We start from the raw sequence: 55317 nt of genomic DNA on the forward strand, positions 1-55317 counted from the left end.
GTCGTCCTCGCGCTCGTCATCATCGTGACCGCCTACGGGATGACGGACCTCGTCGGACGGATCACCCGCGAACTCTCCGACAGCCGGCGAGCCATCACCGAACACCAGCGGGAGATCGTCTACCGGCTCTCACAGGTCAGCCTCTACACCGTCGCCGGGTCGCTCATCCTCGGTATCTGGGGCGTCGACCTCGGCGGCGTCCTCGTCGGGGCCGGCTTCCTCGGCATCGTCGTCGGTCTCGCGGCGAGACAGACCCTCGGCGCGCTCTTGGCAGGGTTCGTCCTCATGTTCTCCCGCCCGTTCGAGATCGGTGACTGGGTCGAGATCGGCGAGCACGAGGGCATCGTCACCGACATCACCATCGTCACCACTCGGATGCAGACGTTCGACGGCGAGTACGTGATGGTGCCCAACGACGTCGTCTCCTCCGAGAGCGTCGTCAACCGCTCACGCAAAGGGCGACTGCGAATCGAGGTCGACGTCGGCATCGACTACGACGCCGACCCGCGGGCGGCCGCGGAGGTCGCCCGCGACGCGGTGGGCGGACTGGACAACGTCCTCCGGGTCCCGACGCCACAGGTCGTCGTCAAGGAGTTCGCCGATTCGGCCGTGCTCCTCGGCGTCCGGGTGTGGATCGACAACCCGAGCGCGCGGCGGATGTGGCGCACGCGGACCGCCGTCGTGAGCGCGGTGAAGCGCGCGTTCGACGAGGAAGGAATCAAGATCCCCTTCCCGCAGCGCGAACTCATGGGTCGCGAGGAGTCCGGCGGGTTCCACCTCGCCGACGGGTCGGTCCTCGCTGGGGGCGAGGAGGTCGCCGCCGAGGCGGACGGCGGCCAGCCCGAATCGAAGGGGGGTGAGGGGTCGTGACCCGCGACGAGTTGGCGGCCCGTCGCGGCGTCGAGACGGCTGTGTACCAGCCCGCGGAGGACTCGGCGCTGCTCGCCCGGGCGGCCGTCGACGACGTCTCCGGCGCGGACCGCGTCCTCGAGGTCGGCACCGGTTCGGGGTGGGTCGCAGAACGGGTCGCGGCGGAGACGGACGCGCGGGTCGTCGCCTCGGACCTCAACCCCCACGCCTGCCGCGCGGCGCGCGAGCGTGCCCGTGGCCTCGCTGCCGACGAGGGGAGCGGGTTCGAGGTGGTGACCGCCGACCTCGTCTCCGCGTTCCGCGACGAGGCGTTCGACGTCGTCCTGTTCAACCCGCCGTACCTCCCGACGGACCCCGACAACGAGTGGGGCGACTGGATGGAGCGCGCGTTGTCGGGGGGCGAATCCGGCCGCGCGGTCATCGAACCGTTCCTCGACGACGTCGGCCGCGTGCTCGCGTCGGGGGGGCGCGTGCTGTTGCTCGTCAGTAGCCTCACCGGCTACGAGACAGTCATCGACTACGCCCGCGACAGGGGCTTCGCAGCCGAGAAGGCCGTCGAGGAGTCGTACCCCTTCGAGGCGCTGACGGTCGTTCGGCTGACCCTCTGATGCGCAACAGTAATAGAATGGTTTAGCAAATATTAAGCGTCGGCATTTCAAAGCCCCGGTGATGACTGAACTCGTAGCGACGACACCCGGGCTGTTCCCACTGCCCGACTGGGCGAAGGAGGAACTCTCGGACCTGAAGGGGCACCAGAAGGGTGACCTCATCAGCGGTGACGAGAGCGGTGACATCGTGGCGGCGTACGACCGCGCCCGCGGCGAGGTCATCGACCAGCAGGAGGACGCGGGCCTCGACCGCATCGGCGAAGGGCAACTCCGCTGGGACGACAACCTCGCGCACCCGCTCACGGTCCACGACAACGTCGAGACCGGCGGCATCGTCCGGTACTACGACAACAACAACTTCTACCGCGACCCGCAGGTAACGGGCGAACTCGACTTCTCGGGCGACGTCGCTGCCGAACTCGAGGCGGCCGCCGAACTGACCGACGGCCCGCTGCAGGCCGTCCTGCCCGGCCCGTACTCGCTCGCGGAACTCGCGAGCGACGAGTACTACAACGACGACGCCGACTTCCTCGCTGCGGTCTCCGACTTTCTCGCCGGTGAGGTCGAGGCGTTCCCCGCACACGAGACGCTGTTCCTCCTCGAGCCCTCGCTGGTGACGGCACCGCCCGCGGACGACCTCGCAGCACAGGTGCCCGACGCCATCTCGGCCGTCGCGAGCGAGACCGACGCCGACGTCGTCGTTCACTCGTACTGGGGTGCCCACGACGAGAAGACGTACGCGCACCTGATGGACGCCGACGTCGAGGCGCTCGGCTTCGACCTCATCGCCGGCGACCGCGAGCAGACGATGTACAACGTCACCGAGTACGGGACGAAATCGGACGTGGCGCTCGGTCTCGTCGACGGGCAGAACACCCGCGTCGAGTCGTCCGAGACCATCCGCGAGCGCGTCGACTGGTTCGCCGACCAGGTCCCCTCCCAGACGTTCGACACTGTCTACCTCACCTCGAACACCGAACTGTTCTACCTGCCCGTCTCGAAGGCCCAGGAGAAACTGGTCGCGCTCGCCGAGGGGGCCGCCGCGGAGGAGGAGGTGGAAGCATGACGGGACACCGAACCGCAGGCGTCGACACCCGCGAGCAGTTCCGCCCCGAGGGGCACGAGACCGACCACTTCATCCTGACGTCGGTCGTCGGCTCGTACCCAAAGCCCAAGTGGCTCAACCGCGCCGACGACCTCGTCCACGACGAGGACTCGAAGTTCACCGAGGAACACCTCCACGAGGCACACGACGACGCCTGTCGCGTCATCGTCGACGAGCACGAGCGTGCCGGGCTCGACACCGTCGTCGACGGCGAGATGCGCCGCAACGAGATGGTCGAGTTCTTCGCCCACCGCATCGACGGCTACGAGTTCCACGGGCCCGTGAAGGTGTGGGGCCACAACTACTTCGACAAGCCGAGCGTCGTCGAGGAGGTCGAGTACGACGAGCCGTGGCTGGTCGACGAGTTCGAGTTCACGAGGGATGCGGCGTCGAAGCCGGTCAAGGTCCCCATCACGGGGCCGTACACGCTCGCGAGCTGGTCGTTCAACGAGGCCTACGACACCGAGGCCGACCTCGCGTACGAACTCGCCGACCTGGTCAACACGGAGGTCGAAAAGCTCGTCGAGGCCGGCGCGCGCTACATCCAGATCGACGAGCCCGCACTGGCGACGACGCCGGACGACCACGCCATCGTCGGCGAGTGCTTAGAGCGCATTGTCGCCGACATCGACCCTGACGTGAGAATCGGCCTCCACGTCTGCTACGGCGACTACTCGCGCATCTACCCCGAGGTCAACGACTTCCCCATCGACGAGTTCGACGTCGAACTCTGCAACGGCGGCTTCGAGCAGATTGACGTCTTCACCGACCCCGAGTTCGAGCCCGACCTCGCCCTCGGTGTCGTCGACGCCCACACCGCCGAAGTCGAGTCCGTCGAGGAAATCAAACAGAACATCCTGCAGGGCCTGAAGGTCGTCCCGCCGGAGAAGCTGACCATCTCGCCCGACTGCGGCCTGAAGCTCCTCCCGCGCGACATCGCCTTCGGCAAGATGGAGAACATGGTGAAAGCCACCCGCGAGGTCGAAGCCGAACTCGACGCGGGCGAAATCGACCTCGCCGACCCGCTCCCGACGGCGTAAGACGGACGAACCTGCGGCAGTGGCGGGTTCTTTTGCGGTCCCACCTGACGCGCCACACCGACCGTCGCGCAGTCACCGAGACGTCTCCTGGGGCCCCACACTTTTCTCGACGACGACCCACGACCCGATATGGCAGCCGAATCCCTCGCCGACCGCCTCTCCGACCTCGTCCACCGCGAGACTCAGGTCCACGACGCCGGCGTCGACCTCACCGTCTCCGGCGTCCACGCGCTCTCGGGACCGGCACAGGTCGACTTCGGCGGCGGCGAACTCACCGACGCTCGGACGTCGACCGTCGAACCGGAGACGCGCGAGCAGAACGACGACTACGGCTGGTGGCACCTCGGTGGTGGAACCTACCTCCTCGAGTACAACGAGTCGCTCACGGGGTCGGACGAGGTGCTCCTCCAGCCGCGTCGCGCACTCGTCGAACGCGGGGCGACCCATCCGACGCTCCGCGTCACCGACCTGCCGCGGGTGCCCGTCTCCGTCCCGCCCGCGGGTATCCACGTGAAGGAGAACGCCCGCGTGTCGACGCTCTGTCCGCTCGACTGACGGCGGGCCGTTCGGTCGACCCGGACGACGGGACTGTCCCCCTCGGTGGTGAACTGCGTTCCGTACGGCTCGGAACGGTCACGCATCGCCGCCGGCGTGGTGTCTCCGGGACCCAAAACTCCCTGTTCGTGGTCGTGATTGTGTGTGGGCTCGCCGGGTGTGTCTGCGTCACTCACGCCCACTGTACGACAGACAGTGATTATCAAGTACCTGTCGAGTGACACCACGTTTCCGGTGAACGGAACCACCGAGACGCGCAGTCGACAGAACGGTCGTCCCCGCCGTCGCCGTCATCGCCGTCGAGTCGGTGGCCGTGAGGGTCGGCATCGACGACTCTCGCGGGGGGTACCCGGCGTGAAAAATGCGTCGAGACCGCTAGTCGCCGTCAGTGCGCTTCGTCTTCGTAGACCCACGTCGCCGCGTCGAGGTCCCAGTCGACGAGTTCCTCGTCGTCGAAGAAGAGGTCGATTTCGCGCTCGTTCGCGCCCTCGTCCTCGTGGTCGGAGCCGTGGATGACGTTGTGACCGAGGTCCAGCCCGTAGTCGCCGCGGATGGTGCCCGGCGGCGAGTCGGCGGGGTCGGTCTCGCCCATCATCTTTCGCACCTGCCGGGTGGCGTCCGCGCCCTCCCAGACCATCGCGAAGACGGGCCCAGAGGTGATGAACTCGACGAGCCCCTCGAAGAAGGGCTTGCCCTCGTGTTCACCGTAGTGTTCGTGCGCGAGTTCCTCGTCGATCTGCATGAACTTCGCGCCGACGAGTTTCAGACCGCGCGCCTCGAAGCGCGAGACGATGTCTCCGATGAGGCCCCGCTGGACCCCGTCGGGCTTGACCATCACGAACGTGCGCTCGTCGTGGTGGCTCATTCTTCGTCGTCCTCCTCGTCGTCTTCGTCGGCCTCGGTGGCGTCGGCTTCGACGTCCTCGTCCGCCCCTTTCACTTCGGCCTCGTCGTCTTCGTCGGCCTCGGCAGCGTCGTCTTCGGCTTCGGCTTCCTGCGTCGCACCGGCGTCGCGAGACGCCTGCGCGCGCTCTGCCTGGCGGCGACCGGTGGTCGTCCACTCGAGGTCACGGGCCTCACGACCCAGCAGGTAGTTCTTCTCCGCCTTCGAGTCCTTGAAGTGGAGCACGGTCCCGTCCGTCTTGACGAACATCGTCCCCGTTCCGGGTTCGATGTCGTCGCCCGTGTAGTCGCAGGTTCGTTTCTCGACCATTACTGTCCTCCGATGGAGTCGGCGTCGCGCTGGGTCTCTCTGAGTTGGAGAATGTCGCCCTCACGGACGGGACCCAGCACGTTCCGCGTGATGATGCGACCCTGGTTCGAGCCCTCACGGATGCGGCACTTGACCTGCATTGCTTCGCCGTGCATGCCGGTCTTGCCGACGATCTCGATGACCTCCGCGGAGGTGGAGTCGCTGGCGCTCTCTTCTGCGCTCATTGTTGGGTTATCGGAGTTCCTCGACCTTCGAGGCGATGTCCTCGACGCTCTCCTCGGCCTCGCCGGCGTCGACGATGGTCGCGGCAGCGCTGCCGACCTCTAAGCCGGCGGCGTGACCGATGTCGTCTTGCGTCTCGACGAAGATGACCGGGATGCCCTTCTCCTCGGCGAGCTCGGGGAGATGCATCACGATTTCCTCGGGGGAGACGTCTTCGGCGACGAGAACGAGTGCGGCGTTGCCGCGCTCGACCGCCTTCGTGGTCTCGTTCGTTCCTTTCTTTACCGTTCCTGTGTCTCGTGCGACCTCGAGCGCCTCGATGGCGTCTTCGGCGAGGTCTGCGGGTACATCGTAATCGACGTAAACTGGCATTGTATCCTCCTCCCTCCCGGGGCTCGACTGCCTCGCCAAACCGGTCTTCCGGCGTCCGCCTCTCGACGGAAATCCCTGACGGCGAGGAGTAGTCATCGACCCACGGGCAGGGGTGTAACCAGTCGTAGAGCATCACTCCATAAAAGCGCTTTCAAACCCGCCACGCCGTGCGATACGCACACACGGCCACTTCGGGCGGCACGCACGCGGTGCGTGGTATCAGACGTGAGAACACTGCCGATGCGCATATATCCTCGACTGCAGAACTCCCGACAGACGAGTCACCGCCCGTGAATCCCATCACCGAGGACGACGACATTCACGTCCTCCACGTCGACGACGACCCCGCGTTCGGCGACCTAGTCGCGACCTTCCTCGGTCGCCACGACGGCGTCGTCGTCCACCGGGAGACCGACCCGACCGCCGCCTTGGACCGCCTCGACGCCGTCGACTGCGTCGTCTCCGACTACGACATGCCCGACCTCGACGGCCTCGAACTCCTCCAGCGGGTCCGCGCGCGGCGGTCAGACCTCCCGTTCGTGCTCTTCACCGGGAAGGGAAACGAGGAGATCGCGAGCGAGGCCATCGCCGCCGGGGTCAGCGGCTACGTCCAGAAGGGCGGTGGCTCCGAGCGCTACGAACTCCTGGCGAACCGGATTCGCACCGTCGTCTCCGAGGCGCGCGCGACACGCCGGGCACAGCGGGTGACGGACCAGCTCCAGAACGTGTACGAACGGACGACGGACGGCGTCGTCGCCCTCGACCGTGACTGGCGCTACACGTACGTGAACGCGCGGGCGGCAGAGGTTCTCGACCTCGACCCGACGACGGCGCGCGGAACCGACGTGTGGACGGCGTTCCCCGCGCTCGTCGGCTCGGTGTTCGAGACGGAGCTCCGGCGGGCGATGGAGACGGGTGAGTCCGTCTCCTTCGACGCGTACTTCGAGCCGCTCGAGACACACTTCGACGTCCGGGCGTTCCCCGGCGAGGACGGGCTCTCTATCTACCTCTCCGACGTCACCGACGAGCAGTACGCGCGCAGACAGCTCGCGTCCGAGCGCCGACTGCTCGACGCCGCGCTCGACGCGCTCGACGACGTCTTCTACGTCCTCGACGACTCCGGTGAGCGGCTCGTCCGGTGGAACGACGGCCTCAACGAGGTGACGGGACGCTCCGACGCCGAACTCTCGACGGTCGCGGTCACGGAACTGTTCGTCCCCGCCGACCGGGAGGCCGTGGCACAGACCATCGAGCGCGTCCTCGGCGGGACGGAGACCACGGGGGCGGCCCGGTTCGATACGGGAGACGAACCGCCGGTCTACGAGTTCCGCACCGTCCCACTGTACGACGAGAACGACGTCCTCGTCGGTGCCTGCGGCATCGGTCGCGACGTCACGGTTCAGCGGAGCCGCGCCGCACACCTCGAACGGGTCGAGACGATCATCGAGGCGCTCGGCGACCCGGTGTACACGACCGGCAACGGGGGCGAACTCACGTACGTCAACGACGCGTTCGTCGACCTCACGGGGTACGACGCCGACACGGCGCTCGGCAGTCACGCCGCGGAGCTGTTGAAAGACGAGGCGGGACACGAGGCGGTGCGCGATGCGATTCGCCGGGCCTACCGGGAGGACGCACCCGCACGGCTCGAGTTCGACCTCTACACTGCCGACGGGGAGGCGGTCCCCTGTGAGGACAACCTCTCGCTGTTACCGACGGACGGTCCCTTCCGGGGAACCGCCGGCGTCATTCGAGACGTGAGCCGTCGCCACGAGCGGGAGGCGACGCTCCGCCGACAGCGCGACCAGCTCGACGAGTTCGCCGCCGTGGTCTCTCACGACCTGCAGAACCCGCTCTCGGTTGCGCTCGGCCACGTGCAACTCGCGAGGGAGACGGCCTCGACGGACCGCCTCGACGCCGCCGAGGACGCACTCGAGCGGATGGACCGTCTCGTCGACGACCTGCTCGAACTCGCTCGGACCGGAGCCGTCGTCGACGACCCACAGCCGGTGTCGCTCGCCGACGTCGTCGTCGACGCCTGGGCCGTGACGGACACCGCCGACGCGACGCTCACTCTCGACGGCGACCTCCCGCGGGTCTCGGCCGACCCCTCGCGCCTCGGCGGACTGTTCGAGAACCTGTTCCGCAACGCGGTCGAACACGGACTCACCGCGACGCGCGAGTCGACCGGGCGGGAGTCGCGGCCGCCGAACGGCCGCGCGGGCGCGTCGGTCGACCGGACTGCCGAACACCACTCGACCGAACTGGCCGACGACGACCTGTCGAACCGGACCGACTTCGAGGTCCGCGTCGGCGCGCTGCCGACCGACGACGGCACGCCCGGCTTCTTCGTCGAGGACGACGGCCCGGGCTTCGACGCCGATATCGACCCACAATCACTGTTCGACCCGGGCGTCTCGACCGCGCCCGACGGGACAGGCTACGGGCTCGCCATCGTCCACGACATCGCGGTGGCGCACGACTGGCAGGTTGACGCGACGACCGCGAGCACGGGTGGGGCCCGATTCGAGTTCCGCACCGCTCACCCGGCGCGCCCCGACTGAACCCGAACCGCCTTACGCACGCTTGACCAACCACCGCCGATGTCGGACCCGTCCCCCTCGCGACCCGCTGTTCGAGCGCTGGCTGTCGACCTCGCCGCGCGGGCGAGAGAGACCGACCAGCGTCGTCTCCTCGTGCTGAGCGGTGACCGCGACGCCGGGTGGGACGCCGCGTTCTCGGCGGTCGAGGGAGTGGATGCCGACGACGACGCCGTCACGTTCGTCTCCACACGGGAGGGGGTCCGATTCGACCGCGTCTCGCCCGCCCGCGCGGACTCGCTCCTCGGGACCACTCGATCGGTCGTCGTCTGCGACGCCCACGAGGGGTTCTCACCGAACCTCCTCGGGCGGCTCTCCGGGGTCGTCGACGGCGGCGGCCTCCTCGTGTTGTTGACCCCGCCGCTGGACGCGTGGCCCACAGTGCGGACGGGGTTCGACGAGAGCCTCGCTGTCCCACCGTTCCCCGTCGAGGCGGTGACCGGTCGCTTCCGCCGCCGACTCGTCTCACTCATCCGCACCCATCCGGGGGTGGCCACCGTCGACGTCGACGGGGGCGTCGTTTGGCGCGACGGCGCGACGGACGACAGCCCGTTCGCGGGCGGGCGCACCGCACCCTCGACACCCGACGACGCCGCCTTCCCCCGTGCGGCGTACGAAGCGTGTCGAACTCGCGACCAGTCGCGGGCGCTCGCCGCGCTCGAGCGACTCCGGGAGGGGGAGCGCGAACGGCGCGAAGCGGTCGTCGTCGAGGCCGACAGGGGACGGGGGAAGTCGAGCGCGGCCGGCCTCGCGGCGGCGTGTCTCGCACGTGAGGGGAGTGACGTCCTCGTGACGGCCCCGCGCTACCGCAACGCCCGCGAGGGGTTCGTGCGCGCGCTCGAACTCCTCGAAGGGTTCGGTGCAGAGGTGAGTCACGACGAGGAGGCACACGTCGTCAGCGTCGGCGAGGGGGGTCGGATCCGCTTTTGCCGACCGACCGCCGTCGCCGAGGCCGGACCGCCCGACGTCCTCCTCGTCGACGAGGCCGCGGCGCTCCCCGTCCACCTGCTGACCACGTTCCTCGACGCCGACCGTGTCGCGTTCTTCACGACGGTCCACGGCTACGAAGGGGCGGGTCGGGGCTTCACCGTCCGCTTCCGCGACAGACTCGACGAGCACGGACACACCGTGACCGACGTCCGCCTCGACGACCCAATCCGATACGCCCGCGGCGACCCCGTCGAGTCATTCACGTTCCGCGCGCTCCTCCTCGACGCGCGGCCCCCGGTGGACCAGGTGGTCGCCGACGCGACTCCCGAGACGGTCGCGTACGAGACGTACACGCCCGAGGACCTGCTCGCCGCCGAACACCGGCTGCGAGAGGTGTTCGGACTGCTCGTCCTCGCACACTACCGGACCGAACCGAACGACCTCGCTCGGCTCCTCGACGCGCCGAACCTCACCGTGCGGGCGCTCACCCACGGCGGCCACGTCGTCTCCGTCGCGCTTCTCGCGCGCGAGGGCGGTCTCGACGCCGACCGGCGACGGCGGATGTACGAGGGGGCGCGCGTCCGCGGGAACATGCTCCCGGACGTGCTCACCTCGCAGGTCCGCGACGAGGACGCCGCCATCCCCGTCGGGTATCGCGTGATGCGTATCGCCACGCACCACGCCGTCCGGTCACGCGGGCTCGGCTCGCGGCTGCTCGACGAGGTCCGGCGCGAACTCTCGACGACGGACCCCCTCGCCGCGCGTCTCGATTCGCACGGCGACGCCGTGGGAGGCGGACGGAACGACCCGCCCGTCGACTGGCTCGGCGTCGGCTACGGCGCGACCCCCTCGCTGGTCGAGTTCTGGCGCGCGAACGGCTTCTCCTCGCTGTACCTCTCGACCTCGCGGAACGAGACGAGCGGGGAACACTCCGTCGTGATGCTCGACCCGCTCTCGTCGCGGGGACGGGCGCTGTGGGACCGCCACACTGAGTGGTTCCTCGCCCGCGCCGAGGGTGTCCTCTCTGACCCCCTGCGGGAGGTTGACGCCGACGTCGTCCGCGCGTCGCTTCGGGCCGCCGGGCGCGCGTTCTCGTGTTCGCTCACCGACCGTGAGTGGCGGGTCGTCGTCGACGCCTCCTTCGGGCCCGGCCTCTACAGCGCGAACCCTCGGCCGTTCCGACTGCTGGCGCTCCGTGCGCTCACGACGGCGGACGGACCGCTCACCCCCGACGACGAACGTCTGCTCGTCCGGAAGGTGCTGCAGGCTCAACCGTGGGACACCGTCGCCGACGGACTCGGCTTCGTCTCGACGGGGCAGTGTATGAAGACGCTCGGCCGCGCGTACCAGTCGCTCGTCGAGTGGGACGGGACGGACGCGGCGGCGGCGCACCGACGGCGATACGAGTAGCCGACCCTCGCCCCTCGCGGTCGTCCTCGTCGGTGTCGACGTCGCCCTCGACCGCGACGTCGACCGTGACCGGTGAGTCCTCCGGCGCTCGTCCGACGCGACTCCCTCCCGCGCGGCTTCCCCTCCGAGGGACGCACACTCTTGTCCGTCGGGTGTCTCTCTCCTCGTATGGCGACCTGTAGCGAGGCGGGGTGTGAGAACGAGGCGGCGGTTCGGGTGTACGTCCCCTGGGAAGCGGACCGAGACGTCTGTACGGCTCACGCGCGAGCCATCGTCCAGCAGGACGGGGTCGTCGCCGAACCCCTCGAGGGGTCCGAGGAGAACTGGCGCTAGTCGAGGAGGTCGACCGCCATCATCACCTCGTCGACGTAGTCGCCGTCGATCTTGTAGTGGTCGCTCCGGACGGCCTCGGTCTCCCAGCCGTGGCCCGCGAGGAAGTCGATGGCCCGCTGGTTCGTCGCCGGGACGGAGTTGTACAGCTTCTCGAAGCCGTGTTCGCGCGCCCACTCGACACCACGTTCGAGGAGTGCCGAGCCGATACCGTGGCCGCGGAACTCGTCTCTGAGGCCGACGGTGAGGACCGCCGTGTGTGAGAGGAACTCCGTCTCGGGGAGGTCGAGGTGGACCCAGCCGGCGACCTCGTCGTCGTCGCCGACGCAGGCGACGAAGAACAGCCGCGAGTGGACCTCGTTGTGACGGATGAGTACCTCCTCGTGGTCGAGCACCTCCGCGACCGTCTCCGCCTCGAAGTAGTCGCCCTCTTTCGCGACCTCGCGGATGGTCTCGGTGAGCCGTTCCTGGTCGTCCTCGTGGGCGGTGCGGATGACGAACTCGACGCCGTCGGACTCGTACTCCCGTGGCGCGTCTTCCTGGTAGGCGATCTGGAGTCTGTCACCGACTTCACGGATGTACCCCTCTTGACGAAGGATGGTCGTGTGGACGCCGAACGCACCGGGCTCCATGTTCAGCGACCGCCGGGCCTCGTCCTTCCGGACCGTGCCGTGGCTCTCGACGTAGTCGTACAGGTCCTTGCGGTCCTTGTGCGAGAAACTGAGCTTGTCGGTGATGTCCATGAGGGCCAGTACCACACCTCGATACTTAATAGTTGTTCGTGAGGTTCTGTGCGGGGGCGTCGGAACTCGCGACACCGGTGCGTCTCAGTCTCGCCCGGGTACCTTCGTCACCAACTGTGCGGTGTCGACGATGTTGTGCGTCTTCAACAGCACCTCGGCGGCCTCCCGTACCGTCACGTCGGTGTCGAACGCCACTCCGTGACACCTCGTGTACAACGAGAGGTAGTCGTTCGTCGCCCGGTGGAGCAGGCTGAGTTCGCGCGCCGAGAACTCGACGTCCCACGCCGCGGTCCGCGCTTCGATGTACAGCGCGACCACGTCGCCGAACCCGTCGCGGGCGTACCGCAGCGCCCGCTCCTCGTCGACCGCCTCGGGCGGCTCGAACGTCTCGCGTTCGTGACGGGCCGTCTCGGCGAGGTCGGCGATACGGGCGTAGTAGCCCGAGTGACGCTCGCGTTCGTCCGTCGCGTCCATACTCACCCTTGCTTGAACTCGACACCCTTTCCGCCGCGCGGGTGGACCCACGTCGTGTCGGCGACCACGGCGCAGGTCCCACACTCGACGCAGGGCTGGGTGTCGAGCGACACCACCTGCTCCTCGTGGCCGTTCTTCTGGATGGTCTCCTCGCGGTAACAGCCGCCGCCGAAGTCACGCGCGGAGACCGGGCACGCGTAGACGGCTGCCCCCGACGCCTCCATGGAGTTGTCCTGGACGACGATGTGTGGATTGCCGATGTCGGTGTTGTACGAGAGGTCGCCGATGCGCTCTTCCAGCGACGGTGGCTCGACGTAGCTCTCGTCCCGCACGGGCGTTCCCAGTTCCTCGGCGATGACGGTGGGGAGGGTGACGTACGGCGTCCGTGTGTCCGGAATCATCGACGTCAGGAACGGCGAGTTGTACAGCGTCTCGATGCGAGAGCCGAGGAGGCGGACACCGAACCGTCCCAGCGGCGAGTCGACCACGTCGTCGACGAGTCCGGCCATCGGTTCGCGCTCACCCAGCGACCCCAGCAGTTCGTACTGCTTCGGCCGGAGCTTCTTCATTACGCCCTCGTCGCGGAGCTTCTTCGCGTAGAGCCGTCCTGTCTTCTCGGGGGAGCCTCTGGCTCGCGACTCCGCGAACGCCTCCGCGGCGAGCGCGCCCGCGGTGACGGCGTGGTTCATCCCCTTGATGATGGGTCCTTGCGCCTGCATCTGCCCAGCGGCGTCCCCGACGAGAACGAGGTTGTCACGGTACGGCTCGCGGAGCGCGACCTTCTTCGAGTCCGGCACCAGCTTCGCCGAGTACTCGCGCTCACGGTACTCGTCGCCGAGCCACTGCGCGAGGAGCGGATGGGTGAGCAGCGCATCGAGGAGTTGGTGTGACTCGAGCTCCCCGTCGACGATGCTGTCGAGGTGGAACACGGTCCCGAGCGAGAGCGACTCCTCGTTGGTGTAGAGGAAGCCGCCGCCACGAGCCTCGTCGAAGAGGTCGCCCGAGAAGAGGTGGGCGACGCCCTCCTCGTCGGTGATGTTGAACCGCTCGTTCACCTCTTCTCTCTCCATGTCGACGACGGCCTTGACGCCCTGGAACCACTCGTCTGGACGCTCCCAGTCCATCAGCCCTGCCTGCCGGGCGAGTTCGGAGTTGACGCCGTCGGCGGCGACGATCAGGTCCGCCCTGATCGGGTCGAGTTCGTCGCAGGTCACCCCGACGATGTCGCCGTCCTCCTCGAGGAGACCGTTCACGTGGACCTCGGTCAGGAGGCCACCGCCGGTCTCGCTGGTGCGCTCGTGGACCCGCTCGGCGAGCCACGAGTCCATCTTCCGTCTGAGCACCGAGTCGGACCACTCCGTATCCGACTCGTGGAGGTCGGTGAGGTCGAACGACTCGACCTTCGTCCCGGCGACGTTGTGGATGTAGTACTTCGTGATGGGTCGCTCGGCCGCCTCCGCGCGGAAGTCGTCGAAGATGCGGTCGATGGTGTACGGCGCGCTCTCTTCGGCGTAGATGAGCCCGCCCGAGACGTTCTTCGAGCCGGCGTCGACACCGCGTTCGAGCACGAGCGTCTCGACCCCGTACGAGGCGAGCGTGGCCGCCGCGGCCGCCCCGCCGGGACCCGCCCCGACGACGACCGCCTCGTAGTGTTCGTACTCCGCACCCGGGTCGACCGTCGTCGTCTCCGCTGCGCTACTCATCGTGTCCCTCCTGGGCTGCCGTGGTGTCCGTTGGTACCGGTTCGCCGCCGTCGGCGACCGCTTCGACGTCCAGCGTGCCGGTCTTCACCGCCTCCGTGAGCCGCGGGAGGACCTCGAAGAGGTCGCCCTCGATGAAGTAGTCCGACCAGTCCTTGATGCGAGCGTCCGTGTCGGTGTTGATGGCGACGATGGTCTCCGACTCGTCACAGCCGACCTTGTGCTGGACCGCCCCGGAGACGCCGGCGGCGATGTACAGCTGCGGCTGGATGACCTGGCCGGTCTCGCCGATCTGGCGTTCCTCGTGGGTGTACTGCTCCACGTGGCCGTCGAACTGGAACGAGCCCGTGACGATGCCGCGGGTGACGCCGACGTCGCTGTTCTCGAACGCGTCTGCGAGTTCGAGTGCGAGCTCTACCCCCTTCGTCGGGTCGGCGCTGATTCCCCGGCCGACGCAGACGACCACGTCGTGCCCCGTGAGGTCGACGCCCGAGTCGAGCTGGTCGAACTCGGTCACCGAGACGCGGAACCAGTCGTCGTCGAGCGGGAGGTCGTTACGGACGACCTCACCCTCCCTGTCGGGGTCGGGGTCGGGGACTTCGAAGCTCCCCGGGATGACCGACCCGCCCTGTGGGTGGAACTCGCGGTGGGGGTTGTCCAGACAGAGGATGGTCGAGTACTCGAAGCCAGAGAAGTCCGGCCGCTTCATGTGGAGGACGCGCTCGAACGTCTTCTTCGTCCCGGGTTCGCCGGTCTTCACCGGGTTGGAGATGACCGTGTCCTCGATGTACAGCCCCGAACAGTCCGACGCCAGCCCCGAGTCGAGTTCGGCCTGGACCTGCGCGGAGAGGTCGCGGCCGTTGTTCGTCGCCGGGAACAGCACGTACCGCGGCTCGTCGTAGTCGCGCCACTCCGCTGGTTCCTTCTCCCGACCGAACGGGTGGTCGGCGGCGCGGGCCATGTCGCAGAATATCTCGGTGTAGGGCTTGTGCTGGAAACGCGAGAGGCGCTCGTCCTCGCGGACGACGACCACGTCCGCGCCGAGGGCGATGCACTCCTCGGTGTGCCTCTCGACGTCGTCGCCGATGAGTACCGCGACGACCCGTTCGGTTTCGCCGTAGTCGCCGTTGTAGGTGTCCATCAGCTCGCGGGCCTTCCCGAGCATCTCCTTCGAGACGTCGATGAGTCCGCCCGCCTGCGTCTCACAATACACCCACATGTCGCGGTACTCCCCCTCGTCCAGCGCGTGGACGTACTGTTTGTCCTCGGTCGGGTGGTCGAGGTCCGGGTGCCGCTCCTCGGGGCTCTCTCGGGCTTCGACCTCGTCGTCGCCGTCGCCGCCCTCCAGCGATTCGAGGCGGTTCTCGAACTGGCGGACGATGGTGTCGCGGTTCTGTCCCGCCTGTTCTTCCTCCAGGAGCGTGCGGAGGCGGTCGACGTCGTCCATCGACTTGATGGCGTTCGCGAGGTCCGCCAGCCCCATCTCCGCGAGGTCGATGTCGCCGTCGCCGCCGTCGTCCTCGGAGAGTTTGTCGATGCGCGACTGGATGAGCGTCTTCACCGGGGCGCGGTCCTCGCCGGCCTCCTCGGCGGCGAGCATCTCCGCCAGTTCGTCGCGGTCGTCGACGTCCTTGATCTTCGGGCCGAGTTCGGCGATGTCGTACTCGGTGGGGTCGACCTCCATCGTCAGTCACCCCCCGCCTCGGCGGCTCCCGGTCCCGTCGCGAAGGGCGTCAGCTCCTCAACCACCTGCTGCATGGCGTCCGAGTCTGCGGGGTCGACCATCGTCGCCTCGCGCTCGGCGGGGGCCTTCGGAATCGGGTCGACCGAGGAGACGATGGTGGGCGAGCCGTCGAGGCCGATGTAGTCGGGGTCGAGGTTCAGGTCGCTGTGGTCCCACACGGTCACGGCGTCGTCGTCCTCGTCGAGCGCCGCGGCGCGCTCGCGCGTCTCGTTTCGGAGCGTCTTCAGTTCGAGGCGGTCGGCCGCCGTTCGATACACCGGCTCGAAGTCGGGGTCGGTGACGATGAACGCCGGGAGCGACACCTCGACGGTCTCGACCTCCTCGATGTCACCCTCGACGAGGCGTTTCGCACGGACGGTCTCCTCGTCCGCGTCGACGTCCAGGGCGATGACGTGCGTGACGACCGGCAAGTCGAGACACCAGCACGTCTGCGGGCCGGTGTGGCCCGTCTCGCCGTCGGCCGTCTTGAACCCGGCGAACACCAGGTCGGGGACGCCACGCTTTCGGATGGCAGACGCGAGCGTGATGGCTGTCGCCCAGGTGTCGGCGGCGGCCATCTCCCGGTCGGAGACGAGTGTGAGGTCGTCGGCGTACACCGTCTCCATCGCCTCGCGGAGGACGTCCTTGTAGCCGGGCGGGCCCATCGACATCACCGAGACGGTGCCACCGTGTCTGACCCGGGTCTGCAGCGCCGCCCGCAGCGCGTGCTTGTCGTTCGGGTTCATCACCGTCGGCGTCTTTCCCCGTTCGAGGTGGCCGTTCTCGTCGAACGATACCTGCCCCTCGCGGAAGTCGGGGACCCCTTTCGTCAACACGACAGTGTCAAGTTCTCCCATAGTCTCGCCATCATCTCCGCACGTTTTCATAATAATCTTTTGGCTTAATTCTCAGCTGACAGGACTGTCCGGGTAGACGAGAGCGTCCACAGGCTCGGGAGAGGGCCGTCGCTCGCGACTGGTGGACGACGTGGGCGACGAGGTGACGACGGTGGCGGGCGACGGAGACGACGACGTGGCCCGAACGCGGGCGCGGCTCAGATGCGACCGGCGCGTCCGGGGTCGACGTCGATGGCGTCGACGGGGCAGACGTCGACACAGAGCATGCAGTCGATGCACTGGTCTTCGTGTGTCGGTTCGGCTTTGATCTCGGACTCGGGGTGGCCGGGCGTGTCGACCCAGGTGAACACGTCGACCGGACAGTCCTCGAGGCAGGCACCGTCGGCGAGACAGATGTCGAAGTCGACGGCGACGTGGGTCCCGTGGATGCCCTGCTTCTCCGGCGGGTCGTACGGACCCCAGATGGCGACGTCGTCCGCGAAGGCCTCCTCGTCGACCTCCACTCGCTCGCGGTTCGTCTCGAAGTTCGCGTCGATGGCCATGGTAATCTACGAGTACGTGACGTGGAGGGCACTTAACTCTTGCACGGGACACGTTCGGCGGCGGCCGACGGCGCGACGATTTCGCCGCGGGACGCGGCGGAGTGGTCGCCCGAACCCGCGCGTCAGGTGTCGTCGACGACCGACACACCGCTCGACGACGGTGGAGTTATATTCCAGACTCGTGTACGTGTACGCCAGTGAGTGCCACAATCGAGAAACGGGTCGACGGGCCCAACGACGCCACGCACGTCGAGGCCGCGTGGGCGCTCAAAGAGCGAATCCGGCAGGCCGAGGGCGTCCTGAAACAGCGGCGCGGCTTCTTCGTCGACGCCTACCGCCGGTCGACGACGCACCTCCTCTTCGACGGGGACGAACTCGCCGGGTTCGTCTCCGTCCGCCGGGACGGCTACATCCTCTTTCTCGCCGTCGCTCCCGAAGCCCGCGGGCAGGGGCTCGGCCGCCGACTCGTCGCCGAAGTCGCACAGCACCACCGTTCGGTCACCTGTCACGCGCGGTCGACGAACGAGAGCGCGCTTCGCTTCTACGAACACATCGGCTTCGAGGTCCGACGGCGTATCGACAACTACTACGAGGACGGTGGGGACGCCTACTACCTCCGCCTCGGACAGGACGCCTCGTTCCGGGAGAAGCTCTCGGAGTTCTTGCGCCGCTGACGCGACGGAAATTTTATTCGCGGGTCGGGAGTAGCCCGCGACATGGACGTAGGTGTACTTACCGTACCACTCAGTGGCGAGTCGCTCGACGACGCGCTCGCGTACCTCGCCGGTATCGGCGTCGACGCGGTCGAACTCGGCGTCGGGGGGTATCCCGGTGACGACCACGTCGACCGGCGCGACCTCCTCGAGAGCGAGTCGGCGCGGTCCTCGCTGCGGGAGGCGCTCGACGCACACGACCTGCGAGTGAGCGCGTTCGCGACGCACAACAACCCGCTCCATCCCGACGAGGGGCGCGCGGCCGAAGCCGACGAGGAACTCCGCGAGGCAATCGACCTCGCCGCCGCCTTCGACGTGAACACGGTGACGTGTTTCTCCGGGCTTCCCGCCGGGGGTCCCGACGACGAGGTCCCCAACTGGGTGACGGCACCGTGGCCGACGGAACACGCGGACGCCCACGAGTACCAGTGGGAGGTCGCCACCGACTACTGGAGCGACCTCGCCGACCACGCCGCCGACAGGGGAGTGGACGTCGCCATCGAGATGCACCCCAACATGCTCGTGTACGAACCGCACGGCCTGCTCCGACTCAGGGAGGCGACCAACGAGCGCGTCGGTGCGAACTTCGACCCCTCGCACCTCTACTGGCAGGGCATCGACGTGACGGAGGCCATCCGCTTTTTGGGTGAGCGAGACGCCATCCACCACGTCCACGCGAAGGACACGAAGGTGTACGAGGCGAACGCGCGAACGAAGGGCGTCCTCGACACGACGGCGTACACCGAGGAGCGAGACCGGTCGTGGCTCTTCCGTACTGTCGGATACGGCCACGGCGAGGAACACTGGAAGGACGTCGTCTCGACCCTCCGGATGGTCGGCTACGACGGCGCGCTCTCCATCGAGCACGAGGACTCGCTCACCTCCTCGCGGGAGGGGCTGGAGAAGGCGGTCGACGTCCTCCAGCGCGCCGTGTTCGAGACCACTCCCGGCGACGCGTACTGGGCAGAGTGATGACCGGGGAACTCACCGTCGGCGTCCTCGGCTACCGCTTCATGGGCAAGGCGCACTCGAACGCGCTCGCGCGCCTGCCGATGTTCTTCCCCGACGCTCCCGGCGTCGACCGGCACACCCTCATCGGGCGCGACGAGGAGGCACTCGCGGACGCCGCCGAGCGATTCGGCTTCTCCCACACCGCGACGGACTGGCGCGACGTGGTCGACGAGGTGGACGTCTTCTACAACCTCGGCCCGAACCACCTCCACGCCGAACCCTCTATCGCGGCGCTGGAGGCGGGCGCACACGTCTTCTGTGAGAAACCGCTCGCCCCGACACTCGGGGAAGCCCGGGAGATGCACGAGGCCGCCCGCGCGTCGGACCAGGTCGCCGGTTGCGCGTTCAACTACCGCTTCGTTCCCGCCATCCGGTACGCGAAGGGGCTCATCGAGGACGGGGAACTGGGTGAGATTCGCCACTTCAGGGGGAAATACCTCCAGGATTGGCTGGTCGACCCCGACGCGCCGTGGTCGTGGCGTAACTCGAAGGAACTGGCCGGGAGCGGCGCACTCGGTGACCTCGGGGCCCACACCGTCGACCTCGCGCGCTTTCTCGTCGGCGACGTCGCGGGCGACGTCACTCGTCTCTCGGGGCACCTCCAGACGTTCGTCGACGAGCGCCCCACGGGTGACGGCGAGACGAAGCCCGTGACGGTCGACGACGCATACACGGCGCAGGCGACGTTCGAGAACGGGGCCGTCGGGAGCTTCGAGGCGTCCCGGTTCGCCACGGGCCACAAGAACGACCACACCATCGAGATTCACGGGTCCGATGGGAGTGTGAAGTTCTCGCTCGAACGGCTGAACGAACTCGAGTACAAATCGAGTGAGTCGAGAGGGTACGAGACCATCCTCGTCACCGACGAGTCGGACCCGTACGTCGACCACTGGTGGCCGCCGGGCCACGTCATCGGCTGGGAACACACCTTCGTCCACGAGAACTACGAGTTCCTCTCGGCCGCCGCGGCGGGCGGGGAGTTCCACCCCTCGTTCGCGGACGCCTACGAGGTGCAGAAGATACTGGACGCCATCGAGCGGTCGGACGAGTCCGGAGCGTGGGTCGCGGTCGACTGAACGTTACAGTTTCTGCACGCCCTCGTCGGTGACGACCTCGTCGATGAGGTCGACCGGGGTCGCGTCGTACGCGGGGTTCTCGACGGTGATGCCTTCTGCGGGTTCGAGCATCACCTCGGTCGCGGGGCGGACCTCGTTCTCGAAGCGGAACTCGTCGATGAGCTTCGTGCTCGACCCGACGACGGTGACGGGGACGCCAGCGTGGTTGGCCGTCGCGACGAGTGGGTACGTTCCGACGCGGTTGTAGAGGGTCTCCTCGACGATGCAGTCCATCCCGATGACGACGCGGTCACAGTCGGGCAGGAAGTGCCCACAGGCACCGTCGGTCATGAGGTGGGGGTCGACGGTGTCGAGTTGTGCCAGGGCGCGAGCGGTCTTCCGGCCGAGGTAGCGGGGACGCGCCTCGGTGATGTACGCCGTCAGTTCCGTCTCGGCGGCGGCGGCGGTCTCGATGGCGTCGAGAACTGTGGAGGAGTAGTCGTGGGTGAGGAACGTCTCCCCGTCGGCGAAGGTCTCCGCAGCGTTCGCCGCTGCGCCCCGTTTGCCCTGTTCGATGTCCTCGACGACGTCCTCGATGGTGTGTTCGAGCGCGGCCATCGCCCCTTCGACGGTCGTCGACTGGCCGACGACCTCGTCGAGGACGCGACGCATCGCGTTGTGGAGCGAGGCGTGGGAGGGGTTCGAGCGCCGGAGCGCGCCGACGTTGTGCTCGACCGCTCGCTCGAAGTCGTCGATGGCGGCGTACTCCCGCTCGGTGAGTTCGGCGAGCGCGCGGGTGGCCTTGATGGCGACGACCGAGGAGCTGTGGGTCTGCATCTCCCGGATCTCCTCGATGGTCTCGTCGATCATACCTGCACGTGCGCGGGTGGCGGGGAAAACGGCTTCGGGCCTGTCTCAGTCCTCGGTGTTCGGGTCGGCGTCGGGTCGGCCGACGCCGCCGTCGCCGGCGTTGGTGTGCCGGGCGTAGAGGTAGACGAAGACGGCGGTGAGGAACCAGATGACCGCGCCGACGCGGATGGCGAACGAGGCGCGCGCCCCCCACGTGGGCAGCGTCGTCGTCGTCGACAACACCGCGACGATGGGCGACCCGACCAGGATGGTCACGACGAACGTCGTCTGCATCACCCATCCGAAGTCCACACCGTCGGGGTCAGAGCGTTCGACTGGTTGCACGGTTGCCGGGTACGGTCGTGAGGGATAAGAGGTGTCGGTTCACGCTCGACGCGAGCGTGACGATTCGTGTGTGCCGTGTCGTGCGGACGTGCTGTGCGGCGGAGCGGACGTGCTGTGCGGCGGAGCGGACGTGGCATCCATCGTGGAACCGGTCGTGAGGAGGGGACCTTCGTGCGGTACACGGGCGCGATGAGGCCACACCCTCCCCAGCCGACTGCGGGACTCGGACGCTCACTTCGCTCGCGTCCTGCGTTCCTCGTCCCTCGCGCGGTGTCAGCGCGGCACGGAGCCCGCGCTGTCACGCGCCACCACCATGCTTCGGTCGGCTCGTGAGAGCGAGCGACCGGAGTGGGAGGCGAGACTGTAGCCCGGTCAGACTGTCGACTCTGCGGTCTCCACACGCCCTCGACGCCTCAGAGAGCGGCTCGTCGACGACTCGTCGCGCGGTCCGCTCAGTCGACCGAGAATCGAAACGACTCGACCGAGCGGTACGCGACGCCGGCGCGCTCGGCCGTCGTCCGGTCTCTGGGGGAGTCACCGACGAACACCGCCCGCCCGGGCGCGACGTCGATGCCGCGAAGCGTCGTCAAGAGTGGCTCGGGGTCCGGCTTCCGCGTCGCGACGCTGTCCCGACCGACGACGGCGTCGACCCACTCGGCGAGGTCGTGTGCCTCCAGGGCGAGTCGGACGCTCGCCTCACAGTTGAGCGAGCAGACGCCCACGGGCACCTCGTGGCTCGACACCCGGTCGGCGAGCGGGAGGCGAGCAGAGACGCGCGCGCCCTCGCGCTCGTGGTCGGCGATGACGGCCTCGAGTTCGTCGCGCAGTCCCTCCGCGTCTGCGAGGTCGAGCATCGTCCAGAGGTCGTAGCCGGTGGCGTCGACGCCGTGGGCGTCGAAGCGGGCGACTGCGTCCCGCGCGACGGCGTTCCAGTCGACGTCGAGACGGACGAGCGTCCCGTCGAGGTCGTAGACGACGGCGTCGTACGCGTCGAGGCTCGGTCTGTCTGTCACTACCGTTCCGGAGGTCCGACGCGGACAAGAGCGCTTCGACCGGTCGACCTCGCTCGATGGTCAGTCGACGACGGCGCGGGCGATAATCTCCTTTTGAATCTGGGAGGTGCCCTCGTAGATGGTGAGAATCTTCGCGTCACGGTAGAACCGCTCGACTGGGAAGTCCTTCGTGTAGCCGTAGCCGCCGTGGACCTGGACGGCTTCGTTGCAGACGTCCACCGCAGCCTCGCTCGCGAAGTACTTCGCCATCGCCGCCGCGAGGCGGGGGTCAGCGCCCGCGTCGTCCTGTTCGGCGGCCGCTCTGACCATGAGCCGCGAGGCGTGGACCTGCGTCGCCATGTCCGCGAGCTTGTGTCTGATCGCCTGCAGCTTCCCGATGGGGCGGTCGAACTGCTCGCGGTCGTTCGCGTACGAGACGGCCTCGTCGAGGGCCGCCTGCGAGAGGCCGACCGCCTGCGCGGCGATGCCGATGCGCCCACCGGTCAGGATGTGGAACGCCGCAGAGAGGCCCTTCCCCTCCTCTGTGAGGCGGTTCTCGGCCGGGACGCGCACCTCGTCGAACGTCAGTGCCGTCGTGTCCGACGCCCTGAGCCCCAGTTTGTGCTCCTTCTTCCCGACCTCGATGCCCGCGGATTTGGGGACGAGAAACTGCGTCACCGAGGAGTCGTCGGCCGGGTCGGTCTTGGCGAAGACGATGCAGACGTCGCCGCGCTCGCCGTTCGTAATCCACTGTTTCTCGCCCGAGATGACGTACTCGTCACCCTCTCTGTGGGCTGTCGTCGTCATCTCGGCCGGGTTCGACCCCGCTCCGGGTTCGGAGAGCGCGAACATCCCGACGGGCCGGCCCGCGGCCATGTCGGGGAGGTACCGTTCTTTCAGCGCGTCGCTCCCGAACTCGGCGAGACACGAGGTCGCGAGACAGTGAACCGACAGCGCCGTCGCGACCGCGAGCTGGCCGTACGCTACCTCCTCGTTGACGACGCTGTAGGTGAGCCGGTCGGCGTCGAAGCCGCCGTACGCCTCGGGCGTCGTCAGACCGGTCAGGTCCAGCGCGGCGAGTTCGTCCCAGGCGTCTTCGGGGAAGCTCTCCGATGCGTCTGCTGCCGCCGCACCCGGGCGGAGTTCCTCGACGGCGAACTCGCGGACGACCTCACGGATGGCTCGTTGCTCCTCGGAGAGCGAGCCGGACGCTGCCAGTGCCATAGCCGTTCCACGCGACGCGCCGACGAAAAACCTGCGCACGTCTGACGCCAGGCTGACGCAATCGGGTCGACAATTAAGAGGCTGCTCCCGGAGTAACGACCATGCAGCGGATTTCGCTCATCGTCGCCGGATTCGTGCTCGTCGCGTCACTCGCCGGCGCTGCCGGACCAGCGCTCGCTCAGTCGGACGACATGGTCACGCTGACCATCGAAGTCGTGAACCCCTCGACGAACCAGCAACTCGGTGGGGTGACACTCCTGGCGACCTGGGACGGTGGTGAGAGCCGCGCGACCACGGCGTCGAACGGGATGGTACTCATCGACGTCCCGGAGGCCGCCAGCGTCGAGATTACACCCGACGACCCGAGCTACACGCGGAACGAACCGTACTTCATCCGCGTCGCCACCGAGCGCGAACACACCATCGAGGTCTTCCGGAAGGCCGACATCGACGTGTCCGTCCGCGACGCTGAAGGGCCGGTCGCGGATGCCCGCGTCGCGCTCTCGCAGGACGGTATCGAGGCCGTGAGCGGTCGAACCGACACCGACGGGCAGTTTCGGTCGGGGACCATCGCCCAGGGTCGGTACACCGTCACCGTCGTGAAGGCGGGCTACTACCGGACCACGCAGGACGTCATCGTCGCCGGCTCGCCCGAGGAGACTGTCCAGATCGAACGCGGTCGCGTCGACTACGACATCGTCGTCGAGGACCCCCACTTCGACCCGGCAGAGCCCGTCTCGAACGCGACCGTCTCCATCGAGGGCGCTGGAGAGTCGGTCACGGACGACCGCGGGTCGACGGCCTCGCTCCTCCCCGTCAACAGCGAACTCGAGGTGACCGTCTCGAAGGAGGGGTACGAGTCAGTCACGCGGACGGTCACGACCAACGAGAGCGCGGGGTCGCTCGCCTTCGAGCTCAGCCGCGAACCCGGCCTCTCGCTCACCGCGTTGAACGAGCGCACCGTCGTCGGCGAGATGGTCCCCGTCGAGGTGACGAACGCCTACGGCGAACCCGCGTCGGGCGTGACCATCCTGGTCGACGGCGAAGCGGTCGCCCAGACCGACCAGAACGGCCGGGCGACCGTCCGCATCGAAGAACCCGGTGACCGCAGTCTGCAGGCACGGCGTGGTGGGACGACTTCGGAGTCCGTGACGGTTCGCGGCATCGGTGAGGGAGGAGCCACGGAGTCCGGAGCGACGACGGACGCGGGAGACCAGATGACGGGAACGGAAACCGACGACGGCTCCGGGGGCGCGGCGACCGGACTGTTGGGCCCCATCGTGGCGCTCGTCGGGCTCCTCGTCGTCCTCGCGCTCGGCGTGCTCTACTGGCGGCGTCGAGAGGCCCGCTCGGCCGACCCGAGCGCGTGGGCCGACGACCCCCTCGCGAGCACCGAGCGCTCGGGGGGTGTTGGATTCGGGGACGACACCGAACCCCGGACGTCCGCCGACGCCGAGGCCGACACCAGCGATGACAGTGAGTCCGAACGCGGCGCGAGCGAGCCGTCGACGGACGACGCGGGGGCCGACGCGCAACGCGAGAGTGGGGCGGCTGTCGACGCGGGCGCGGACGCAGGAGAGCCCGACGACGCGGGCGCGGAAACGGAGGAACCCGACGAGACGGGGGCGGACGCGGAGGAACCCGACGAGACAGGGGCGGACGCAGGAGAGACCGACGAGACCGGGTCAGACGACGACGAAGAGAAGTAACCCCTACTCGGCGGCGTCGGGGGCCGCGTCGCGGAGGAACGCGACGACCTCGTCCGGTGCAGCGTCGAGTCCCCCGCCCTGTGCGAACGGTGGACCACCGCCGCCGCCGCCACCGAACTCGCCAGTCACGCTGTCGACGACGTCACCCGCGTGGACCGTCCCGCCGGACGCGACGACGACGAAGGGGCGGTCACCGTCACCGACAGCGGCGACGACGCCGTCGTCAACGACCCGTTTCGCGACGTCACCAACCGCGTTCGCGTCGGCTCCCGAGACGGTGCCGACCCGCCACGTCGTCCCCGCGCGCTCGACCGCGTCGAACGAACGGAGGTGCTCCGCGAGCCGTTCCGCTTCGAGGTCGGCGAGCGCCGCCGAGAGCTGGGCGTTCTCCGTGCGGAGGGAGGCGACCTCCTCGGGCAGGTCGCCGACGCTGACCCCGAGTTCGCGCGCGGCGTCGAGCGCCGCCCCGTGGACGGCGGCACGGTGGTCGATGCCGGGGTCGCCGACGGCGAACTCGACGCGGGTGAGGCCCTCGCCGGGGTTGGACCGCTCGAGCACCGAGACGGGGCCGATTTCGCGCGTGTTCGAGACGTGCGTCCCGCCGCAGGCAGCGACGTCCCAGCCGTCGATGGTCACGACTCTGACCGAGTCCGAGTCCGCCATCACCCCGCCTTCGGTCTTGGTGTTGAACGCCACGTCCGCTCGCGCGCGGGCGTCCTCGGTGGGAATCTCCGCCCACGAGACGGCGCGCGAGTCCCACACCGCCCGGTTCACGAGGCGCTCCAGTTCGACGAGTACCGCGTCGTCGACGTCCGTCGAGGTGGCGAAGTCGACGCGGACTTTCTCGTCAGTGATGCCGAAGCCGCCGTAGCCGAGGTCGTCGAGAAGTCGCCGACCCGCGCCGTAGAGCGCGTGGCTCGCGGTGTGCGCGCGCATACAGTAGGTCCGAAAGTCGTCGTCGATGCGGGCCTCGACCGTCTCGCCGACGGTTGCGACGGCTTCGGGAGCCGCGGCGAGGGTGTGTTCGACCCGCCCGTCGCGGGCCTGTACGTCGACCACGTCCTCGCCCGCGAGCGTTCCGCGGTCCGCCGGTTGGCCACCCCCTTCGGGGTAGAAGTACGTCCTGTCGAGGACGACGGTCGACCCCTCGACCGCCGTGACGTCGGCCTCGAACGTCCTGACCTCGGGCTCCTGTGGGGCTCGTGAGTACACGTGCGCCGTGGCACGCCTCTGGAGAAAAAAGCTTCCGCCCCCGCGTCGGACGCCGACTCGGCGCGCTCACCGGGGACACCGCACACCGCATCGAACCGCGCTCGGGAACGGTTACTCGTCGACCAGCCGCACGTCGAGGCGCTTCTCCAGCGCCCGGATGACCGACCCGCCGACGCCGGCCCGCGACGCTCGTCCCTGCTCGACGGCGAGCAGGTCGGCCTCCTCGACGTCGAGTTCGGTCGCCAGCTCGGCGAGCTGTAACCCCTCGGCCTGTCGCGCCTCCTCCGCGCGGTCACCGTAGCCGGTGACCAGATACGGGAGGCGGTCCTTCTCGTAGTTCGTCCCCTCCTTCTCCCAGTGGCTCGGGTCGCCCTTCTGCTTGTCGTACAGCCGCGCCGTGCGCTGGGCCGCGCGCTTCTTGCGGTTGCCCTCGAACGCCGAGTCGTCGGTCGCGTCGGTCGCGTCGGTCGAGCTCCCCCCACGTCTCCCACCGGGCTGGTCGCCATGTGGCGCACAGGAGCCGCAGACGAGAAGGTTGGCGCCCGCGACGTTCGCACGTCGCAGGTCGCCGGTCTCCTTTCCGCAGAGCTCGCAGGCGTCACCGGCATCGCCGCCGCCACCCGAGCCTGTCGAGTACTTAGCCATAACTTCCGTACTGGTTCCACCCGTTTAAATTCGCGGACACGGGTCGTCTGGCCGTCTGATGGCCGGACAGTGCCGGTGCTCGTCGTGTAGCGTTCGGAAGGATTGTGCGTGGGTGTTGTCCGCAGAGGGACGACACCTGCATCGTCTGGCGGTCTTGTCGACCACCGGTGCGATGCGTGGGACCGGATTTGAACCGGCGGACCCCTATGGGACAGCGCCCTCAACGCTGCGCCGTTGGCCTGGCTTGGCTACCCACGCTCGCAGTGGCGTGTGCATCACTTCGTATCCTGCCCCTGATTAAATGACTTTCCTTTCGAGACCGGAGTGTCGCGTGTTCTCACGACGTGGGCGGCGGAAGTCCAAACCGTTTTTTCCGCGCCTTCCCTCGTTTCCGACATGGAACTCCGGGCTCGTGCACGCGGTCACGTCCGTGGACTCACCGCACTGCTCACCGTCGTCTCGCTCGTCCTCGTCTTCGGTGCGGCACTCGGTGCCGTCCCGCGGTCGGTCCTGCCCCGCGCGCCAGACGCCGTCTTCGCCGCCATCCCGCACGTCAACGCCGTCATCAGCACGGTCGCCATCGGTACCATCCTCCTCGGCGTTCGCGCCATCAGACGCGGCGACTGGCAGCGTCACCGCGCGTTCATGCTCGCCACGCTCGTCCTCTTCGTCGGCTTCCTCGCGCTGTACCTCTACAAGGTCAGTATGCAGGGTCCGGCGCCGTTCCCCGGTCCCGACGCCGTCTACCAGTTCGTCTACCTCCCGACGCTCGCGATACACATCGTCCTCGCCATCGTCTGTCTCCCCCTCGTCTACTACGTCGCCCTCCTCGCGCTCACGCGGTCCGTGTCCGAACTCCGGGGGACGACGCACGCGCGGTTCGGCCGGGTCGCGGCGGCGCTGTGGCTCGTCTCGTTCGTCCTCGGCAACGTCGTGTACGCACTCTTGTATCTCATCTACTGACCGGTCGGCGCGCGACCGTGATTCCCACGCGCTGAAAACCGTCGGTACGTGTTCGTCCCTTCCAGCGGTAGCAGCGCTCATGTCCGACGGTGAGACCACTCGCTCACGGGGAGACGAACCACGACACGACGGCATCGACGAGTGGGAGGTGTTCCTCCGAACCGAACCCACCGACCCGCTCTGTCACGCCGGGAGCGTGACCGCACCGACCGCCGACGCGGCACACGAACACGCCGGAGCCCTGTTCGCCGACGCCGAGAGCATCTGGCTCTGCCCGACCCACGAGGTCGCCCGGTTCACGACGCGGGCACTGGATGCGAACACCGACGACCGCGACACGGAACGTGCGGCCGACGCCGACCGGTCGCCGGAGGTCAGGTCATGATCTCGGTCAGCAAACTGCTCTGCGGTGGGGTCGCCGAGGGAGACGGTCTCCGGTACGATGCGGCGGACGAGGCCGACGTCGAGCAGATCCGCGAGGAACGACAACAGCGCCCCGTCGTCGTGTGGAACGTCACGAAGGGGTGTAACCTCGCCTGTACGCACTGTTACGCCGAGGCCGAGGCCGAGCGAGCACCGGGCGAACTCACGACCGCAGAGGGCAAAGGGCTCCTCGACGACCTCGCCGAGTACGGCGCTCCTGTCGTGCTCTTCTCCGGCGGTGAGCCACTGGTCCGCGAGGACCTCACGGAACTCGTCGCACACGCGGCCGACCGGGGCATCCGCCCCGTGCTCTCGACGAACGGGACGCTCATCACGCCCGGACGCGCGCAGGAACTGCAGGACGCGGGGCTCGCGTACGCCGGCGTCTCCGTCGACGGCCTCCCCGAACGCAACGACGCGTTCCGGGGGCGGGAGGGCGCGTTCGACGCCGCCGTCGAGGGAATCGAGGCGTGCCTCGACGCGGGATTGAAGACCGGGCTCCGGTACACCGTGACCGAGTCGAACCGCGCCGACCTGGAGGGCGTCGTCGACCTCCTCCACGACGTCGGCCTCGACCGCTTCTGCTTCTACCACCTCGATTACGGCGGGCGAGGGGCCGGAATCCGGGACATCGACCTCTCACCCGAGCGCCGCCGCGAGGCGGTCGAGGCGGTCTGTGACCTCACCAGGGAGTACCACCGGCAGGGCGAGGAGATAGAGACCCTGCTCGTGGGCAACTACTGCGACGCCGCCTTCCTCGTCGAGTACGCCCGCCGGCAACTCGGCGACGCGGTGGCCGACCGGGTGCGTCGCTACCTCGAGGTGAACGGCGGCGACCCGACCGGTAAGCGCGTCGCCGACATCGACTACCAGGGGAACGTCCACCTCACGCAGTTCTGGCAGGGCTACTCGCTCGGCAACGTCCGGGACCGGCCGTTCGGAGCCATCTGGGACGACGAGTCGAACCCCCTCCTCGCGAAACTACGCGAACGCGAACGGCACCTCACCGGGCGCTGTGCCGACTGCCGGTATCAGGACGTCTGTCGCGGTGCCTCGCGACTGCGGGCGCTCGCGGTCCACGGCGACCCGTTCGCGCCCGACCCGCAGTGTTACCTGACGCCCGAGGAGCGCGGCGTCGACGCCGGCGTCGCGGACGGGCCGGGTCGACACGTCGACGCCGACTGACCACGCGTCCCACGCCGACCACAAGACCTGTTACGTCGCCGGTCGGCCTCCGGACGATGCCCTCCAGAAGACGGCTCCTCGCGACGATAGCCGGGAGTCTCGCCGCCGTGGCCGGCTGCACGACGCGGACGCCCCCGTCGACGAGCGAACCGGACACCAGTCAGTCGTCGGCGACAGCGGCGGCGACTCCCGAGTCGACACCGGGGTCGCCCACCGACTCGTCGACTCCCGTCGAGCGCGTCAGCGTCGACGGTATCGTGGCTCGCAAGGCGGTCCGCTACGAGTCGGTGATGGGCTCCGGCGGCGTCCTCGCCGGCCGGGGTGAACAGTACGTCGTCGCGTCGGTTCGCGGGGCGACCGAACTCGACGCTGCCACGTTCACGTTCGAGGCCGGTGGCCGGTCGTGGTCACCGGGGCTCCCCAGGACGAGGGGAGCGATAAACGTCGCCGTGGCCGGTCACGAGGGCCCACCAGTCGGACAGCGGGGCCTCGGCGGGGACGGCCCCTCGGTGCTCGCGTTCACCGTCCCGTCGCCGCTCTCGGCGGGGGAACCGCGGATACGGTTCGACGGCGACGAGTCTCACGACCCGCGCGAGTGGCCGCTTCCACCGGCGGCACGGGACGGACTCGCCGCACCGGCTGCCCGGTTCGAACTCGACTCGCTGTCGGTGCCGGCGTCGGTCTCACAGGGCGACCCCCTGTCGGTGTCGCTCTCGGTGACGAACGTCTCCGAGACGGCGGGGCGGTTCCTGGCTGCGCTCTACTGGCCGACGGACACCATCGCGGACGACGACGAGTCCCACATTCTCGAACAGGTGGTCGACGCCGGTGAGACGGTCTCTCTGACCCGAGACGTCGACACCGAGTACACGACGTCCGAACCGAGAACGGTGACACTCGAAGTGCGCGGTCACGTCAGTGCCGACCGAGAGGTACAGGTGAAGAACGCCTCGACGCCGTCGTGACGTGGCTGAGCGCGCCCGGTCACCCGGCCGCGCAGTTGTTCGGGCCGAGTTCCAGTTCGAACGCCTCGGCGTCGTCGACGTCCTCGCGGCCGAGGTTGGCCGCGATAATCGTCTGATACTCGTTCGGCTGCGGCGGCAGGTCGTCGGTCACGAACGCGACGAACGCCGACTCGTCCATCGAGAACGCCGCGAGCGACTCGCGGAGGTCGCCGACGCGCGCGGTGTACGTCCCGTCCTCGGCGCGGGGCGTGTGCTCGCCGGCGTGGTTCGACGCGACGACGGTGTCGTCGGGCATCGCGGCTATCGACTGGACCGTCTCGTACAGCGCCCGAGCGGCGCGTTCGACGGCCGCCTCGTCGGCGTCTTCGAGGTCCGGGCGGGCGACGCTATCGACGAACACCGAGTCGCCGGCGAAGAGGACGTCGTCGACGCGGTAACCGGTCATCTCCGTCGTGTGTCCCGGCAGCGCGACCACGTCGACCACCGACTCGCCCACGCCGAGGCTGTCCCCGTCGGAGACGAGCGTCGCGTCGAACGCCAGCCCCCGGTCCGCCGCGCCCGCAGGAAGCAGTACGTCGGCACCGGTCGCCGAGGCGACGTCGCGCACGCCGCTGACGTGGTCGGCGTGGACGTGGGTGTCGACGACGGCGACGACCTCGGCACCGTGTTCGCGAGCGTCTTCGACGTAGCGGTCGGCGAACGCCCTGAGGGGGTCGACGACGAGCGCCTCGTCGCCTGAGACGACGAGGTACGCCAGACAGCCCGAAGAGGGTCGGTGGTACTGGTGGACCGTCGCGTCCGTGTCGGCGTCGACCTCGTGGGACTCGTACAGCCGTGCCCACCCCTCCATCCCGTCGGCGAGGCCGTAGACGTTCCAGCCCGCGCGGGTGAGGAACTCGGCCACGTAGAGGCTCGAGATACCCTTCGCACAGCAGGTGACGAGCGGCCGGTCGGCGTCCCGTGGAGGGACGCCCTCGGGGACGTCCCCGGCCGGGTCGTCACCGTCGAGGAACGCCGTGAAGGGGACGTTCACCGACTCGATGTTCGGATGCGTCAACTGCCACGCGTCGAAGTCGGCGGGACGGCGGGTGTCGAGGAGCGTCCACGCTTCGCCCGCGTCGAGTCGCCGCTTCAACGCCTCGGCGGTGATCTCGGGGACCTCGTGTCCGAGGTCGGGGAACTGCTGAGCCATGTGTGTCGTGACGGGACAAACACGAATAACCGTTGTCCACCCCGAGGGTGGCGCCGGTGCTCGGTTCAGCCGCTCGGTGCCTCGCGACCCGACCGGGCGCCGATGACGATTTCGCCCGCGCCCGTGACGGTCACCTGCCACTGCAGGTACGGGAACGTGAGCCGCAGCTCGCTCGGTGGGGTGGTGCCCGTGGTGTCGCCCCCCGTCGTGAACAGCGCGTCGAGCGAGTCGGTGTCGATGGTGTGTGCCAGCGGCGGGAGGTCGAGCGCCGACTCCGCGACCAGTGCGAGCGCCTCGGCGATGGTGACCGAGACCGAACGGTCGGACGAGGGGTCGAACCGCGCCCGGACGAGGACGCTGTCGCTCATACGGGGGTCGTCCACGGTGGCCGTTCTGACATCGTGTACGAAGTACGACAGAGACGGAGATAACTGATGTGGTTGGTTCGTGAGATGTTTCCGACCGGGACGGTGACGACCACCGGACGAGACGGTCGGTGGTCGGCGAGTGGCCCTGTCAGTTCGAGTGGGAGTCGAGCGGGCAGCGGTCAGTCGTCGGCCGGTGGCGAGTCGGTCACGGCCGGGCGCTCGACCGGCCGGTCGGTCTCCTCGCCGTCGATGTCGTACGGGTACTGCCCGGTGACGCAGCCGAGACAGAGGTCCGCCTTCGAGGCCGAGAGCGATTCGGCGACGGCGTCGATGGAGAGGTACGACAGCGAGTCGGCACCGATCTCGTCGCGGATGTCCGCGACGGAGCGGTCCGCGGCGATGAGTTCGTCGCGCGTGGCCATGTCGATACCCATGTAACACGGGGCGATGATGGGCGGCGCACCGATGCGGACGTGGACCTCGTCGGCCCCGGCGTCCCGCAGCAGGCTCACCAGCTGTCGAGAGGTGGTGCCGCGGACGATGCTGTCGTCGATGATGGTCACGGAGCGCCCCTCGATGGTGCTTCGGATGGGGTTCAGTTTCAGCCGGACGGCGCGTTCGCGCTCGTCCTGCGTGGGCATGATGAACGTCCGACCGACGTAGCGGTTCTTCATGAGCCCCTCGGCGAACTCGACGTCCGCGCCGTCGTCCTGTGCGGCCTCTGCGTACCCGGAGGCGAACGCCCGGCCGGAGTCGGGGACGGGCATGACGACGTCGGAGTCGACGCCGCTTTCCTCCCAGAGCTTCCGGCCGAGGGCGCGGCGAGCCTGGTAGACGAGCGTGCCGTCGATGCGCGAGTCGGGACGGGCGAAGTAGACGTGTTCGAAGAAACAGCGGGCCGTGTTCTCCCGTTCGACGAGCTGGAAGGAGTCGTACCCGGAGCCGTCGCTGGCGAGCAGAACGAGTTCTCCGGGGCGGACGTCTCGCACCAGTTCTCCGCCCAGCGTGTCGATGGCCGCCGACTCCGAGGCGAGCACGTAGCCGTCTTCGAGTTTCCCGAGGCAGAGCGGGCGATTACCCTCGGGGTCCCGGAGACCGAGTACGGTGTCGTCGTGCATGATGGTGAGCGAGTACGAGCCGTGGATGCGGCCCATCGTCGCCTTCACCGCGCGGACGAGGTCGCCCTCGAGGAGGTTGCGCGCGAGGTCGTGGGCGATGACTTCGGTGTCGCCGTCGGAGGTGAAGGCGTGACCCTTCTCGGCGAGGGTGTCGCGGATCTCGTCGGCGTTGACGAGGTTGCCGTTGTGCGACAGCGCGAGCGACCCCGACTTGAACGAGACGGTAAAGGGTTGCGCGCAGGACTTGTCGACGCTCCCGGCCGTCGGGTAGCGGACGTGTCCGATGCCCGTCGTCCCGTTCAGCCCCGCGAGGTCGGACTCGGAGAAGGCGTCGCCCACGAGCCCCATGTCGACGTGGTCGTGCTGTTGGAACCCGTCGTGAGTGACGATACCCGCCGACTCCTGGCCCCGGTGCTGGAGGGCGTAGAGTGAGTAGTAGATGGGCCGTGCAGCGGCTCGGTCGGCCAACGAGAGACCGACGACCCCGCACTTCTCTGTCGGTCCCTCCGGGAGTGTGTCCCGCCCGTGTGCCATACGAGACGGATGCGGGCCGAGCGATAAAAAGACCCGTGATTGTGCTGTATTCCCGTTTCGCTACGGAGTATATATACACGAGTGTGTATATCTCGCGGCCAGCACGGCCACCGGGGTCGTCGGCGCACCGAACGGTCCGGCGACGGCGCGGGGACGTGAGCGCCGACGGGCGCGAGCGGTGCCGTCGCTCACGGGTCGAGCGCGTGAGAGAATCCGTGTGCGTGTCGTCCGCGTCGGGTCAGTTGTCGCCGGCTTTCGACTGCCAGGCGTACTCGCGGCGCTTGGCCGACTTCCCGAAGCCACAGGACGCACAGGCCTTCTTCTTCACGTGGTAGGACTTCTCGCCGCAGCGGCGGCACTTCACGTGAGTCGTCTTGTTCTTCTTGCCTTGGCTCGGCGTTCCTGCGCCAGTCATGTTGTTATGGTCACGACGTTGTCGCCGCGTATAATCGTTGTGTCTTGCACTGCGGTGGCGTCGAGGTCGCCGTGGACGTCCTCGCCCATCTCGTCGTTCTCGAGCACCAGGTTCATGTGCTGGTCGTAGCCCGCGAGGACACCGTGATAGATGGTACCGTCTTTGAGATGGACCGTGACGAGCGCGTCGAGCGACGCCTCGAGTACGTCCAGCGGTCGTCCGCTCATACCTCAACACCTCTCCCTCCCAGTAATAAACGTACCGTCTACGGCTGGCAGGAGCGACCGACGGCGAACGAGCCGTGTCCGCGGCTGTCAGGCTCGGATGTAACCCGTGTTCTTTTAATACCCGGGCGTGTAGCCCTCACTACCACACTCCCGCGGGTAAGTACGGTGTCGGACCGTACTGCGGGAACCACCGACCGACAGGCTGTAAGACGCCGAGGCCTGTGGCTTCCGCCACATCCGCAGGGTTTCGTAAGGTCTGCTGTGGCCGTGTGCCGGTCGTCGCCGCCCTCGGGGGCGACGACACCGGGGCCGTCCCACAGCGAGCTTACTACATACGCGCGAACGTCCGCGTTTCAGTGCTACCATGGAAATCGAAATCGCAACAATCGGCGGCTACGAGGAAGTCGGCCGGCAGATGACTGCCGTCCGCGCAGGTGACGACGTCGTCGTCTTCGACATGGGTCTGAACCTCTCGCAGGTTCTCATCCACGACAACGTCGAAACCGAACAGATGCACAGTCTCGACCTGATCGACATGGGCGCCATCCCCGACGACCGGGTGATGAGCGACCTCGAGGGCGACGTGAAGGCCATCGTGCCGACGCACGGCCACCTCGACCACATCGGTGCCATCTCCAAACTGGCACACCGCTACGACGCCCCCATCGTCGCGACGCCCTTCACCATCGAACTCGTCCGTCAGCAGATCGAGGGCGAGAACAAGTTCAACGTCAACAACGACCTGGTGAAGATGTCCGCCGGTGAGACGATGTCTATCGGCGAGCGCGTCGACCTCGAGTTCGTCAACGTGACGCACTCGATCATCGACGCCATCAACCCCGTCCTCCACACGCCCGAGGGGGCCATCGTCTACGGTCTCGACAAGCGCATGGACCACACGCCGGTCATCGGTGACCCCATCGACATGAAGCGCTTCCGCGAGATCGGACGCGAGGGCAACGGCGTGCTGGCGTACATCGAGGACTGTACCAACGCCGGGCGCAAGGGCCGCACGCCCTCGGAGTCGGTCGCCCGTCGCCACCTCCGCGACGTGATGACCTCCATCGAGGACTACGACGGCGGTATCGTCGCGACGACCTTCTCGTCGCACATCGCCCGCGTCACCTCGCTCGTCGAGTTCGCGAAGGACATCGGTCGCCAGCCCGTCCTCCTCGGCCGGTCGATGGAGAAGTACTCCGGGACGGCCGAACGACTGGGCTTCGTCGACTTCCCCGACGACGTCGGGATGTACGGCCACCGCAAGTCGGTCGACCGGACGTTCAAGCGCATCATGAACGAGGGCAAGGAGGACTACCTCCCCATCGTGACGGGCCACCAGGGCGAGCCGCGTGCGATGCTCACCCGGATGGGCCGCGGCGAGACGCCGTTCGAACTCGACGACGGCGACAAGGTCATCTTCTCCGCCCGCGTCATCCCCGAGCCGACGAACGAGGGGCAGCGCTACCAGTCGGAGAAGCTCCTGAAGATGCAGGGCGCACGCATCTACGACGACATCCACGTCTCGGGTCACCTCCGCGAAGAGGGTCACTACACGATGCTGCAGGCGCTCCAGCCCAAACACATCATCCCGGCCCACCAGGACCTCAAGGGCTTCTCGCCGTACGTCGACCTCGCCGAGAGTCAGGGCTACGCCCTCGGCCGTGACCTGCACGTCACGCGGAACGGCAACATGATCCAGCTGGTGGACTGATGGCATCCGACGCGAACGCCACGGAGGAGCGGGTGCTCGCCGCCGTCGAGGAGCGTCGCCGGGTCGTCAACGACGCCATCGACGACTACCTCCCGATGGCGAAGCCCGAGCGACTCTACGAGGCGTCGCGTTACCTGCTGCTCGCCGGAGGCAAACGCCTCCGGCCGACGGTCTCGCTGCTCGCGGCCGAAGCACTGCTCGACGTCGAGCCGATGTCGGAGTCGTACACCGACTTCCCCACCCTCACCGGGGACCGAATCGACATCCTCGCGGCGGGGATGAGCATCGAGGTCATCCAGTCGTTTACGCTCATCCACGACGATATCATGGACGACGACGCCCTCCGGCGGGGCGTGCCTGCCGTCCACAAGGAGTACGACGTCGATACCGCCATCCTCGCGGGCGACACGCTGTACTCGAAGGCGTTCGAGATACTCACCGACACCGGCGCGCGGCCCGAGAACGGCCTCCGCGCCACCCGGAAGCTGGCCACCACGTGTACCCACATCTGCGAGGGACAGGCGCTCGACGTCGACTTCGAGGGACGCACGGAGGTCGCCCCCGACGAGTACCTCGAGATGGTCGAGTCGAAGACCGCCGTCCTCTACGGGGCCGCGGCGGCCATCCCGCCCATCCTGCTGGACGCCGACGACGAGGTCGTCGACGCGCTCCACCAGTACGCCATCGAGGCTGGGAGCGCCTTCCAGATTCAAGACGACGTCCTCGACCTCACTGTCCCCTCGGAGCGACTGGGCAAACAGCGCGGGTCGGACCTCGTCGAGGACAAAGAGACGCTCATCACGCTCCACGCCCGGCAGCAGGGCGTCGACGTCGACACCCTCGTCGACGCCGACCACCCCGAGGACCTGTCGGAGGCGGAAGTCGAGGAGGCCGTCTCGGTGCTCGAGGAGGCCGGAAGCATCGACTACGCCCGGACGACGGCGCAAGACCTCGTCGAACGGTCGAAGTCGCGACTCGAGGTGCTCCCGGAGAACGACGCGCGGAGCCTCCTCGCTGACATCGCGGACTACCTCATCACCCGGGGCTACTGAGCGCCGTCGCGGCGGTCGCTCGCCGACTGGCCACGTCTGTCGGCGACGCGCCGACGACACACACCGTTCGCCAGATACCTCCGTCGACAGCCGCGAAACACTCATACACCTCGGCGTGGTAACTAGTCACGTACCCCTGCCCGCGTGCACCGTCGCCCACCGAGGCCGGGAATCCGGGTCTCTTTTGCCGACCCCTTTCCGACAAGGAGACAATGGAAGACGAACTCCGCGAGCGCGTCGAACAGGTCGCCGAAGCCCACGCCCTGTTCAACGCGCTGAAGCACGACGGCGACGCCGACGTCGGTGCCGTGATGGGGCCGATGATGGGCGAGAACCCCGACTTCCGACCGCACGGCGACGAGATTCCCGGTGTCGTCGCCGGGGTCGTCCAGCAGGTGAACGCGATGGATACCGAGGAGAAACGCGCCCGCCTGGAGGAACTCGCTCCCGAGCGGGCCGACGAACTCGACGCCGACGAGGAGGGCGACGACCACACGCTGCCCGACCTCCCGAACGCCGACGCGTACGAACAGGTCCGAATGCGCGCCGCGCCGAACCCGAACGGTCCGTGGCACATCGGCCACGCCCGGATGCCGGCGGTCATCGGCACTTATAAAGAAAGATACGACGGCGAGTTCGTCGTCCGCTTCGACGACACCGACCCCGAGACGAAGCGGCCCGACCTGGACGCGTACGGCGCAATCCTCGACGACATCGACTACCTCGGGTTCGAACCCGACGAGGTCGTGAAAGCCTCCGACCGGGTCGAAACGTACTACGAGTACGCCCACGACCTCATCGGCGCCGGCGGGGCGTACACGTGTTCGTGTCCCCAAGCGGAGTTCTCCGACCTGAAGAACGCCGGCGAGGCCTGCCCCCACCGGGACAAATCGACGGAGACCACCCGCGAGGAGTTCGACGCGATGGTGAACGGCGAGTACGCCTCGGGAGAGATGGTGCTTCGCGTGCGAACCGACATCGAACACAAGAACCCCGCGCTGCGCGACTGGGTCGGGTTCCGGATGATCGACACGCCCCACCCGCGCGAGGAGGCCGCCGAGTACAGATGCTGGCCGATGCTCGACTTCCAGTCCGGTGTCGACGACCACCTGCTCGGGATCACCCACATCATCCGCGGCATCGACCTGCAGGACTCGGCGAAGCGCCAGCAGTTCGTCTACGACTACTTCGACTGGGAGTATCCGGAGGTCATCCACTGGGGCCACGTCAACGTCGACGCCTACGACGTGAAGCTCTCGACCTCGACGCTGAAAGCGCTCATCGAGGCGGGCGACCTCGACGGCTGGGACGACCCGCGTGCGCCCACGCTCGGGAGCCTCCGGCGACGCGGCATCCGCGGCGAGGCGGTCGTCGAGGCGATGATCGAACTGGGCACCTCCACCTCCAACGTCGACCTCTCGATGTCCTCGGTCTACGCGAAGAACCGTGACCTCGTCGACGACGCGAGCGACCGGTGCTTCTTCGTGCGCGACGGGGTCGAGAAGGCCGTCGTCGCCGGTCCCGAGGCGGGCGAGCCCCCGGTCCACCCCGACCACGAGGAGCGCGGGCGGCGACACATCCCGGTCGCGGGTGCCGTCCTGGTCGAACCCGACGACGTCCCCGCCAACGGCGAGCGTGTCTGGCTGAAAGGGTACGGCTGCGTCCGCCACACCCGCGACGCGTTCGAGTTCACGGGCGACGACATCGACGTGGTCCGCGAGGGCGACGTTGACGTGGTCCACTGGGTCCCCGCCGACGGCTCACTCCCCGTCCGGATGCGCACGATGGACGGCGACGTGATGGGCCGCACCGAACCGGGCTTCGCCGACCGCGACGCGGACGACGTGGTACAGTTCGAGCGGATCGGCTTCGTCCGCGTCGACGAGGTGGCCGCGGACGGCGCGCAGTCGGGCGACGAGAGCCTCGTCTACTTCGCACACCCGTAGGCTCTCCCCCGGCTCACACGTCGTCGACGCCGGTGACCTCGAACCGGGCACCGCCGCGGTCGCCGTCGGTCGCCCTGACGGTCCACCCGTGTGCCTCGGCGATCTCCCTGACGATGGCGAGGCCGAACCCGGTCCCCTCCGGGTCGGTCGAGTACCCCGCCTCGAACACCCGTTCGCGCTCGTCGCGGGGGATGCCGGGGCCGTCGTCGGCGACGTAGAACCCCCCGGGGTAGTCGCCGACGGTCACGGTCGTCCCCCCGTGGTCGACGGCGTTGGTGAGGAGGTTCTCCAGCAGTTGCTGGAGGCGACCGCGGTCGGCTCGGACCGTCCGCTCGGTCTCGACGACGAGGGCCGCGTCACTCGCGACGGCGGGGTCCCAGCACTCGGCCGCGAGCGTCGCGACGTCGACGGGAGTGGTGGTGTCCTGGACGCGTTCGCCTTCTCGAGCGAGTGTCAGGAGGTCTTCGACCAGCGTCTGGCTCCGTCGAATCGCGCGCGCCGCGGGCGGGAGGTGCTCGCTGGTGCACGCTTCCATCGCGAGTTCGAGCCGGCCGTCGGCGACGCTCAGCGGGTTCCGCAGGTCGTGTGAGACGACGCTGGCGAACGAGTCGAGCCGCTGGTTCTGTCGCTCGAGTTCCCGCTCGCGCTCTCTGAAGCTCGTTATCTCGTGAGCGACGCCGATGACGCCCTCGACGTCCCCGTCGATGCGAAGCGGCGTGAGCCGGTACTCCAGGGTTTCCGGCCCGTGGCCGCGTAACTCGACTTCGAGCTCACCGCAGACCGCCTCGCGTTCCCCGTTGAGGAGTTCCTGATACCTGTCGCCGTCTCCCTCGGCGCGGACGTGCGGGACGAGGCCGCTCTGTTGGCCCACGAGCTCCTCCCGGGTGGTGCCGTAGAACGCCGCGAGGTACTCGTTGACGACCTCGAACCGCCCGTCGGCGTCGTAGATACAGGCCGCCTCCTGCATCGTGTTCACCAGGCTCTCGTAGCGTTTCAGCTCCCGCTCGCGCTCGGTGCGCTCGGTGATGTCGACGGCGACGCCGAAGACCGCGACTGGCTCGTCGGGGTCGGACCGCTCGCCCGTGTCGTAGATCGGCACCTTCGTCGAGAGGAAGGTCCGCGGTTCGCCGTCGACGGAGACCCGTTCTTCGGTCTCGATTGGCTCGTTGCGCGCGAAGACGGCGTGGTCGTTCGCCGTCACCTCGTCGGCCATCTCCTCCGGGAGCAGGTCGTAGTCGGTCCGCCCGATGATCTCCTCGTCGTCGACGTCGAACAGCTCACGGTGGCTCTGGTTGACGAAGACGTACCGCCCCTCGTCGTCCTTCATGAACATCGGCGTCGTCGTGTTCTCGAGGATGGCTTCGAGCCGGCGCCGCGTCGCCTCCAGTTCCCGCTCGCGCTCGGTGCGTTCGGTGACGTCCTGGAACTGCGAGAAGACGGCGACGACCGAGCCGTCCTCGTCGGTCACGACCCGGTTGTGCCACTCACAGACGATGTGTGTCCCGTCCTTGCGCACGTTCTCGTCGACGCTGTGGAAGCCGCCGGTTGCCTCCGAGAGGGCGTCGGTGACCGCGTCGACGTTCTCGTAGCTGGCGTCGGTCACGAGCGCCTCCCAGGTCTCGCCCACCAGTTCCTCCTCGGCGTATCCGAGGATCTCCTCGCCGGCCCCGTTGAGCCGGACGATCTCGAAGTCCTCGTTGTACTCGAGGACCCCCAGCGGCGACTGTTCGATGAACAGCGAGAGGCGCTTCTCGCTGTCCGCGAGCGCGACGCGACCCCGGTGCTGTTCGACCGCGTTCACGATGCGGTTCGCGAGCAGCGTGTACTGGCTCGTGCCCGTCTCCTTCTGGAGGTAATCCGTCACGCCCGCCGAGATGGCCTCGCTGGCGACCTCCTCGCTCCCTTTCCCGGTGAAGAGGACGAACGGGAGCTCCGGATGTGCCTCGCGGACGGCTTCGAGGAACTCGATTCCGTTCTGTCCGGCCATGTCGTAGTCGGAGACGACGCAGTCGACGTGTCCGGCGGCCAACCGCGCGAGTCCCTCGCGCGCACTGGGCGCGGTCTCGACCTCGAACCGGTCGTCTTCTCGTTCGAGGAACGCAGCAGCCATCGCGGTGAAGTCCGGCTCGTCGTCCACGTGGAGGACGTGAATCGTCCCGAGCGCCGGGTACATACCACGTATCAGACGAGAACGGGGTATAGTTCTAAGCATTCGACGCCTCGCCGGTCCGTCTGCCCCGGTGGCCGCGGACTCACTCGGCGAACTGGCGTTCGAGGAACGTCACGAGGAGGTACGCCGCCAGCCGCTGGGTGCCGTCCGTCGGGTCGTAGCCCGGTGCGACCTCCATGAGGTCGACCGCTCCCACCTCGTCGCGGGCCCCGGCTGTCTCCATGACGGTCAACGCCTCGTCCGCGGTGAGCCCACCGGGTTCGGGCGTCCCCGTTCCGGGGGCGACGCTCGGGTCGACCGCGTCGATGTCGAACGTGAGATAGACGGCGTCGGTACCCGCCGAGACGCTATCGATGGCCGCCTCGACGACCGAGGCGATTCCCTGCGTGGCGACGTCGCCCTGCGTGTAGAGCGTCAGCCCGGTCTCGTCGGCGAACTCGAAGAACGCCGGCGACTCGTACCCCCGAATCCCCACCTGCGCGACGTGTTCGTAGTCACAGAACTCGGTGTCGGCGATGTGGTGGGTGCTGGAGCCGTGGAAGTGCTCGCCGAAGACGGGACTCTCGGCCGCGGTGTCGGTGTGGGCGTCGATTTGGACCACCCCGACGCTGTCGGCGTCGATTCCCTCGGCGAAGCCGCGTACCGACGGGAAGGTGCAGTAGTGGTCGCCGCCGAGGAGGACCGGCATCGCTCCCTGGGCCGCCACGGTCGCGACGTGGGCGGTGACGCTCTCGGCGGTGGTCTCGTAGTCCATCGGGAAGACGGGGACGTCACCGCAGTCGACCAGGTCGAGCGCGCCGAAGTCGACCTCGCGGCCAGTGCGCATGTTCGTCAACCCGCCCTTGTAGCCCGAGAGGTAGGCCCACCACGCGCTGGCCTCGCGGATAGCCCCCGGGCCGTACCGCGTGCCAGGCCGGTTCGAGACGGCACCGTCGTACGGTACACCAAGCACGGCCGCGTCCACGCCCGCGACGTCGCTCGGTGAGCGCAGGGAGGACTTCAGGAACGTGTCGATTCCCGCGTAGGGCAGTTCGACCGACGCTCCCGTCGTCCGCTCACGGAACGTCTCGGCGCGCGTTTCGGTTCGTTCGTCCATCATATCTCACCGTTCATTGTGGAAGCTCACTTCCGCCTTTCGATGAGTCTGTGAGAGGCGGTATTAAAAATTCGGTTGCGACACGGCAGTCGAAGCCACCCCCCAGTACGCCGACGAACTGTCGCATGAAACGAGTGTGGTGGCCACGAGCGCCGTGGGTCACCCGTCGAGCGGCCGACTACCGGGACGGGACAGACGGTGGAAGTCGACTGCCGCACGTGGTCGAGACGTGTGGTCGGGTCGAACAGCACGCCTATGTGGGGCGGGGAGAGTGTGTGACCAACGATGCCCGTCGACCTCGACCGTCGAACGTACGACCTCCTGCGGCTCATCCGGGCGAACGAGCCCATCGGGAGCATCCGCCTCGTCGACCTGCTACAGCAGCGCGGCTACGACATCAAGGGCCGAACGGTCCGGCTGATGCTGTCGGACCTCGACGAGGCCGGCTTCACCCAGAAGGTGCCCGGGAAGGGCCGCCGACTCACCGAGGCGGGGGACGCCGAACTCGACCGTGGCGACGTCGGCGGCCGGCTGCGACAGGTGCGCGAACGCATCGCGACGCTCACGAGCCAGGTCACGTACGACCCGACGGAGGACGCGGGCGAACTCCTCCCCTGTACCGCCGAGGTCCCGGTCGACGACGCTCCCGCGGCGTTCGACGCACTGGAAGCACTCGGTGCGTCGCCGCTGGGCCCGGCGATGGTCGCCGCGCGCGTGACCGGTGCGTCGGTGGAACTCAAGCTCCCGTCGAGCATCACCCTCGACGGGGTGCTCCTCTCGCGCGGCATCGACGTCGACCTCACGACCGCCGGGCTGGTGGAGTACCGTCCGGGAGACGAGACGGTCAACAGGTACATCGACACGCTGAGCGGCGAGGGGTCGACGATGGACGTGGTGAGCCTCCTCATCGAGGCCGGCCGCACCGACGTCGACGCCGTCCTGGCCGAGGAGATGGGTGTCCTCATCGTCGACAACCGCGAGTTTCCGCTCACCCGGTTCGCCGAGAGCGAGGACCTCGCGCTGGCGACGACCGCAAACGTCGGTGGCGTCCTCGACATCCGCCGTCCCCGCGAGTCCGGGCCGTTCCCGCGGGGCGAGCCGAGCTGGGACTTCGCGTCGCTCACGTACGGGGGCATCGGCGAACTGTCCATCGCGCTGCTGGCAGAGCGGTCGCTCGTCGACTCGTGGGAGACGCTCGGAGAACCCGTCGCTCGAAGCGCGTTCGAGCCCGCCTCGGTCGTCCGCGCGGCCCTCGCCGAGGAGGGCGTCGAGGCGGAGTAGCGGCGCGAAGAACCTCAGGCACCGACGACGATGAGCAGGACGAGCGCGAGGAAGAAACCACCCCACATCAACAGCGAGTTGCGCGTGACCCGCTTCGACTCGAGCGGCTTGACGCCGCTTGCGGCCCCCTTCTCCTCGTCGGCGAAGCCCTGACTGACGAACCAGTAGACGACCACGCCCGCGAAGGCGAACTCGGCGACCCAGAAGAGGGCGATGAGCGCCGTGAAGAGCGTCTCACCCATCATCGGCGCTCACCCTCGTCTTCGACCGCCGCCCCGCCGTCGGCGAGCATCTCCGAGCCCTCCTGTGCGATGTCCTCGAACGCGAAGTCGTCCGGGGCGAGCCGGCTCACCACGAGCGTCAGCCCCGTCGAGACGAGATGGCCGACGGCCATGATCTCCCAGAGCTTCAGCGTCACGCCGCCCGAGATGACGCCGACGGTCGACGCGAGTAAGAACCCGGTGGCGACCTGGCTGACGAGGACACCGGTGACGAAGCCGGCCGAAGAGGCCTTCCGCCAGAACAAAGAGAGGGCGAAGGGACCGACGAGCGCGCTCGCGCCGATCCCACCGATGAGCAGCAGTTCGATGAAGCCGACGCTGTCGATGGCGAAGACGGTGCCGACGAAGATGATGGCCGCGAAACCGATGCTGGCGACGCGGGCGACGCGGAGTTGCTGTCCGTCGCTCGCGTCGGTGTTCAGGTGGCGGTAGTAGATGTCGCGGGAGGTGAGCGAGGCGATGGCGGTCAGATACGAGTCCGTCGACGACCCGAGCACCATCAACGTCACGAGCAAGAACACGATGGTCGCCCACTCCGGCAGGAGCGAGAGCGTCTCCACCGAGAGGTTACCGGGTGCGACGTCGGTGAAGACGGCCAACCCGACGAAGCCGATGACGGCGTACATGGCGATGGTCGTGAACACCCCGATGCCGCCGATGGTGAGAAAGCGGGAGGTCTTGTCGCGGCGGACGGCGAAGATGCGCTGCCACGTCGCCAGCGAGACGACGCCCCAGACGCCGAGACCGAGCGCGTACGGGAGGAAGAAGTCCTCGATGGGCGCGAAGTTGGCCATCGAGAGGAAGCTCGACGCGTCCGACCCCAGGTTCTGGACCATGTTGGTGTAGACGACGCCGGGACCGCCGGCCTCGAACAGGAGGATGGGGACGAACACGAGCGTGAGGACGACGGCCGAGACGAACTGGATGAAGTCGGTCGTCATCGACCCCCACAGGCCGCCGAGGAGGATGTAGACGCCGATGACGCCCATGAGCACGGCCATCACGACGTTGGTGTCGATGCCGGTGAGTCCGCCGATGACCGCGCCGCCGACGTACAGTTGGATGACGCCGCCGAGCACCATCGTGTAGAGGATGACGAACACCACCGCGAGGTGGGCGCGCTTGTCGAACCGCTCGATGAAGTACTCGCTGTAGGTCAGCCCCTGCGGGAACAGTTTGCGCATCCGCAGGGCGAAGGGAATAACGACGAACGACGAGAGGACGGCGGGCGCGGCGTACATCCAGATGCCCGCGACGCCGACGAAGCCGACGTACTCGGGGACGCCGAGGATGTCCCCGGCCCACATCCACGTGACGGCGAACGAGGCAGTGGTGAGGCCGACCTGCGCCCGCCCGCCCGCGGTAATGAACTCGCGGGTGTCGGTCACGCCCTGTCGCCGGTAGATGTAGTACGTCAGTCCGATCATGAGCGCCCCCCACAGCGCGAGGAGCGCGAAGCCGCCGGTCTGACTAACCATCCTGTCCCTCCCCCCGACCCGCGCGTGCGGCGCACACGGCGCGGCGGACGGTGGTAACGTTATGCCACATGTTATCCACAGTCTACAATGCGACGCATAAACGTTGTGGTGTGTATTCACACGACAAGACGTAACTCCTCCACTGAGAAGTCGGACGTATGCCCACGTACGACCTCTCACACCCGCTGGAGACGGGGATGCAGACGTACCCGGACGACCCCGACGTTGCCCTCTCGCCGCACGCCGGATTCGACGCCGACGGCTACCGGGTGACGGCTCTCTCGATAGGGAGTCACACCGGCACCCACGTCGACGCGCCGAGCCACACCGAACGGGACGGGAAGACGCTGGGTGAGTTCTCGCTCGACACCTTCCGGTTCGACGCGCAGGTGGCCGACGTCCGACGTGACGCCAGAGCGCCGATCGACGTCGCTGACCTCCCCGAAGCGACGGACGCCGACCTCCTCGTCCTCCACACCGGGTGGGACGACCACTGGGGGACCGACCGGTATCTCGACCACCCGTACCTCACCGAGGCGGCCGCGGCGTGGTGCGTCGAACACGACTACCACGTCGCCACCGACGCGCTGAACGTCGACCCGACGCCGAGTCCGAACGCGAGCGAGGACGAGCCGACGGGGTTCGGCGCTCACCACACACTCCTCGGTGCGGACCGACTCATCTACGAGAACCTGACCGGACTGGCGCGCGTGCCGCCGCGGTTCGAGCTGCACGCGTACCCGCTCGCCCTCGACGCGGACGGCGCGCCCGTCCGCGCCGTCGCCGACACCACGGACTGACGTCACAGCTCCCGGCGTTGGATGGCACAGCTCTGCCACCCAATGGCCGGGAGCTGTCGGCAGTCAGACGAACACGACGGCGACGAGCGCGACCAGCAGGCTCAGCGTGAGGAGCAACTGGACGACGGCCGAGCCGAGGACGCCGACGGTCGCGTAGAGTGCGGCACGGGTGCTCGCCTCGGACTCCCCCGTGCGGTAGAACTCCACGGCGAAGGCCGCGCCCGCGACGCCGACGACGAACCCGAGGGGACCGGTGACGAGACCGAGGACGAGTCCGGCGACGAGGGCGACCGCGGCGGTGAGCGGCGACGCGCCCCCCGCACGGACGGCGAGCGCGCTCCCGGCGACGTCGACGAGGCTCGCGACGGCGGCGACGAGGACGAAGCCGACGACGACGACGAGCGAGGGGTCGGCGTACCCCGTCGACCACCAGTAGACGAGGAGGCCGGCGAGCGAGAGCGTCGCGCCCGGCACGGCGGGCAGGAGGCTCCCGACGACGCCGAGGACGGCGAGCGCGAGCGCGACCCACGCGAGTGTTGAGACCATCTCTCGACTCACGAGTCAGCGGCGACGGACAAAACCCGTCCGTTCTGTCGACCGGAGCCGCCGTGCGGGCCCAGACGAGCGCGAGTCCCGGAACGTTTTGGTAGGCACCACTCACAGGTGATGGTATGGCGCAGCTGTCCGAGCGGACCCCCGTGCGCTCTCTGACCGACGTCGTCCGTGAGTCGCTGCTCACGGGTGTCGCCGTCTTCGTCCCCGTCCTCCTCACGACGTTCGTCTTCGCCTTCCTGTTCAACACGCTCTACCGGTATCTCGCGCTCGTCGCCGCGCTCTTCTCGCTCTCGGACCGTATCGTCGTCGTCCCCGGCCTCGTCGTGTCGGCCGAACTCCTCTTGGAGCTGTCCATCCCCGTCGTCGTCCTCGCCGGGGTCTTCGGCGTCGGCTTCGTCGTCGAGCGCTCGCGCTACGGCGAGCAGGCGGTCCACTACTTCGACCGCGCGGCGACGCGCATCCCCGGCTTCGGGTCCATCTACGAGAGTTTCCGGCAGATGTCCGACGTCGTCCTCTCCTCGGACACCGAGAGCTTCCGCGAGGTGAAGCTCGTCGAGTTCCCCCACGAGGGCTCGTACACGCTCGGTTTCGTCACGACGGCGACGCCCGAGGCGCTCGCCGACCCGACGCCGCACGAGGAGATGGTCACGATGTTCCTCCCGATGGCACCGAACCCCGTGATGGGCGGACACCTCGTCCACCTGCCGGTCGACCGCGTGATGGACGTCGACCTCACCGTCGAGGAAGGCGTCCAGACCATCGTCACGAGCGGCGTCGCCATCGCGGACTCCGAACTCGAGAGCGGCCTCTCCGGGGACGAAATCAGGACGCTCGCCGAGGGAGAGGTCGTCGACCGGCGAACGCAGCCGGGCGCGGCGACGTCCTTCGGTCGGCGGACGAACCGCGACAGAGCGGCACGATACCGCGCCGACGTCGACCCGGAGTTCGCCGGTCGCCCCCGACACATCGTCGAACGGGAGCGTGACCCCGACGCCGACCGCGACCCCGACCGCACGCGTCCGGCCCGCGAGGCAGACCGTGCCCGCGAGGCGCGCGACGCGACCCAGTCCCGGCCGGCAGAACGGGCCGACCGCGACCCCGACGACCGCGACCGGACCGACGGCCGACCCGCCGAGCGTGCCGGACGCGACCGCGACGCGGACCGGGGGGACTCACGATGACGTTCCGGCTCCGCGACCACACCGCCGACGTCGCCGTCGAAGCCGAGGCCGCCACCCTCTCGGGCGTGTTCGCCGCCGTCGCCGACGGCCTCACGGCGGCGATGTGTGACGACGTCCCCCCGCCTGACGAGGCCGACGAACCGATGTCGTTCACCGTCGAGGCCGAGTCACGCGAGGCGCTGCTGTTCGACTACCTCGACCAGCTCATCTACGAGCGCGACGTCCGCGGCGTCCTCCCCGCCGACAACGAGGCCGTCGTCTCGGAGCCGGCCGACGCGACGGGCGAGTGGCGCGTCGAGGGCCGGGCACGAGGGGTTCCGTTCGAGCGCGTCGACGCGCGCGACGTCAAGGCGGTGACGTACTCGGAGATGCGACTCGAAGCGGGCGACGACGGCTGGGAGGCGTACGTCGTCTTCGACGTCTAACACGGCCGAACGTTCGTGATCGTCCTCGGGGTGACGGGCGAAGGGGCGCACTGCTTAGGTCGCTCGAGTACTCAGATGTGAGTGATGAATGTCCGCCGGAAGTGGTCGGCCGGAACGACCGTACTGCTGAGCGTTGCGTTCGCGGCCGCGTTCGCCACACCTGCTCGCGCGCACGTCCAGTACGTCACGCCTGGCGGGGACGCGGTCGACCCGCTCGGCTTCCTGCTCTCGACACTCGCCGAGCCGGTGAACGCGGTGCTGCTCGCCGGTGGTGCCGGGGTCGGGGCCGTCTCGCTCCTCGCGTACCTCCGTGTCCGTCCCGTCCGCCGCGACGTGCTCCTCCTGCGGGAGTTGCTCGCGGGCTACCGCGACCTGCTCCCGTGGCTGCTCCGGCTCAGCGTCGGCCTGCCGCTCGTGGGGGCGGGCTTCGCGGGCTACCTGTTCACTCCCGTGTTCACCCCCGCGGAACCCACGCTCGTCCGGCTGTTCGGCATCACCGTCGGGTTCTTGCTCCTCTTCGGGTTCGGGACCCGACTGGTGGCCTCGTTCGGGCTCGCCGTCTACCTCGCCGCGCTCGCCGCCTCGCCCGACCTGCTCCTCGCGTTCGAGTACGTCCCGGGCTTCCTCGCCATCGCACTCGTCGGCGGGGGGCGCCCGAGCGCCGACCAGGTTATCGCACGCATGGCCGCCGACGACCGCACGCTGTACTCGCGAATCGACCCCTTCTACCGGCGCGTGGCCGTCCCCGTCGTCGCGCGCGTCGACGGCTTCAGACAGTACGTCCCGCTCGTCCTCCGTGCGGGCATGGGGGTGGCGTTCGTCTACCTCGGTGTGGTCCAGAAGCTCGCGAACCCCGGCGACTCGCTGGCCGTCGTCGCCAAGTACGACCTCACCGCGGTGGTGCCGGTCGACCCCGCGCTCTGGGTCGTCGGGGCGGGCCTCACCGAGATGGCCGTCGGCTTCGCCCTGCTCTTCGGCGTCTTCACCCGCTTTTTCTCCGGCGTGGCGTTCCTCCTCCTGACGACGACGCTCTTCGGCCTCCCCGACGACCCCGTCGTCGCACACATCTCGGTGTTCGGCCTCGTGAGCGCGCTGCTCGTCACCGGTGCCGGCCCCTTCTCGTTCGACGCGTGGGCCGCGCGTGAGGTGCCCGACGCGGTCCCCAACCCGCTGGACGAGTCTCCGAGCACCGCCGACTGACCGGCCCCAGGGACGGAACCCTTTCCACCGAACGCGTCGAGAGTAGAGGTATGACCACACGCCAGTTCGGCGACGTCACGCTCGAACAGGTCTCCGAGTACGTCTGGGAAATCGAACGCGAGGGCGAGATGCGCGTCCCGGCGCGCGTCTTCGCCAGCGAGGCGCTCCTCGAACAGATCGGCGACGACAAGACGCTCTCGCAGCTCAGAAACGCGACACACCTCCCCGGCATCGCGGACTACGCGGTGTGTATGCCCGACGGCCATCAGGGGTACGGCTTCCCCGTCGGCGGCGTCGGCGCGACGGACGTCGAGACGGGCTGTATCTCGCCCGGGTCGGTCGGCTACGACATCAACTGTGGCGTCCGGATGATGCGGACGAACCTCACCTACGAGGACGTCCAGGGCCGCGAACAGGAACTCGTCGACGCCCTGTTCGAGGCCATCCCCTCGGGGCTCGGCGGCGGCGGGGTCGTCGAGACTTCGGCGGCCGAGGTCGAACGCATCCTCGAAGACGGGATGCGGTGGGCACTGGAACGCGGCTACGCCGTGGAGGACGACCTGACCCACTGCGAGGACGAGGGGTTCAGACCCGAAGCCGACGCCGACGCGGTGTCGCAGAAGGCCAAGGACAGGGGGAAGAACCAGGTCGGGTCGCTCGGGTCGGGCAACCACTTCCTCGAGGTCCAGCGCGTCACCGACGTCTTCCGCGAGGACGTCGCGGACGCGTACGGATTGACCGAAGACCAGGTCGTCGTGCTCATCCACTGTGGCTCTCGCGGGCTGGGCCACCAGACCTGTACGGACTACCTCCGACGCATCGAGAAGGAACACGGCGACCTCCTCGCGGAACTGCCCGACCGCGAACTCGCCGCCGCGCCGGCCGGGTCGGCGCTCGCCGACGAGTACTACCGCGCGATGTGCGCCTGCATCAACTTCGCGTGGGTCAACCGTCAGCTCATCATGCACCGGACCCGCGAGGTGTTCGCCGACGTCTTCGGAACGCCGTGGGAGAGCCTCGAGATGGACCTGCTGTACGACGTCGCACACAACATCGCGAAGAAGGAAGTCCACGAGGTCGCCGTCGACGAGGACGGCGTGCCGACCGCGTACAACGAGGGTGTGGCACGACGCGAGCGCGAACTGTACGTCCACCGCAAGGGGGCCACGCGGGCGTTCCCCGCGGGACGAGAGGAGGTCCCACCGGCGTACCGCGACGTCGGCCAGCCCATCATCATCCCCGGGAGCATGGGCGCGGGGTCGTACGTCCTTCGGGGCGGCGACCGCTCGCTCGAACGCTCTTTCGGGTCGACGGCCCACGGCGCGGGCCGGCTGATGAGCCGGACGCAGGCGAAAAAGGAGTTCTGGGGTGGCGACGTGCAGTCGGAACTCCGCGAGGGTCAGCAGATATACGTGAAGGCCCAGTCGGGTGCGACCGTCGCCGAAGAGGCCCCCGGCGTCTACAAGGACGTCGACGAGGTGGTCCGCGTCTCGGACGCGCTGGGAATCGGTGAGACGGTCGCCCGGACGTTCCCGGTGTGTAACATCAAAGGCTGAGTCGGCTCGAAGAAGCCCACGCCGGTTACAGACGACTGGGAACGGGCGTCACCGTCTTTCCTCGTCCAGTCGCGAGTTACACGTGCGGGAGCAGTCCCGTCTCGTCGTCACGGGTGCGCACGGCCCAGGGGGCGCGGGAGGCGGCACTGTTCCCCACGCGACCCATCTCAGGTCTCACCGGTCTCACCACGCTCATCGGCCCGTTCGGCCGGGCCGTCGATAGGGAGGCTACCCCGTCGGCCCCGACGGACCGCGCGGACCGCGCGGGCCACGGGGACTGACGCCGTCGCTCAGTTCGACGCGCTCGGTGGGCTGGCGCGGGTCGATCTCTCGTCCGTCCTCGTACTTGACGAAGCTCAGGTAGAACGGCTCGCCACAGCCTTCCTCGCCGTCTTTCAGCGTCTCGTCACCGCAGACGAACCGGACTCCCTCGGCGGATTCGTACGCGTCGTCGGGTGCGGCGTACGTCCAGCCCTCGAACGGGTACGGCGTGACGGCCTTGTCGGCGAGGTACGCGTCGCGTTCGAGTTCGGCCAGCGCGCCGCAGTGCGGACAGTAGTAAGTGACCGTGACGGTCACGTCCTCGTCGTCGCTCATCGACTCCTCTAGCGAGCCGAGACGGATAAGCGGTGCGCGCGGAACGCCGGCCAGCGAGTCAGTCGGCGAGGTCGTCGAGGAACGCACGGACCGCCGCGTTGAACGCGGCCGGCTGTTCGAGCATCGCCAGGTGGGCCGCGTCGGGGACTTCCTCGTACGAGCACGCGGGGAGGTTGTCGGCGAGGTACTCGTGGTACCACGGCGGTGTCAACTGGTCGTGCACGCCGACGACGGCGACGCTGGGGGTCGTGACCTCCTCGAGGCGGTCGCGGACGTCGAACCCGTGGCACGTCTGGAAGTCACGGCTGGTGACGGCCTGCCCGGCGTCGTACATCACCTCCGTCGAGGCCTCGACGAGCGCGTCGCTCGGCTCGTGAAAGAGCCGGTCGGGTTCGTGCAGGAACTGGACGGCTCGGTCGAAGTCGTCATCGAGCCACGCGAGGAGGTCGTCGAGGACCGCGAGTCGCGCGCCCGTGCCCGTGAGGACCAGGCCGTCGAGGTCGAGGTCGCGTTCGAGCGCGGTCGTGAGTGCGACGGCCCCGCCGAGCGAGTTGCCGACGAGCACGCGCGCATCGACCGCGCGTGCGACGGCGACGACGTCGTCGACGTACGCCGAGAGGGTCTCGTACCCCGGGTCGGCGTCGACGTCGTCGCTCTCGCCGTGCCCGCTCAGGTCGAGCGCGGTGACCGGCGTCGTGTCCGCGAGGCGGAACTGCGCCCGCCACGCCGCGTGCGATCCACCACTCCCGTGGACGCAGAGGAGGCCCGGACCGTCGGTGTCTCGCCCCCGCGTCCGGGCGACCGTGGTCCGCCCATGGTGTGTAATCCGGTCCATGTGAGCACTCTATCGGGAGGCCGAATAAAGCCCCGTCCACCCGGCTCGCGGCCCGGGACGACGGTGGAACCGCAACACGACCGTTCAGCGGTATCCGGACGCTGTCTGCCGATTCGTTGGCGAAAGGTTTATATACTTATAAAGCTAACTTGTGGTTAGTTGCTATCATGAGTACCCAACAGTTCGCCGGTGCCAACGACCGGTTCCTCCGCCGCTACGAGTACGACGACAGCTGGATCGTCGCGGCCGACCTCGGGGTCGCCGACGACGCGATCGACGTCGACGTCGTCGGAACGACCGCCATCGTCGTGATCGACACCGGCGACAGGGTCGCCGAGACGGAGTTCGAGCTCCCCGGCACCGACGCCGACGTCGCCGTGCAGAACGGCGTCATGACCATCACGGTCACGAAGTGACGCGGCCGGCGACAGCGCAGACACCACAGACACACCACACAGACCCAGTATGAAACTCATCGTTCGACCGCTGAAACAGAAGGACGCAGGGCGCGGACTCGCCGCGATCGACCGCCAGGCCGCCGAAGAACTCGGTCTCGAGGGCGGCGACTTCATCCGCCTCAAGGGACAGAACGGTTCGACTATCGCGCGGGTGTGGCCCGGTTACCCCGAAGACCAGGGCACGGGCGTCATCCGTATCGACGGCCGACTCCGCCAGCAGGCCAACGTCGGCATCGACGACCGCGTCGAGGTCGAGAAGGCGGACGTCAAGCCCGCCTCGCGGGTGACAGTCGCCCTCCCGCAGAACCTCCGCATCGGGGGGAACATCGGGACGTACATCCGCGACAAGCTCGCCGGCCAGCCCGTGACGAAGGGGCAGACCGTCCAGCTCCCGCTGGGCTTCGGCTTCATGGCCTCGTCGAACCAGACCGTGCCGTTGCGGGTGGCATCGACGCAGCCGTCCGGGACGGTCGTCGTCAACGATTCGACCGACGTCGAGATCTCACAGAAGCCCGCCGAGCAGATCCGTGAGACCTCGGCCGGGAGCGACGGCGGCCCCTCCATCACCTACGAGGACATCGGTGGGCTCGACCGCGAGCTCGAACAGGTCCGCGAGATGATCGAGCTGCCGATGCGCCACCCCGAGCTGTTCTCGCGGCTGGGCATCGACCCGCCGAAGGGCGTGCTCTTGCACGGGCCGCCCGGAACGGGGAAGACCCTCATCGCGAAGGCCGTCGCCAACGAGATCGACGCCTCCTTCCACACCATCTCGGGCCCCGAGATCATGTCGAAGTACTACGGGGAGTCCGAAGAGCAGCTCAGAGAGATCTTCGAGGAGGCCGAGGAGAACGCGCCGGCCATCGTCTTCATGGACGAACTCGACTCCATTGCGCCCAAGCGCGAGGAGACGAGCGGTGACGTGGAGCGCCGGGTCGTCGCCCAGCTCCTCTCGCTGATGGACGGTCTCGAATCACGCGGCCAGGTGGTCGTCATCGGTGCCACCAACCGGGTGGACGCTATCGACCCCGCGCTCCGGCGCGGCGGCCGGTTCGACCGCGAGATCGAGATCGGCGTCCCGGACCGTGGGGGCCGCAAGGAGATCATGCAGGTCCACACGCGGAACATGCCGCTCGCAGACGACGTCGAACTCGACGAGTTCGCCGACAACACCCACGGCTTCGTCGGCGCGGACCTCGAGTCGCTGGCCAAGGAGTCGGCGATGAACGCCCTGCGGCGGATTCGCCCCGAACTCGACCTCGAGGCCGAGGAGATCGACGCCGAGATCCTCGAACGCTTGCAGGTGACCCTCGACGACTTCAAGGAGGCGCTGAAGGGAATCGAGCCCTCCGCGCTGCGTGAGGTGTTCGTCGAGGTCCCCGACGTCACCTGGGAGGACGTCGGCGGGCTCGAAGGCACGAAAGAGCGCCTCCGCGAGACCATCCAGTGGCCGCTGGAGTACCCCGAGGTGTTCCAGCAGCTGGATATGGAGGCCGCGAAGGGCGTCATGCTCTACGGGCCGCCGGGCACGGGGAAGACCCTGCTGGCGAAGGCGGTCGCCAACGAGGCCGACTCGAATTTCATCTCCATCAAGGGTCCCGAACTGCTGAACAAGTACGTCGGGGAGTCGGAGAAAGGCGTCCGCGAGGTGTTCAAGAAGGCGCGGGAGAACGCACCGACCGTCGTCTTCTTCGACGAGATCGACTCCATCGCGACCGAGCGCGGCCGCAACACCGGTGACTCCGGCGTGAGCGAACGCATGGTCTCACAGCTGTTGACCGAACTCGACGGCCTCGAAGCGCTCGAGGACGTCGTGGTCATCGCCACCTCGAACCGTCCGGACCTCATCGACTCGGCGCTCCTCCGCCCCGGACGGCTGGACAGACACGTCCACGTGCCCGTCCCCGACGAGGCAGCCCGCCGGGCCATCTTCGACGTGCACACCCGGAACAAGCCGCTCGCGGACGACGTCGACCTCGACGCGCTCGCGTCGAGGACGGAGGGCTACGTCGGTGCCGACGTCGAGGCCGTCTGCCGCGAGGCCGCGATGAGCGCCTCCCGGGAGTTCATCCGCAGCGTCTCCAAAGAGGAGATCGGCGACTCGGTCGGTAACGTCCGCATCACGATGGACCACTTCGAGAGCGCCATCGAGGAGGTCACGCCTTCGGTCACCGACGAGACCCGCCGGCGCTACGAGGAGATCGAACAGCGCTTCAAGAAGAGCGAGGTCGAACGCGACGCCGAGACCGAGGTCAGCCGG

At 68.3% G+C, this 55317-nt stretch carries 55 protein-coding genes and 1 tRNA gene (2 of these 56 only partly in view); 27 read left to right on the forward strand and 29 right to left on the reverse strand.

The window, feature by feature from the left end; translation table 11 throughout:
• From E6N53_RS09780 to E6N53_RS09800, 5 genes are all read left to right on the forward strand, one after another.
• A protein-coding gene (locus tag E6N53_RS09780) for a mechanosensitive ion channel family protein (RefSeq protein WP_142858864.1) crosses the window boundary here: on the forward strand, window positions 1-870 show its 3' portion. It extends 300 nt beyond the left edge of the window; 870 of the gene's 1170 nt are visible here — the last part of the coding sequence; its start codon lies beyond the left edge, outside the window; it ends in the stop codon at window positions 868-870.
• On the forward strand, window positions 867-1478 hold the full coding sequence (locus tag E6N53_RS09785) for a HemK2/MTQ2 family protein methyltransferase (protein WP_142858866.1): 612 nt from the start codon (window positions 867-869) through the stop codon (window positions 1476-1478). Before E6N53_RS09780 ends, E6N53_RS09785 begins: the two co-directional genes overlap by 4 nt.
• A gap of 61 nt (window positions 1479-1539) precedes the next feature.
• Window positions 1540-2544 (forward strand): 5-methyltetrahydropteroyltriglutamate--homocysteine methyltransferase, encoded by a 1005-nt coding sequence (locus E6N53_RS09790; RefSeq protein ID WP_136590165.1) that lies wholly within the window; start codon window positions 1540-1542, stop codon window positions 2542-2544.
• Window positions 2541-3623: a methionine synthase gene (locus tag E6N53_RS09795; protein ID WP_142858868.1), complete on the forward strand. Its 1083-nt coding sequence runs from the start codon at window positions 2541-2543 to the stop codon at window positions 3621-3623. Before E6N53_RS09790 ends, E6N53_RS09795 begins: the two co-directional genes overlap by 4 nt.
• Window positions 3624-3752: 129 nt before the next feature.
• Window positions 3753-4178, forward strand: a complete 426-nt coding sequence (locus E6N53_RS09800) for a dCTP deaminase/dUTPase family protein (protein ID WP_142858871.1) — start codon at window positions 3753-3755, stop codon at window positions 4176-4178.
• A gap of 385 nt (window positions 4179-4563) precedes the next feature.
• Here the strand turns inward: E6N53_RS09800 and ndk are convergent, their stop codons facing one another.
• The 4 genes from ndk to rpl7ae are packed head-to-tail and all read right to left on the reverse strand — an operon-like array spanning window position 4564 to window position 5984.
• The gene (gene ndk, locus E6N53_RS09805; RefSeq protein ID WP_142858873.1) at window positions 4564-5043 is read right to left on the reverse strand and encodes a nucleoside-diphosphate kinase; all 480 of its coding nucleotides are present in this window, start codon (window positions 5041-5043) and stop codon (window positions 4564-4566) included.
• On the reverse strand, window positions 5040-5390 hold the full coding sequence (locus E6N53_RS21620) for a 50S ribosomal protein L24e (protein ID WP_142858875.1): 351 nt from the start codon (window positions 5388-5390) through the stop codon (window positions 5040-5042). Before E6N53_RS21620 ends, ndk begins: the two co-directional genes overlap by 4 nt.
• On the reverse strand, window positions 5390-5614 hold the full coding sequence (locus E6N53_RS09815; RefSeq protein ID WP_103426021.1) for a 30S ribosomal protein S28e: 225 nt from the start codon (window positions 5612-5614) through the stop codon (window positions 5390-5392). The genes E6N53_RS21620 and E6N53_RS09815 overlap by 1 nt, the downstream gene beginning before the upstream one ends.
• A 7-nt stretch (window positions 5615-5621) precedes the next feature.
• The gene (rpl7ae, locus tag E6N53_RS09820; RefSeq protein ID WP_142858877.1) at window positions 5622-5984 is read right to left on the reverse strand and encodes a 50S ribosomal protein L7Ae; all 363 of its coding nucleotides are present in this window, start codon (window positions 5982-5984) and stop codon (window positions 5622-5624) included.
• 290 nt (window positions 5985-6274) lie between these two features.
• On the opposite strand from rpl7ae, the gene E6N53_RS09825 reads away from it, so the two are divergent.
• The 3 genes from E6N53_RS09825 to E6N53_RS21020 all read left to right on the forward strand — a co-directional run bounded on the left by E6N53_RS09825 (window position 6275) and on the right by E6N53_RS21020 (window position 11257).
• Window positions 6275-8548, forward strand: coding sequence for a PAS domain-containing protein (locus E6N53_RS09825; RefSeq protein WP_161596540.1), 2274 nt, complete (start codon window positions 6275-6277; stop codon window positions 8546-8548).
• Window positions 8549-8587: 39 nt separating this feature from the next.
• Entirely contained in the window at window positions 8588-10924 is a 2337-nt protein-coding gene (tmcA, locus tag E6N53_RS09830) for a tRNA(Met) cytidine acetyltransferase TmcA (RefSeq protein ID WP_142858881.1), read from the forward strand.
• 168 nt (window positions 10925-11092) lie between these two features.
• Window positions 11093-11257: a DUF8014 family protein gene (locus E6N53_RS21020; RefSeq protein ID WP_201740170.1), complete on the forward strand. Its 165-nt coding sequence runs from the start codon at window positions 11093-11095 to the stop codon at window positions 11255-11257.
• Here E6N53_RS21020 and E6N53_RS09835 read toward each other — a convergent pair.
• The 6 genes from E6N53_RS09835 to E6N53_RS09860 all read right to left on the reverse strand — a co-directional run bounded on the left by E6N53_RS09835 (window position 11254) and on the right by E6N53_RS09860 (window position 17293).
• Window positions 11254-11997, reverse strand: a complete 744-nt coding sequence (locus E6N53_RS09835; RefSeq protein WP_136590173.1) for a GNAT family N-acetyltransferase — start codon at window positions 11995-11997, stop codon at window positions 11254-11256. The two genes, E6N53_RS21020 and E6N53_RS09835, sit on opposite strands and share 4 nt — an antisense overlap.
• 84 nt (window positions 11998-12081) lie before the next feature.
• Window positions 12082-12471: a DUF8055 family protein gene (locus E6N53_RS09840; protein WP_142859634.1), complete on the reverse strand. Its 390-nt coding sequence runs from the start codon at window positions 12469-12471 to the stop codon at window positions 12082-12084.
• Between the two features lie 2 nt (window positions 12472-12473).
• Complete coding sequence (locus tag E6N53_RS09845) at window positions 12474-14174, reverse strand: FAD-dependent monooxygenase (protein ID WP_142858884.1); 1701 nt, start codon at window positions 14172-14174, stop codon at window positions 12474-12476.
• On the reverse strand, window positions 14167-15855 hold the full coding sequence (locus tag E6N53_RS09850; protein WP_142858887.1) for an electron transfer flavoprotein subunit alpha/FixB family protein: 1689 nt from the start codon (window positions 15853-15855) through the stop codon (window positions 14167-14169). Before E6N53_RS09850 ends, E6N53_RS09845 begins: the two co-directional genes overlap by 8 nt.
• A 2-nt stretch (window positions 15856-15857) precedes the next feature.
• A complete protein-coding gene (locus tag E6N53_RS09855) occupies window positions 15858-16751 on the reverse strand; it encodes an electron transfer flavoprotein subunit beta/FixA family protein (RefSeq protein WP_136590176.1) in 894 nt (297 codons plus the stop codon).
• Between the two features lie 197 nt (window positions 16752-16948).
• The gene (locus E6N53_RS09860; RefSeq protein WP_136590177.1) at window positions 16949-17293 is read right to left on the reverse strand and encodes a 4Fe-4S dicluster domain-containing protein; all 345 of its coding nucleotides are present in this window, start codon (window positions 17291-17293) and stop codon (window positions 16949-16951) included.
• Between the two features lie 197 nt (window positions 17294-17490).
• Here E6N53_RS09860 and E6N53_RS09865 point away from each other — a divergent pair, with 197 nt between their 5' ends.
• The 3 genes from E6N53_RS09865 to E6N53_RS09875 are packed head-to-tail and all read left to right on the forward strand — an operon-like array spanning window position 17491 to window position 20093.
• Entirely contained in the window at window positions 17491-17967 is a 477-nt protein-coding gene (locus tag E6N53_RS09865; protein ID WP_136590178.1) for a GNAT family N-acetyltransferase, read from the forward strand.
• 42 nt (window positions 17968-18009) lie between these two features.
• Window positions 18010-18978 (forward strand): sugar phosphate isomerase/epimerase family protein, encoded by a 969-nt coding sequence (locus E6N53_RS09870; protein ID WP_142858889.1) that lies wholly within the window; start codon window positions 18010-18012, stop codon window positions 18976-18978.
• Window positions 18978-20093 (forward strand): Gfo/Idh/MocA family protein, encoded by a 1116-nt coding sequence (locus E6N53_RS09875; protein ID WP_142858892.1) that lies wholly within the window; start codon window positions 18978-18980, stop codon window positions 20091-20093. Before E6N53_RS09870 ends, E6N53_RS09875 begins: the two co-directional genes overlap by 1 nt.
• A gap of 3 nt (window positions 20094-20096) precedes the next feature.
• On the opposite strand, the gene E6N53_RS09880 is transcribed toward E6N53_RS09875, so the two are convergent.
• The 4 genes from E6N53_RS09880 to E6N53_RS09895 all read right to left on the reverse strand — a co-directional run bounded on the left by E6N53_RS09880 (window position 20097) and on the right by E6N53_RS09895 (window position 23482).
• Complete coding sequence (locus tag E6N53_RS09880; protein ID WP_142858894.1) at window positions 20097-20942, reverse strand: eIF2B alpha/beta/delta subunit family protein; 846 nt, start codon at window positions 20940-20942, stop codon at window positions 20097-20099.
• A 45-nt stretch (window positions 20943-20987) separates the two neighbouring features.
• Window positions 20988-21266: a DUF5822 domain-containing protein gene (locus E6N53_RS09885; RefSeq protein ID WP_136590182.1), complete on the reverse strand. Its 279-nt coding sequence runs from the start codon at window positions 21264-21266 to the stop codon at window positions 20988-20990.
• Window positions 21267-21718: 452 nt separating this feature from the next.
• The gene (locus E6N53_RS09890; RefSeq protein WP_142858896.1) at window positions 21719-22279 is read right to left on the reverse strand and encodes an HAD family hydrolase; all 561 of its coding nucleotides are present in this window, start codon (window positions 22277-22279) and stop codon (window positions 21719-21721) included.
• A gap of 60 nt (window positions 22280-22339) precedes the next feature.
• Window positions 22340-23482, reverse strand: a complete 1143-nt coding sequence (locus E6N53_RS09895; protein ID WP_142858898.1) for an acyl-CoA dehydrogenase family protein — start codon at window positions 23480-23482, stop codon at window positions 22340-22342.
• A gap of 101 nt (window positions 23483-23583) precedes the next feature.
• On the opposite strand from E6N53_RS09895, the gene E6N53_RS09900 reads away from it, so the two are divergent.
• Entirely contained in the window at window positions 23584-25191 is a 1608-nt protein-coding gene (locus E6N53_RS09900) for a carboxypeptidase regulatory-like domain-containing protein (RefSeq protein ID WP_142858900.1), read from the forward strand.
• A gap of 3 nt (window positions 25192-25194) precedes the next feature.
• Here E6N53_RS09900 and E6N53_RS09905 read toward each other — a convergent pair whose 3' ends face one another.
• From E6N53_RS09905 to E6N53_RS09915, 3 genes are all read right to left on the reverse strand, one after another.
• Window positions 25195-26403, reverse strand: a complete 1209-nt coding sequence (locus tag E6N53_RS09905; protein WP_142858902.1) for an alanyl-tRNA editing protein — start codon at window positions 26401-26403, stop codon at window positions 25195-25197.
• Between the two features lie 111 nt (window positions 26404-26514).
• Window positions 26515-27048: a helix-turn-helix domain-containing protein gene (locus E6N53_RS09910; protein WP_136601824.1), complete on the reverse strand. Its 534-nt coding sequence runs from the start codon at window positions 27046-27048 to the stop codon at window positions 26515-26517.
• A 173-nt stretch (window positions 27049-27221) separates the two neighbouring features.
• Window positions 27222-27306: transfer RNA gene (locus E6N53_RS09915), tRNA-Leu, on the reverse strand.
• A 138-nt stretch (window positions 27307-27444) separates the two neighbouring features.
• Between E6N53_RS09915 and E6N53_RS09920 the strand changes: the two genes are divergently transcribed.
• The 4 genes from E6N53_RS09920 (at window position 27445) to E6N53_RS09935 (ending at window position 30584) form a co-directional block, all read left to right on the forward strand.
• A complete protein-coding gene (locus E6N53_RS09920) occupies window positions 27445-28011 on the forward strand; it encodes a DUF420 domain-containing protein (RefSeq protein ID WP_142858904.1) in 567 nt (188 codons plus the stop codon).
• A gap of 79 nt (window positions 28012-28090) precedes the next feature.
• Window positions 28091-28396 carry an Htur_1727 family rSAM-partnered candidate RiPP gene (locus E6N53_RS09925; RefSeq protein ID WP_142858906.1) on the forward strand — a complete coding sequence of 102 codons (306 nt, stop codon included), beginning with the start codon at window positions 28091-28093 and terminating at the stop codon, window positions 28394-28396.
• Window positions 28393-29619, forward strand: a complete 1227-nt coding sequence (locus E6N53_RS09930; RefSeq protein WP_142858908.1) for a TIGR04347 family pseudo-SAM/SPASM protein — start codon at window positions 28393-28395, stop codon at window positions 29617-29619. Before E6N53_RS09925 ends, E6N53_RS09930 begins: the two co-directional genes overlap by 4 nt.
• Before the next feature lie 56 nt (window positions 29620-29675).
• Complete coding sequence (locus E6N53_RS09935) at window positions 29676-30584, forward strand: hypothetical protein (RefSeq protein ID WP_142858910.1); 909 nt, start codon at window positions 29676-29678, stop codon at window positions 30582-30584.
• A gap of 19 nt (window positions 30585-30603) precedes the next feature.
• Here the strand turns inward: E6N53_RS09935 and E6N53_RS09940 are convergent, their stop codons facing one another.
• The 5 genes from E6N53_RS09940 to E6N53_RS09960 all read right to left on the reverse strand — a co-directional run bounded on the left by E6N53_RS09940 (window position 30604) and on the right by E6N53_RS09960 (window position 34438).
• On the reverse strand, window positions 30604-31776 hold the full coding sequence (locus tag E6N53_RS09940) for an MBL fold metallo-hydrolase (protein WP_142858912.1): 1173 nt from the start codon (window positions 31774-31776) through the stop codon (window positions 30604-30606).
• Window positions 31777-31841: 65 nt separating this feature from the next.
• Window positions 31842-32144, reverse strand: coding sequence for a HalOD1 output domain-containing protein (locus E6N53_RS09945; RefSeq protein WP_142858915.1), 303 nt, complete (start codon window positions 32142-32144; stop codon window positions 31842-31844).
• A 179-nt stretch (window positions 32145-32323) separates the two neighbouring features.
• Window positions 32324-33796 (reverse strand): amidophosphoribosyltransferase, encoded by a 1473-nt coding sequence (gene purF / locus E6N53_RS09950; RefSeq protein WP_142858917.1) that lies wholly within the window; start codon window positions 33794-33796, stop codon window positions 32324-32326.
• Between the two features lie 238 nt (window positions 33797-34034).
• Window positions 34035-34211 (reverse strand): 50S ribosomal protein L37e, encoded by a 177-nt coding sequence (locus tag E6N53_RS09955; RefSeq protein ID WP_103426003.1) that lies wholly within the window; start codon window positions 34209-34211, stop codon window positions 34035-34037.
• Complete coding sequence (locus tag E6N53_RS09960; protein ID WP_136590195.1) at window positions 34208-34438, reverse strand: LSM domain-containing protein; 231 nt, start codon at window positions 34436-34438, stop codon at window positions 34208-34210. The genes E6N53_RS09955 and E6N53_RS09960 overlap by 4 nt, the downstream gene beginning before the upstream one ends.
• Before the next feature lie 364 nt (window positions 34439-34802).
• Between E6N53_RS09960 and E6N53_RS09965 the strand changes: the two genes are divergently transcribed.
• From E6N53_RS09965 to E6N53_RS09975, 3 genes are all read left to right on the forward strand, one after another.
• Entirely contained in the window at window positions 34803-36149 is a 1347-nt protein-coding gene (locus E6N53_RS09965) for an RNase J family beta-CASP ribonuclease (protein WP_142858919.1), read from the forward strand.
• Complete coding sequence (gene idsA3, locus E6N53_RS09970; protein WP_136590197.1) at window positions 36149-37201, forward strand: geranylfarnesyl diphosphate synthase; 1053 nt, start codon at window positions 36149-36151, stop codon at window positions 37199-37201. Before E6N53_RS09965 ends, idsA3 begins: the two co-directional genes overlap by 1 nt.
• Before the next feature lie 212 nt (window positions 37202-37413).
• The gene (locus tag E6N53_RS09975) at window positions 37414-39147 is read left to right on the forward strand and encodes a glutamate--tRNA ligase (RefSeq protein ID WP_142858921.1); all 1734 of its coding nucleotides are present in this window, start codon (window positions 37414-37416) and stop codon (window positions 39145-39147) included.
• 13 nt (window positions 39148-39160) lie between these two features.
• On the opposite strand, the gene E6N53_RS09980 is transcribed toward E6N53_RS09975, so the two are convergent.
• Both E6N53_RS09980 and speB read right to left on the reverse strand, forming a co-directional pair.
• Window positions 39161-41320, reverse strand: coding sequence for a PAS domain S-box protein (locus E6N53_RS09980; RefSeq protein WP_142858923.1), 2160 nt, complete (start codon window positions 41318-41320; stop codon window positions 39161-39163).
• A 79-nt stretch (window positions 41321-41399) separates the two neighbouring features.
• Entirely contained in the window at window positions 41400-42413 is a 1014-nt protein-coding gene (gene speB / locus E6N53_RS09985) for an agmatinase (protein ID WP_236642332.1), read from the reverse strand.
• Window positions 42414-42698: 285 nt separating this feature from the next.
• Here speB and E6N53_RS09990 point away from each other — a divergent pair, with 285 nt between their 5' ends.
• Window positions 42699-43694 carry an NrpR regulatory domain-containing protein gene (locus E6N53_RS09990; RefSeq protein ID WP_136590201.1) on the forward strand — a complete coding sequence of 332 codons (996 nt, stop codon included), beginning with the start codon at window positions 42699-42701 and terminating at the stop codon, window positions 43692-43694.
• Between the two features lie 14 nt (window positions 43695-43708).
• Here E6N53_RS09990 and E6N53_RS09995 read toward each other — a convergent pair whose 3' ends face one another.
• Window positions 43709-43939: a hypothetical protein gene (locus tag E6N53_RS09995; protein WP_136590202.1), complete on the reverse strand. Its 231-nt coding sequence runs from the start codon at window positions 43937-43939 to the stop codon at window positions 43709-43711.
• A complete protein-coding gene (locus E6N53_RS10000; RefSeq protein ID WP_136590203.1) occupies window positions 43936-45453 on the reverse strand; it encodes a sodium:solute symporter family protein in 1518 nt (505 codons plus the stop codon). The genes E6N53_RS09995 and E6N53_RS10000 overlap by 4 nt, the downstream gene beginning before the upstream one ends.
• A gap of 158 nt (window positions 45454-45611) precedes the next feature.
• Here E6N53_RS10000 and E6N53_RS10005 point away from each other — a divergent pair, with 158 nt between their 5' ends.
• Window positions 45612-46253, forward strand: coding sequence for a cyclase family protein (locus E6N53_RS10005; RefSeq protein WP_142858925.1), 642 nt, complete (start codon window positions 45612-45614; stop codon window positions 46251-46253).
• A gap of 63 nt (window positions 46254-46316) precedes the next feature.
• Here E6N53_RS10005 and E6N53_RS10010 read toward each other — a convergent pair whose 3' ends face one another.
• On the reverse strand, window positions 46317-46799 hold the full coding sequence (locus E6N53_RS10010) for a DUF456 domain-containing protein (RefSeq protein WP_142858927.1): 483 nt from the start codon (window positions 46797-46799) through the stop codon (window positions 46317-46319).
• A gap of 125 nt (window positions 46800-46924) precedes the next feature.
• On the opposite strand from E6N53_RS10010, the gene E6N53_RS10015 reads away from it, so the two are divergent.
• The 4 genes from E6N53_RS10015 to E6N53_RS10030 all read left to right on the forward strand — a co-directional run bounded on the left by E6N53_RS10015 (window position 46925) and on the right by E6N53_RS10030 (window position 51170).
• Window positions 46925-47989: a DUF502 domain-containing protein gene (locus E6N53_RS10015; protein ID WP_142858929.1), complete on the forward strand. Its 1065-nt coding sequence runs from the start codon at window positions 46925-46927 to the stop codon at window positions 47987-47989.
• Window positions 47986-48414, forward strand: a complete 429-nt coding sequence (locus E6N53_RS10020; RefSeq protein ID WP_142858931.1) for an archease — start codon at window positions 47986-47988, stop codon at window positions 48412-48414. The genes E6N53_RS10015 and E6N53_RS10020 overlap by 4 nt, the downstream gene beginning before the upstream one ends.
• An 84-nt stretch (window positions 48415-48498) precedes the next feature.
• Window positions 48499-49614 (forward strand): DoxX family protein, encoded by a 1116-nt coding sequence (locus E6N53_RS10025; protein WP_142858933.1) that lies wholly within the window; start codon window positions 48499-48501, stop codon window positions 49612-49614.
• Window positions 49615-49664: 50 nt separating this feature from the next.
• Window positions 49665-51170: an RtcB family protein gene (locus E6N53_RS10030; protein WP_142858935.1), complete on the forward strand. Its 1506-nt coding sequence runs from the start codon at window positions 49665-49667 to the stop codon at window positions 51168-51170.
• Between the two features lie 228 nt (window positions 51171-51398).
• On the opposite strand, the gene E6N53_RS10035 is transcribed toward E6N53_RS10030, so the two are convergent.
• On the reverse strand, window positions 51399-51749 hold the full coding sequence (locus E6N53_RS10035; RefSeq protein WP_142859636.1) for a DUF7969 family protein: 351 nt from the start codon (window positions 51747-51749) through the stop codon (window positions 51399-51401).
• 76 nt (window positions 51750-51825) lie between these two features.
• Window positions 51826-52602 carry an alpha/beta fold hydrolase gene (locus tag E6N53_RS10040; protein WP_142858937.1) on the reverse strand — a complete coding sequence of 259 codons (777 nt, stop codon included), beginning with the start codon at window positions 52600-52602 and terminating at the stop codon, window positions 51826-51828.
• A 167-nt stretch (window positions 52603-52769) separates the two neighbouring features.
• Between E6N53_RS10040 and E6N53_RS10045 the strand changes: the two genes are divergently transcribed.
• Window positions 52770-53018: a DUF7127 family protein gene (locus tag E6N53_RS10045; RefSeq protein WP_142858939.1), complete on the forward strand. Its 249-nt coding sequence runs from the start codon at window positions 52770-52772 to the stop codon at window positions 53016-53018.
• A 49-nt stretch (window positions 53019-53067) separates the two neighbouring features.
• A protein-coding gene (locus E6N53_RS10050) for a CDC48 family AAA ATPase (protein ID WP_142858941.1) crosses the window boundary here: on the forward strand, window positions 53068-55317 show its 5' portion. It continues 12 nt past the right edge of the window; only the first 2250 of its 2262 coding nucleotides appear in the window; the start codon lies at window positions 53068-53070; the stop codon falls past the right edge of the window.

Origin of the sequence: Salinigranum halophilum, from assembly GCF_007004735.1 — an archaeon.
Classification (GTDB): Archaea; Halobacteriota; Halobacteria; order Halobacteriales; family Haloferacaceae; genus Salinigranum; species Salinigranum halophilum.

What these genes read in the sequence shown, in the direction of transcription:
- E6N53_RS09790 (WP_136590165.1), top strand. Translation starts at nt 1,540, where the DNA reads ATGACTGAACTCGTAGCGACGACACCCGGGCTGTTCCCACTGCCCGAC.
- E6N53_RS09795 (WP_142858868.1), top strand. Translation starts at nt 2,541, where the DNA reads ATGACGGGACACCGAACCGCAGGCGTCGACACCCGCGAGCAGTTCCGC.
- E6N53_RS09800 (WP_142858871.1), top strand. Translation starts at nt 3,753, where the DNA reads ATGGCAGCCGAATCCCTCGCCGACCGCCTCTCCGACCTCGTCCACCGC.
- ndk (WP_142858873.1), bottom strand. Translation starts at nt 5,043, where the DNA reads ATGAGCCACCACGACGAGCGCACGTTCGTGATGGTCAAGCCCGACGGG.
- E6N53_RS21620 (WP_142858875.1), bottom strand. Translation starts at nt 5,390, where the DNA reads ATGGTCGAGAAACGAACCTGCGACTACACGGGCGACGACATCGAACCC.
- E6N53_RS09815 (WP_103426021.1), bottom strand. Translation starts at nt 5,614, where the DNA reads ATGAGCGCAGAAGAGAGCGCCAGCGACTCCACCTCCGCGGAGGTCATC.
- rpl7ae (WP_142858877.1), bottom strand. Translation starts at nt 5,984, where the DNA reads ATGCCAGTTTACGTCGATTACGATGTACCCGCAGACCTCGCCGAAGAC.
- tmcA (WP_142858881.1), top strand. Translation starts at nt 8,588, where the DNA reads ATGTCGGACCCGTCCCCCTCGCGACCCGCTGTTCGAGCGCTGGCTGTC.
- E6N53_RS21020 (WP_201740170.1), top strand. Translation starts at nt 11,093, where the DNA reads ATGGCGACCTGTAGCGAGGCGGGGTGTGAGAACGAGGCGGCGGTTCGG.
- E6N53_RS09835 (WP_136590173.1), bottom strand. Translation starts at nt 11,997, where the DNA reads ATGGACATCACCGACAAGCTCAGTTTCTCGCACAAGGACCGCAAGGAC.
- E6N53_RS09840 (WP_142859634.1), bottom strand. Translation starts at nt 12,471, where the DNA reads ATGGACGCGACGGACGAACGCGAGCGTCACTCGGGCTACTACGCCCGT.
- E6N53_RS09845 (WP_142858884.1), bottom strand. Translation starts at nt 14,174, where the DNA reads ATGAGTAGCGCAGCGGAGACGACGACGGTCGACCCGGGTGCGGAGTAC.
- E6N53_RS09850 (WP_142858887.1), bottom strand. Translation starts at nt 15,855, where the DNA reads ATGGAGGTCGACCCCACCGAGTACGACATCGCCGAACTCGGCCCGAAG.
- E6N53_RS09855 (WP_136590176.1), bottom strand. Translation starts at nt 16,751, where the DNA reads ATGGGAGAACTTGACACTGTCGTGTTGACGAAAGGGGTCCCCGACTTC.
- E6N53_RS09860 (WP_136590177.1), bottom strand. Translation starts at nt 17,293, where the DNA reads ATGGCCATCGACGCGAACTTCGAGACGAACCGCGAGCGAGTGGAGGTC.
- E6N53_RS09870 (WP_142858889.1), top strand. Translation starts at nt 18,010, where the DNA reads ATGGACGTAGGTGTACTTACCGTACCACTCAGTGGCGAGTCGCTCGAC.
- E6N53_RS09875 (WP_142858892.1), top strand. Translation starts at nt 18,978, where the DNA reads ATGACCGGGGAACTCACCGTCGGCGTCCTCGGCTACCGCTTCATGGGC.
- E6N53_RS09880 (WP_142858894.1), bottom strand. Translation starts at nt 20,942, where the DNA reads ATGATCGACGAGACCATCGAGGAGATCCGGGAGATGCAGACCCACAGC.
- E6N53_RS09895 (WP_142858898.1), bottom strand. Translation starts at nt 23,482, where the DNA reads ATGGCACTGGCAGCGTCCGGCTCGCTCTCCGAGGAGCAACGAGCCATC.
- E6N53_RS09900 (WP_142858900.1), top strand. Translation starts at nt 23,584, where the DNA reads ATGCAGCGGATTTCGCTCATCGTCGCCGGATTCGTGCTCGTCGCGTCA.
- E6N53_RS09910 (WP_136601824.1), bottom strand. Translation starts at nt 27,048, where the DNA reads ATGGCTAAGTACTCGACAGGCTCGGGTGGCGGCGGCGATGCCGGTGAC.
- E6N53_RS09920 (WP_142858904.1), top strand. Translation starts at nt 27,445, where the DNA reads ATGGAACTCCGGGCTCGTGCACGCGGTCACGTCCGTGGACTCACCGCA.
- E6N53_RS09925 (WP_142858906.1), top strand. Translation starts at nt 28,091, where the DNA reads ATGTCCGACGGTGAGACCACTCGCTCACGGGGAGACGAACCACGACAC.
- E6N53_RS09930 (WP_142858908.1), top strand. Translation starts at nt 28,393, where the DNA reads ATGATCTCGGTCAGCAAACTGCTCTGCGGTGGGGTCGCCGAGGGAGAC.
- E6N53_RS09935 (WP_142858910.1), top strand. Translation starts at nt 29,676, where the DNA reads ATGCCCTCCAGAAGACGGCTCCTCGCGACGATAGCCGGGAGTCTCGCC.
- E6N53_RS09940 (WP_142858912.1), bottom strand. Translation starts at nt 31,776, where the DNA reads ATGGCTCAGCAGTTCCCCGACCTCGGACACGAGGTCCCCGAGATCACC.
- E6N53_RS09945 (WP_142858915.1), bottom strand. Translation starts at nt 32,144, where the DNA reads ATGAGCGACAGCGTCCTCGTCCGGGCGCGGTTCGACCCCTCGTCCGAC.
- purF (WP_142858917.1), bottom strand. Translation starts at nt 33,796, where the DNA reads ATGGCACACGGGCGGGACACACTCCCGGAGGGACCGACAGAGAAGTGC.
- E6N53_RS09955 (WP_103426003.1), bottom strand. Translation starts at nt 34,211, where the DNA reads ATGACTGGCGCAGGAACGCCGAGCCAAGGCAAGAAGAACAAGACGACT.
- E6N53_RS09960 (WP_136590195.1), bottom strand. Translation starts at nt 34,438, where the DNA reads ATGAGCGGACGACCGCTGGACGTACTCGAGGCGTCGCTCGACGCGCTC.
- E6N53_RS09965 (WP_142858919.1), top strand. Translation starts at nt 34,803, where the DNA reads ATGGAAATCGAAATCGCAACAATCGGCGGCTACGAGGAAGTCGGCCGG.
- idsA3 (WP_136590197.1), top strand. Translation starts at nt 36,149, where the DNA reads ATGGCATCCGACGCGAACGCCACGGAGGAGCGGGTGCTCGCCGCCGTC.
- E6N53_RS09975 (WP_142858921.1), top strand. Translation starts at nt 37,414, where the DNA reads ATGGAAGACGAACTCCGCGAGCGCGTCGAACAGGTCGCCGAAGCCCAC.
- E6N53_RS09980 (WP_142858923.1), bottom strand. Translation starts at nt 41,320, where the DNA reads ATGTACCCGGCGCTCGGGACGATTCACGTCCTCCACGTGGACGACGAG.
- speB (WP_236642332.1), bottom strand. Translation starts at nt 42,413, where the DNA reads ATGGACGAACGAACCGAAACGCGCGCCGAGACGTTCCGTGAGCGGACG.
- E6N53_RS09990 (WP_136590201.1), top strand. Translation starts at nt 42,699, where the DNA reads ATGCCCGTCGACCTCGACCGTCGAACGTACGACCTCCTGCGGCTCATC.
- E6N53_RS09995 (WP_136590202.1), bottom strand. Translation starts at nt 43,939, where the DNA reads ATGATGGGTGAGACGCTCTTCACGGCGCTCATCGCCCTCTTCTGGGTC.
- E6N53_RS10000 (WP_136590203.1), bottom strand. Translation starts at nt 45,453, where the DNA reads ATGGTTAGTCAGACCGGCGGCTTCGCGCTCCTCGCGCTGTGGGGGGCG.
- E6N53_RS10005 (WP_142858925.1), top strand. Translation starts at nt 45,612, where the DNA reads ATGCCCACGTACGACCTCTCACACCCGCTGGAGACGGGGATGCAGACG.
- E6N53_RS10010 (WP_142858927.1), bottom strand. Translation starts at nt 46,799, where the DNA reads ATGGTCTCAACACTCGCGTGGGTCGCGCTCGCGCTCGCCGTCCTCGGC.
- E6N53_RS10015 (WP_142858929.1), top strand. Translation starts at nt 46,925, where the DNA reads ATGGCGCAGCTGTCCGAGCGGACCCCCGTGCGCTCTCTGACCGACGTC.
- E6N53_RS10020 (WP_142858931.1), top strand. Translation starts at nt 47,986, where the DNA reads ATGACGTTCCGGCTCCGCGACCACACCGCCGACGTCGCCGTCGAAGCC.
- E6N53_RS10025 (WP_142858933.1), top strand. Translation starts at nt 48,499, where the DNA reads ATGAATGTCCGCCGGAAGTGGTCGGCCGGAACGACCGTACTGCTGAGC.
- E6N53_RS10030 (WP_142858935.1), top strand. Translation starts at nt 49,665, where the DNA reads ATGACCACACGCCAGTTCGGCGACGTCACGCTCGAACAGGTCTCCGAG.
- E6N53_RS10040 (WP_142858937.1), bottom strand. Translation starts at nt 52,602, where the DNA reads ATGGACCGGATTACACACCATGGGCGGACCACGGTCGCCCGGACGCGG.
- E6N53_RS10045 (WP_142858939.1), top strand. Translation starts at nt 52,770, where the DNA reads ATGAGTACCCAACAGTTCGCCGGTGCCAACGACCGGTTCCTCCGCCGC.